General features: G+C 71.0%; 47 protein-coding genes (1 of these 47 running past the window's edge). 26 read left to right on the forward strand and 21 right to left on the reverse strand.

All coding sequences use genetic code 11. The features are described from left to right. From IFR11_RS02970 to IFR11_RS02985, 4 genes are all read left to right on the forward strand, one after another. On the forward strand, positions 1-551 hold a 551-nt coding region (locus IFR11_RS02970; protein ID WP_191915171.1), incomplete at its 5' end, for an ABC transporter permease. A gap of 42 nt (positions 552-593) precedes the next feature. Beyond that, a complete protein-coding gene (locus tag IFR11_RS02975) occupies positions 594-995 on the forward strand; it encodes a cytidine deaminase (RefSeq protein ID WP_055834370.1) in 402 nt (133 codons plus the stop codon). Beyond that, positions 992-2,284: a thymidine phosphorylase gene (locus IFR11_RS02980; RefSeq protein WP_191915172.1), complete on the forward strand. Its 1,293-nt coding sequence runs from the start codon at positions 992-994 to the stop codon at positions 2,282-2,284. The genes IFR11_RS02975 and IFR11_RS02980 overlap by 4 nt, the downstream gene beginning before the upstream one ends. 26 nt (positions 2,285-2,310) lie before the next feature. After that, the gene (locus IFR11_RS02985; protein ID WP_191915173.1) at positions 2,311-3,417 is read left to right on the forward strand and encodes an adenosine deaminase; all 1,107 of its coding nucleotides are present in this window, start codon (positions 2,311-2,313) and stop codon (positions 3,415-3,417) included. Here the strand turns inward: IFR11_RS02985 and IFR11_RS02990 are convergent. The 10 genes from IFR11_RS02990 to IFR11_RS03035 form a co-directional block, all read right to left on the reverse strand. Next, positions 3,392-4,438, reverse strand: coding sequence for a class C sortase (locus IFR11_RS02990; RefSeq protein ID WP_191915174.1), 1,047 nt, complete (start codon positions 4,436-4,438; stop codon positions 3,392-3,394). The genes IFR11_RS02985 and IFR11_RS02990 overlap by 26 nt on opposite strands. Positions 4,439-4,451: 13 nt before the next feature. Next, a complete protein-coding gene (locus tag IFR11_RS02995) occupies positions 4,452-6,047 on the reverse strand; it encodes a SpaH/EbpB family LPXTG-anchored major pilin (protein WP_244630553.1) in 1,596 nt (531 codons plus the stop codon). Then, the gene (locus IFR11_RS03000; RefSeq protein WP_191915175.1) at positions 6,044-10,423 is read right to left on the reverse strand and encodes a DUF7933 domain-containing protein; all 4,380 of its coding nucleotides are present in this window, start codon (positions 10,421-10,423) and stop codon (positions 6,044-6,046) included. Before IFR11_RS03000 ends, IFR11_RS02995 begins: the two co-directional genes overlap by 4 nt. Positions 10,424-10,793: 370 nt before the next feature. Then, entirely contained in the window at positions 10,794-11,576 is a 783-nt protein-coding gene (locus tag IFR11_RS03005; RefSeq protein WP_191915176.1) for an alpha/beta hydrolase, read from the reverse strand. A gap of 42 nt (positions 11,577-11,618) precedes the next feature. Then, complete coding sequence (locus IFR11_RS03010; RefSeq protein WP_191915177.1) at positions 11,619-12,770, reverse strand: mannitol-1-phosphate 5-dehydrogenase; 1,152 nt, start codon at positions 12,768-12,770, stop codon at positions 11,619-11,621. Continuing rightward, positions 12,767-13,207, reverse strand: coding sequence for a PTS sugar transporter subunit IIA (locus IFR11_RS03015; RefSeq protein ID WP_055834388.1), 441 nt, complete (start codon positions 13,205-13,207; stop codon positions 12,767-12,769). Before IFR11_RS03015 ends, IFR11_RS03010 begins: the two co-directional genes overlap by 4 nt. A gap of 694 nt (positions 13,208-13,901) precedes the next feature. Beyond that, positions 13,902-15,488 (reverse strand): PTS mannitol transporter subunit IICB, encoded by a 1,587-nt coding sequence (locus tag IFR11_RS03020; protein WP_191915377.1) that lies wholly within the window; start codon positions 15,486-15,488, stop codon positions 13,902-13,904. A gap of 100 nt (positions 15,489-15,588) precedes the next feature. Next, complete coding sequence (ptsP, locus tag IFR11_RS03025; protein WP_191915178.1) at positions 15,589-17,286, reverse strand: phosphoenolpyruvate--protein phosphotransferase; 1,698 nt, start codon at positions 17,284-17,286, stop codon at positions 15,589-15,591. Positions 17,287-17,299: 13 nt separating this feature from the next. After that, complete coding sequence (locus IFR11_RS03030) at positions 17,300-17,575, reverse strand: HPr family phosphocarrier protein (RefSeq protein WP_055834397.1); 276 nt, start codon at positions 17,573-17,575, stop codon at positions 17,300-17,302. 20 nt (positions 17,576-17,595) lie between these two features. Further along, positions 17,596-17,922: a PTS sugar transporter subunit IIB gene (locus IFR11_RS03035; RefSeq protein WP_191915179.1), complete on the reverse strand. Its 327-nt coding sequence runs from the start codon at positions 17,920-17,922 to the stop codon at positions 17,596-17,598. 122 nt (positions 17,923-18,044) lie between these two features. On the opposite strand from IFR11_RS03035, the gene IFR11_RS03040 reads away from it, so the two are divergent. Further along, on the forward strand, positions 18,045-20,018 hold the full coding sequence (locus tag IFR11_RS03040) for a BglG family transcription antiterminator (RefSeq protein ID WP_244630554.1): 1,974 nt from the start codon (positions 18,045-18,047) through the stop codon (positions 20,016-20,018). A gap of 198 nt (positions 20,019-20,216) precedes the next feature. On the opposite strand, the gene IFR11_RS03045 is transcribed toward IFR11_RS03040, so the two are convergent. The 3 genes from IFR11_RS03045 to IFR11_RS03055 form a co-directional block, all read right to left on the reverse strand. Then, positions 20,217-21,206, reverse strand: a complete 990-nt coding sequence (locus IFR11_RS03045) for a hypothetical protein (protein WP_191915181.1) — start codon at positions 21,204-21,206, stop codon at positions 20,217-20,219. A 226-nt stretch (positions 21,207-21,432) separates the two neighbouring features. After that, a complete protein-coding gene (locus IFR11_RS03050) occupies positions 21,433-23,139 on the reverse strand; it encodes a phospho-sugar mutase (protein WP_191915182.1) in 1,707 nt (568 codons plus the stop codon). Then, positions 23,136-23,969: a purine-nucleoside phosphorylase gene (locus tag IFR11_RS03055; protein ID WP_055834410.1), complete on the reverse strand. Its 834-nt coding sequence runs from the start codon at positions 23,967-23,969 to the stop codon at positions 23,136-23,138. The genes IFR11_RS03050 and IFR11_RS03055 overlap by 4 nt, the downstream gene beginning before the upstream one ends. A 90-nt stretch (positions 23,970-24,059) precedes the next feature. Between IFR11_RS03055 and IFR11_RS03060 the strand changes: the two genes are divergently transcribed. Then, positions 24,060-25,520, forward strand: a complete 1,461-nt coding sequence (locus IFR11_RS03060) for an NAD(P)H-quinone dehydrogenase (protein WP_191915183.1) — start codon at positions 24,060-24,062, stop codon at positions 25,518-25,520. A gap of 287 nt (positions 25,521-25,807) precedes the next feature. Here IFR11_RS03060 and IFR11_RS03065 read toward each other — a convergent pair whose 3' ends face one another. Both IFR11_RS03065 and IFR11_RS03070 read right to left on the reverse strand, forming a co-directional pair. Next, positions 25,808-27,574 carry an ATP-binding protein gene (locus IFR11_RS03065; protein ID WP_055834416.1) on the reverse strand — a complete coding sequence of 589 codons (1,767 nt, stop codon included), beginning with the start codon at positions 27,572-27,574 and terminating at the stop codon, positions 25,808-25,810. A gap of 77 nt (positions 27,575-27,651) precedes the next feature. Beyond that, positions 27,652-28,299, reverse strand: a complete 648-nt coding sequence (locus tag IFR11_RS03070; protein WP_191915184.1) for a Maf family protein — start codon at positions 28,297-28,299, stop codon at positions 27,652-27,654. Positions 28,300-28,452: 153 nt separating this feature from the next. Between IFR11_RS03070 and IFR11_RS03075 the strand changes: the two genes are divergently transcribed. The 4 genes from IFR11_RS03075 to IFR11_RS03090 all read left to right on the forward strand — a co-directional run bounded on the left by IFR11_RS03075 (position 28,453) and on the right by IFR11_RS03090 (position 32,716). Continuing rightward, on the forward strand, positions 28,453-29,706 hold the full coding sequence (locus IFR11_RS03075) for a class I SAM-dependent RNA methyltransferase (protein ID WP_191915185.1): 1,254 nt from the start codon (positions 28,453-28,455) through the stop codon (positions 29,704-29,706). Between the two features lie 61 nt (positions 29,707-29,767). Then, complete coding sequence (locus IFR11_RS03080) at positions 29,768-30,436, forward strand: response regulator transcription factor (protein WP_055834424.1); 669 nt, start codon at positions 29,768-29,770, stop codon at positions 30,434-30,436. Beyond that, the gene (locus IFR11_RS03085) at positions 30,429-31,685 is read left to right on the forward strand and encodes a sensor histidine kinase (RefSeq protein WP_191915186.1); all 1,257 of its coding nucleotides are present in this window, start codon (positions 30,429-30,431) and stop codon (positions 31,683-31,685) included. Before IFR11_RS03080 ends, IFR11_RS03085 begins: the two co-directional genes overlap by 8 nt. Beyond that, a complete protein-coding gene (locus tag IFR11_RS03090; RefSeq protein ID WP_191915187.1) occupies positions 31,682-32,716 on the forward strand; it encodes a hypothetical protein in 1,035 nt (344 codons plus the stop codon). Before IFR11_RS03085 ends, IFR11_RS03090 begins: the two co-directional genes overlap by 4 nt. Before the next feature lie 240 nt (positions 32,717-32,956). Here the strand turns inward: IFR11_RS03090 and IFR11_RS16165 are convergent, their stop codons facing one another. After that, positions 32,957-33,205: an acyl-CoA carboxylase epsilon subunit gene (locus tag IFR11_RS16165; protein ID WP_055834433.1), complete on the reverse strand. Its 249-nt coding sequence runs from the start codon at positions 33,203-33,205 to the stop codon at positions 32,957-32,959. Next, positions 33,202-34,791: an acyl-CoA carboxylase subunit beta gene (locus IFR11_RS03100; RefSeq protein WP_191926318.1), complete on the reverse strand. Its 1,590-nt coding sequence runs from the start codon at positions 34,789-34,791 to the stop codon at positions 33,202-33,204. Before IFR11_RS03100 ends, IFR11_RS16165 begins: the two co-directional genes overlap by 4 nt. 159 nt (positions 34,792-34,950) lie before the next feature. Between IFR11_RS03100 and IFR11_RS03105 the strand changes: the two genes are divergently transcribed. From IFR11_RS03105 to IFR11_RS03145, 9 genes are all read left to right on the forward strand, one after another. After that, entirely contained in the window at positions 34,951-35,733 is a 783-nt protein-coding gene (locus tag IFR11_RS03105; protein WP_055834439.1) for a biotin--[acetyl-CoA-carboxylase] ligase, read from the forward strand. A 134-nt stretch (positions 35,734-35,867) separates the two neighbouring features. Continuing rightward, positions 35,868-36,422 (forward strand): PH domain-containing protein, encoded by a 555-nt coding sequence (locus tag IFR11_RS03110; RefSeq protein WP_055936592.1) that lies wholly within the window; start codon positions 35,868-35,870, stop codon positions 36,420-36,422. A gap of 87 nt (positions 36,423-36,509) precedes the next feature. Next, positions 36,510-37,643: a 5-(carboxyamino)imidazole ribonucleotide synthase gene (locus IFR11_RS03115; protein ID WP_191915188.1), complete on the forward strand. Its 1,134-nt coding sequence runs from the start codon at positions 36,510-36,512 to the stop codon at positions 37,641-37,643. 104 nt (positions 37,644-37,747) lie between these two features. After that, positions 37,748-38,215 carry a 5-(carboxyamino)imidazole ribonucleotide mutase gene (gene purE, locus IFR11_RS03120; RefSeq protein WP_055835907.1) on the forward strand — a complete coding sequence of 156 codons (468 nt, stop codon included), beginning with the start codon at positions 37,748-37,750 and terminating at the stop codon, positions 38,213-38,215. After that, positions 38,212-39,678, forward strand: coding sequence for an LCP family glycopolymer transferase (locus IFR11_RS03125; RefSeq protein ID WP_191915189.1), 1,467 nt, complete (start codon positions 38,212-38,214; stop codon positions 39,676-39,678). Before purE ends, IFR11_RS03125 begins: the two co-directional genes overlap by 4 nt. Next, positions 39,675-40,778: a hypothetical protein gene (locus IFR11_RS03130; protein WP_055834450.1), complete on the forward strand. Its 1,104-nt coding sequence runs from the start codon at positions 39,675-39,677 to the stop codon at positions 40,776-40,778. Before IFR11_RS03125 ends, IFR11_RS03130 begins: the two co-directional genes overlap by 4 nt. 42 nt (positions 40,779-40,820) lie before the next feature. Next, positions 40,821-41,750: a glycosyltransferase family A protein gene (locus IFR11_RS03135; RefSeq protein WP_191915190.1), complete on the forward strand. Its 930-nt coding sequence runs from the start codon at positions 40,821-40,823 to the stop codon at positions 41,748-41,750. A gap of 62 nt (positions 41,751-41,812) precedes the next feature. Further along, positions 41,813-42,343: a hypothetical protein gene (locus IFR11_RS03140; protein WP_055834456.1), complete on the forward strand. Its 531-nt coding sequence runs from the start codon at positions 41,813-41,815 to the stop codon at positions 42,341-42,343. Continuing rightward, positions 42,340-45,057: a hypothetical protein gene (locus tag IFR11_RS03145; protein WP_342030237.1), complete on the forward strand. Its 2,718-nt coding sequence runs from the start codon at positions 42,340-42,342 to the stop codon at positions 45,055-45,057. Before IFR11_RS03140 ends, IFR11_RS03145 begins: the two co-directional genes overlap by 4 nt. A gap of 138 nt (positions 45,058-45,195) precedes the next feature. Here IFR11_RS03145 and IFR11_RS03150 read toward each other — a convergent pair whose 3' ends face one another. After that, positions 45,196-46,716: a DUF2142 domain-containing protein gene (locus IFR11_RS03150; RefSeq protein WP_191915191.1), complete on the reverse strand. Its 1,521-nt coding sequence runs from the start codon at positions 46,714-46,716 to the stop codon at positions 45,196-45,198. A 130-nt stretch (positions 46,717-46,846) separates the two neighbouring features. Here IFR11_RS03150 and IFR11_RS03155 point away from each other — a divergent pair, with 130 nt between their 5' ends. Together IFR11_RS03155 and IFR11_RS03160 are read left to right on the forward strand one after the other, a co-directional pair. Then, on the forward strand, positions 46,847-47,584 hold the full coding sequence (locus tag IFR11_RS03155; RefSeq protein ID WP_055834463.1) for a glycosyltransferase family 2 protein: 738 nt from the start codon (positions 46,847-46,849) through the stop codon (positions 47,582-47,584). Next, positions 47,581-47,994, forward strand: coding sequence for a DUF2304 domain-containing protein (locus tag IFR11_RS03160; RefSeq protein WP_055834466.1), 414 nt, complete (start codon positions 47,581-47,583; stop codon positions 47,992-47,994). The genes IFR11_RS03155 and IFR11_RS03160 overlap by 4 nt, the downstream gene beginning before the upstream one ends. A gap of 24 nt (positions 47,995-48,018) precedes the next feature. Here the strand turns inward: IFR11_RS03160 and IFR11_RS03165 are convergent, their stop codons facing one another. Genes IFR11_RS03165 through rfbB form a run of 3 tightly spaced genes read right to left on the reverse strand, consistent with a single transcriptional unit; the run spans position 48,019 to position 50,899 of the window. Continuing rightward, on the reverse strand, positions 48,019-48,477 hold the full coding sequence (locus IFR11_RS03165; protein ID WP_055834468.1) for a GtrA family protein: 459 nt from the start codon (positions 48,475-48,477) through the stop codon (positions 48,019-48,021). Then, positions 48,474-49,895, reverse strand: a complete 1,422-nt coding sequence (locus IFR11_RS03170; RefSeq protein WP_191915379.1) for a sugar nucleotide-binding protein — start codon at positions 49,893-49,895, stop codon at positions 48,474-48,476. The genes IFR11_RS03165 and IFR11_RS03170 overlap by 4 nt, the downstream gene beginning before the upstream one ends. 5 nt (positions 49,896-49,900) lie before the next feature. Continuing rightward, the gene (rfbB, locus tag IFR11_RS03175) at positions 49,901-50,899 is read right to left on the reverse strand and encodes a dTDP-glucose 4,6-dehydratase (protein ID WP_191915192.1); all 999 of its coding nucleotides are present in this window, start codon (positions 50,897-50,899) and stop codon (positions 49,901-49,903) included. An 82-nt stretch (positions 50,900-50,981) separates the two neighbouring features. Here rfbB and rfbA point away from each other — a divergent pair, with 82 nt between their 5' ends. The 5 genes from rfbA to IFR11_RS03200 all read left to right on the forward strand — a co-directional run. After that, positions 50,982-51,857, forward strand: a complete 876-nt coding sequence (gene rfbA, locus IFR11_RS03180) for a glucose-1-phosphate thymidylyltransferase RfbA (protein ID WP_055834474.1) — start codon at positions 50,982-50,984, stop codon at positions 51,855-51,857. A 70-nt stretch (positions 51,858-51,927) separates the two neighbouring features. Further along, on the forward strand, positions 51,928-53,805 hold the full coding sequence (locus tag IFR11_RS03185) for a rhamnan synthesis F family protein (protein WP_191915193.1): 1,878 nt from the start codon (positions 51,928-51,930) through the stop codon (positions 53,803-53,805). Continuing rightward, complete coding sequence (locus IFR11_RS03190; protein ID WP_191915194.1) at positions 53,802-55,733, forward strand: rhamnan synthesis F family protein; 1,932 nt, start codon at positions 53,802-53,804, stop codon at positions 55,731-55,733. The genes IFR11_RS03185 and IFR11_RS03190 overlap by 4 nt, the downstream gene beginning before the upstream one ends. Positions 55,734-55,775: 42 nt before the next feature. Then, a complete protein-coding gene (locus tag IFR11_RS03195) occupies positions 55,776-56,696 on the forward strand; it encodes an ABC transporter permease (RefSeq protein WP_191915195.1) in 921 nt (306 codons plus the stop codon). A gap of 5 nt (positions 56,697-56,701) precedes the next feature. Then, positions 56,702-57,671 carry the 5' portion of an ABC transporter ATP-binding protein gene (locus IFR11_RS03200; protein ID WP_055835915.1) on the forward strand. The gene runs 239 nt beyond the window's last position, so only the first 970 of its 1,209 coding nucleotides appear in the window; it begins with the start codon at positions 56,702-56,704; its stop codon lies beyond the right edge, outside the window.

The raw sequence follows: 57,671 nt of genomic DNA on the forward strand, positions 1-57,671 counted from the left end.
TCCCGCGCTGGGAGATCCCGTTGCTGGGCGACATCCCGATCATCGGCCCGGTCCTGTTCAACCAGACGTTCATCGTCTACTTGATGTACGCCGTCGTCGCCGTTGTGGCGTGGGGCCTGTACCGTACGCGCTGGGGTCTGCGCCTGCGCGCGGTGGGCGAGCACCCGCAGGCCGCGGACACCGTGGGCATCAACGTCAACTCAAGTCGCTTCTGGAACGTCTCGCTCGCCGGCGCGATCGCCGGTATCGGCGGCGCATACTTCACGCTCGTCTCTGTAGGTCAATTCACCAAAGAGATGACGGCGGGCCTGGGCTTCATCGCCCTGGCCGCAGTGATCTTCGGCCGGTGGGACCCACTGCGCGCGACGCTTGCCGCGCTGCTGTTCGGTTTTGCGACCAACCTGCAGAACCTACTAACAGTGCTGCGCACACCCATTCCGAGCGAGTTCATGCTCATGCTGCCCTACGTCGTCACCATAATCGCGGTGGCCGGCTTCGCGGGTCAGATCCGCGGCCCCGCGGCCGCCGGCAAACCATATATCAAGGGCTGAACCCGCCCACTTCGCCTTCACGAGAGGACCCTGCACTCAACGATGACCGACATCGACTGGGATGAGTTGCGCTCCGCCGCGACCGACGCCATGCACCGCGCCTACGCGCCCTACTCCCGCTTCAAGGTGGGCGCCGCGGCGCTCGTCGCCGACGGCCGCATCGTCTCGGGATGCAACGTCGAGAACGCCTCGTACGGGGTGACGCTGTGCGCCGAGTGCGGGCTCGTCTCCGAACTGCACATGAGCGGTGGCGGCCAGCTCGTCGCGTTCGTGTGCGTCGACGGCGAGGGCCGCACGCTCATGCCGTGCGGTCGCTGCCGCCAGCTGCTGTTCGAGCACGCCATCCCCGGGATGCTGCTCGAGACCGTCAGCGGCATCCGCACGATCGACGAAGTGCTGCCCGACGCCTTCGGACCCCGCGAGCTCGAGGAGGCGGCACGATGACCACCGTTCACCCGCACGACGCGGTCGAAGTCATCCGCACCAAGCGCGACGGCGGCACGATCTCGGAGTCGGCCCTTCGCTGGCTCATCGAGCACTACACGAAGGGCTACGTCTCCGACGCGCAGATGGCCTCGTTCGCCATGGCCGTGCTGCTGCGGGGGATGGAACGCGACGAGATCCGCGTGATGACCGATGCCATGATCGCCTCGGGCGAGCGCATGGACTTCTCGTCGCTCGGCAAGCCGACGGTCGACAAGCACTCCACCGGCGGGGTCGGCGACAAGATCACGCTTCCGCTGGCGCCCCTCGTGGCCGCGTTCGGCGTCGCCGTGCCGCAGCTCTCGGGTCGCGGCCTCGGGCACACCGGCGGCACGCTCGACAAGCTCGAGTCGATCCCCGGCTGGCGCGCAGCGCTGTCGAACGACGAGATCATGGCGCAGCTCGCCGACGTCGGCGCGGTCATCTGCGCCGCGGGCACCGGGCTCGCCCCGGCCGACAAGAAGCTCTACGCCCTCCGCGACGTCACCGGAACGGTCGAGGCGATCCCGCTGATCGCGTCGAGCATCATGTCGAAGAAGATCGCCGAGGGCACCGACTCGCTCGTGCTCGACGTGAAGTTCGGCTCCGGCGCCTTCATGCAGGACCTCGACCGCGCACGCGAGCTGGCCCGCACCATGGTGGCCCTGGGCACCGATTCCGGCGTCAACACCACCGCGCTCCTCACCGACATGAACACCCCGCTCGGCCTCGCCATCGGCAACGCCAACGAGGTGCGCGAATCGGTCGAGGTGCTCGCCGGCGGCGGCCCCGCCGACGTCGTGGAGCTCACGGTCTCGCTCGCCTGCGAGATGCTGACGCTCGCCGGCCAGCCCGATGCCGACGTCGAGGCGGCGTTGAACGACGGCCGCGCGATGGACGTCTGGAAGCGCATGATCCGCGCGCAGGACGGCGATCCGGATGCCGCCCTGCCCACGCCGCGCGAGACCCACACGGTCGTCGCCGACCGCTCGGGCATCGTCACGCGCATCGAGGCGTTGCCGTTCGGAATCGGCGCCTGGCGCCTGGGCGCCGGTCGCGCCCGTGCCGAAGACGCGGTCGTGCACGCCGCGGGCATCGACCTGCACGTCGCCGTCGGCCAGCCGATCACGGCCGGTCAGCCCCTGTTCACGCTGTCGGCCGACGACGGGGCACGCTTCGAGCGGGCACTCGCCTCGGTCGATGGAGCGTGGGAGATCGGCGACACGGCGACGGCGGCATCCCCGCTCGTGCGCGAGCGCATCACCGCGTGATGGCATCCGACCGAAGGAGCAGCACCATGGCCACCGACGACGTCCGCATCGAGGGTGTGAAGGTGCAGAGCCTGCCCAAGGTGTCGCTGCACGATCACCTCGACGGGGGACTGCGCCCGCAGACCGTCCTCGAGCTGGCCGATGAGATCGACCTCGACCTCCCCGCCGACGACGCGAAGGGCCTCGAGGCCTGGTTCTCGGACCACATCGACGGCGGATCGCTCGAGGACTACCTCGAGAAGTTCTCGGCGACGGTCGGGGTGATGCAGACCCGCGAGGGTCTCGTGCGCACCGCGAAGGAGTTCGTCGAGGATCTCGCCGCCGACGGCGTCGTCTACGGCGAAGTGCGATGGGCGCCGGAACAGCACCTGACCCGCGGTCTCAGCCTCGACGACGTCGTGGATGCGGTGCAGGAGGGCATCGAAGCGGGGGAAGACGCCGCCGACGCCCGCGGACAGGACATCCGCGTGGGGCAGCTGCTCACGGCGCTGCGCCACAACGACAACTCCCGCGACATCGCCGAACTCGCCGTCTCGTGGCGCGGTCGTGGCGTCGTCGGCTTCGACATCGCCGGTCCGGAAGACGGCTTCCTGCCGTCGCGTCACCGCGCGGCGTTCGACTATCTGGCCGAGCAGTTCTTCCCCACCACGGTGCACGCCGGTGAGGGGGCGGGTCTGGCATCCATTCGTTCCGCACTCCTCGACGGACGCGCCCTGCGCCTCGGCCACGGTGTGCGCATCGCCAACGACCTCGACGTCGTCTCGCGCGAGGGCGAAGAGGTGCAGGTCACCTTCGGCGACCTGGCGCGCTGGGTGCGCGACCGCGAGATCACGCTCGAACTGTCGCCGACCTCGAACCTGCAGAGCGGCGCCGTGACGGCCTGGGGCGACACGATGGACGCCCACCCGTTCGACCTGCTGTACCAGCTCGACTTCTCGGTGACGGTGAATGTCGACAACCGCCTCATGAGCGCGACGACGCTCACCCGTGAGCTGGGGCTGCTGGCCCAGGCGTTCGACTACGACCTGGGTGACCTCGAGGCGTTCCAGCTCAACGCCGCCGCCGGCGCGTTCCTGCCGGTGGAGGAGCGCGAAGAGCTCATCGAGATCATCTCGGAGGGATTCCAGCCCTGACCCGACCTCGGGCGCGCGTCGATGCCGGCGTGCGCCCGTCGTCGTTCTCGGGCCCGTTCCGAGGCGCCCGCGGGGGACGACCGGCCCCCCACACGTACGCGGCGGCGGCGAGCACCGACCCCGCGAGCACGACGATCCACCACGGGAACGTGGGGATCTCGGGGCGGGTTCCTGCGCCGTCGAGGGCGCCCTGCGGGGTCGGGATGACACGTTCACCCGTGACGAGGATGCGGTGGCTGTTCACGCCCAGCGGGGTGCACGTCACGAGGGTGACGAGATCGCGCCCCACCACGGGGACCAGCGACTCGGTGTCTTCGGGTTCGACCACGAGGGTCTGCACGACGCGGTACACGAGCACCTCGCCGAACACCTCGATCGTGACGGTGTCGTCCACGGCGACCCGATCCAAGTGCGTGAACAGTTCCGCGGTGGCGAGCCCGCGATGCGCGGTGAGCACCGAATGGGTGGTCTCGCCGCCCACCGGCAGAGCGGTGCCCTCGAGGTGCCCCACGCCCTCGTAGAGGACCTGCTCGCTGGTGCCGTGGTACACCGGGAGGTCGACGTCGATCGAGGGGATCTTCACCCGTGCCATGAGCCCCGATTGATCGGAGCGAAGTTGCTCGGCGTAGTCGGTCTGCTGATCGGCGGAGTTCGCCAGCGGGAGCCGCTCGTTCGCGGCGATCTCGGCGCCGCCGTCGACGAGCCGCGTGTTGTACTCCCGTGCCGCGTCGAGTCGGTCGGCGAGCGTATCGGCGCCGAGGTCGCGGATCTGATCCGAGTAGCCGTCGATGATCTGCGATTGGGCGTACTGGGCGAACCAGCCGGCGACGGTGGGGTACATCAGCAGGCAGACGCCCGCGAGCGCCCCCACCGCCAGAAGCAGCGAGACGATCGAGAGCCGCCAGCGCGGGCGTCGGCGGTCACGTCGCGCGGGTGGAGGGGAGTCCCGCGCATCGGGGCTCCCCTCCGGCGAGGGAGACGAGGCCGCGGCGCCCGGCCGCTGCGTCGTCCCCCCGCTCACCGATCGACCGTCCTCAGGCCGGAGCCTGGGCCGCGCGGGCACGCCGGCGAGCGACGACCAACGCCGAGCCCACCATGACCGTCAGCAGGGCCGCCCCGCCGACGCCGAACCAGAGGCCGCCGTCGCCACCCGTGATGGGCAGGGCGAATGCGGGCACCTGGTTGTGGGCGAACTCGAGGTAGTTGCGCACGGGGGCGGTGGTCGAGGTCGGGCCGGGTACCACGGCGGTCAGGATACGGTCGGGCGACGGCAGCTGGTAGCCGGTGGGCGCCGTGATCTCGCGCACCCAGTAGTTGCCCGGTGTGATGATCGGGATGAGCACGTTGCCGTTGGCCAGGGTCAGCCAGTTCGTCTCGCCGTTGATCACGATCGGATTGGCGCCGTTGATGGCATCCTGCTCCGTGAGGAACACCTGGTACGTCGCGCCGGCGAGCGGGACGCGCGCGCCGTTCGAGGTCGTGTACGCCGACACCGTGAGTTGGCCGATCGGCGTGCTGCCGGTGACCGACTCGGTGCTGCCGTTGATGTTCGCCGTCGCGGTGTTGACGATGACGCCGCTGGCCGGGATGGAGGTGGCCCTGGTCAGCACGTTGAACGTCACGGTGCCGCCGGGGAGGCCGCCGAGGCGGGTGCGTCCGGCGGGCGTGAAGGTCACCGTGAGAGCACCGGCGGTGTTGGCGACGGTGTAATCGGTGGTCTCGGTGAAGCTCTGCGTGACGCCGGCGGCGTTGGTGACCACGACGTTCGACGGGGTGACCCCGGCGGGGACGGTGGCCGCCGTCAGGTAGGTCAGCTCGGACGGCAGGTTGTCGGTGAGCGTGAACACGTCGATGGCGTCACCGGCGGCGAGCGTCGGGATCGACGAGGCGACGGCCCAGCGGATCAGGTCGGGGTTGCGCTGCTCGACAGACCCGGCGGGTGCCGGAACGCGCGTCTTCGTCAGCTGCGTGACGGCGTTCTTGGGGTAGACGTGGACGTCGTAGATCCACTGGTTGGCCGGGGATCCGGCCGCGCCGGTCGGCGTGGGCAGCGTCACCAGGAAGGGGGCGGCCGGGTTGGTGGCGGTGGCCGGCAGTTGCGTCTCGGTGATGAGGTAGACGCCGATGGGCAGTCCGTCCGGGTACAGCGCGGGGTCGGGGGCGAACGTCGCGAGACCGGCGGTGTTCGACAACGACGAGACGAAGCTGACCGTGTTGGGGCGCTGAGCGGCCTGCGCCGGCGTCAGCGTGGCGGCCTGGGACCACCCCGCGGAGGTGGTCAGGTCGACGCCCGACACGAGGGTGGCGGTGAACTGCGCGCCGGAGAGGGGGTCGGCGGGCGGGTTCGCCAGCTCCTGACCCGTCGACGTCGGGTTCAGCGGCGTCGACGGCCCCAGCGCGTGCTTGTGCAGCGTCAGGGTGCGGGTGACGGTGGAGTCGATGTTGCCCGGGAGTGTCACGGCCGATGCCGGTGCGACGGCACCGACGACGGTGAGGGCTCCGAGCGCGAGGACGCTCAGAACGGCGCCTGCTCTCTTTCGGATGGACATGTGCGTGCCTTTCGGAAGGTGGTGAAGGGTGGGAATCGAGAAGTCGTGCAGTCGGCGGTGTCGCGCGACGGGAGAGGTCATAGCGGAAGGCTTCCTCCCTTGCGTCTGCGGTGGATCACGGCGCCCCCGACGGTCAGGGCGAGCAGGAGACCTCCGGAGAGGAGGAAGGTGTCGGCGCCGAGACCGCCCGTCATCGGCAGGGCGGGGCCGGTCACGGGCGCGTTGACGAACCGGTACACGGCGCTCTGTCCCGCGGCGGGCGCGGTGATGCTCCGGCTCGCCACCGTGGTCCAGGTCGCTCCGTCGAGGCGCTCGAGGCGCAGCGTCTGGTACGCCAGGCGGGTTCCCGCGACCGTCGGCGCCTCCGACAGCGTGTAGCCGTGGCCCGGGCGCACCTCGAAGGTGCTCGCGGCGTTCCCGCCGACGGCGTCGTACGCCGCACCCACGCGACTCTGCGTCGGCAGGGACGCCCCGGCCAGCACCGCGGGGGTCGCCGTCACCGTCCACGTGGCCGGGACGAAGCCGGTGCTGGGGGTGAGCACGTCCTTCAGCACCGTCAGGGTCGCCGTCGCGTTGGTGACCGTGCAGGTGACCGCGGCTCCCGTTCGCAGAGTGACGTCGCCGGCCGTCGACACCGCGACGACGGTTCCCGTCGATTCGATGCAACGCCAGGCCCCCACCTGCAGATAGGTGGCGGTGGTTCCGGCTTCCGAGAGGCGGTACGCGCGGCCGGGGCTGACGGGCACGTTCGTCGTGGCGGCCGTTCCGGTGCGTCCGGTGGGGCCGGGCAGCGAACCGGTCGATGCGGCGGCGGTGAGCGTCCAGTCCGTCGCCGCGGCCGCGCCGAACGACACGGACTTCACCAGGGTGAGAGAGGTGACCGGCTGCGTGATGAGCGTGCACGCGACGATCGCGGACGGAGCGACGTTGGGCAGGGTGCCGCTGACCACGCCGCCCGCGGTGGTGAACGTGACGGCGACCGCCGTGCCGTTGACGGTGCACGCTCCGCTGACGAAAGTGAACCGGGTCTGCAACACCTCGGAGATTGTCAGCGTGGCGCGGGACGCCGCCGAGCCGAAGAGGACACTCCACACGGCGTTGCCGGAGGGATCCGAGTTCTGGCGCGGTGCTTCGCTGGGGAGCGCGGTGGCGGTTCCTGCGGTGGCCGCGGCCGCGGTGCCCAGGCTCCACCCGGCGACCGGGGTGGTCTGCCCCGTGGCCGGATCGAGCACGCGTGCGGTGAGAGTCACCGTCGCGACGGGGCTGGGGGAGTTGAAGAACGTGCACACGACGCTCGCGCCGAAGCGCTCGGGCATGGTGACGTCGGCGCTCGCGGAGCTCGCGCTCGTGATCCGGATGCCGTCGCTCCAGCACTCCACGCGGATGGTATACGCCCCGATCGTCGAGGTCGAGCCCGCCGCCATGGTCTCGGAGACCGTCAGGGTCGTGCCCACCTGCACGGGGAACGGGCCGACCTGGGCCGATTGACGCCCGGCGGCGGCGCCCGTGGTGACGGCCGTGCCCACCGCGCCGCTGGCGTCGGACAGCGAGAGCTGGAACTGATCGGCGGCCGCGGCGCGTCCGACGACGTTCTTCTGCACGGTGACGCTCCCGGGACCGGTGCAGCTGGCCAGGTCGCTGGCGGCGATGTCGAGGCGCGGCGACCCGGCGATGCGCGTCCACGACGTGGGGTCGAACTCGTAGGCGCTGGTGCTGCTGGCGAGGTAGACGGTGCCGCGCGGCGAGAAGGCGAGTCCCGTGACGCTGCCGAAGGCCGGTGCCGGGGTGGGGTCGATGCCGACGAGCGCGCGGGTGTTGGAGGTGTTCACGGCGAGCGTGCCGCCGCTGGCCGCGGCCAGGGTCTCGGTCGTGACGGTGAAGATGGCCGCGCTGCTGGCGTTGTTGACGGTCGCCGCGCCCAGCACGTAGAGGTTGCCGCGGGAGTCGAAGGCCATGTCTCCGTTGCCGTTGGGGGCGGAGCCCGCCGAGAAGGAGCCGAGGTAGGCGAACCTCGACGCGGTCGGCGCCGACTCGGTGAAGCTCCAGAGGTGGAACGCGCCGTTGGTGAACTTGCCGAAGAGGTACCGGCCGGTGGAGAGGTCGACGGCGCCGGTGACGATGCTGCCGGCGACGGCGGTGCCCCCGGGCCCGGCGGTCGTATACGCGGTGCCCGCGAGGGTTTCGAAGCCTCCGCTCGGCGTCCACTTGAGGATCGACAGCACGTTCGCGCCGTCGGTGGAGCGGTTCAGGGCGTACGCGGTGGTTCCGCCCGCGGAGATGCCGAGCGAGTTCGCGGCCGCGACGTTCGGCCAGGTGCCGACGGTCGTCTGGCCTCCGCCGACGATGTCGCCCTGCACGAGTGCGCCCGTGACGGTCAGGCCGTAGAACAACCCGCTGTCGCAGGCCAGGCGCGTCTGCTGCAGGGTGTTCGTGAAGGTGCAGACGATCTCGGCGCCCGCGTCATCCGGCATCCTGAAGGTCCCCGAGCGGGACGTGCCGGTGGCCACGACCGTGCCGTCGCGGGTGCAGTCGTACGAGGCGGCGTAGCCGAGTCCCGTTCCCGAGGTGGGCGATTCACTGATCGTGTAGGTGCCGCCGGGGTTCACGATCAGGCGCGAGATCTGCGCCGACTGCACGCCGGAGCTGTTGCCGGTCGTCGTCGTCGTGGCCAGTGTGGCCGCGGAGGTGCGGATCGAGAGGGTGAACTGATCGGTCGAGGCGCCGCGCGCGGGCAGGTTCTTGCGCAGGGTGAGGCGAGTGGCGGGGGTGACGGCGAGCGTCGTCGCCTCGGTGGCGATGAGCGGGGTGACGACGTTGCCGGGGCCGTTCGTGTACGTGCCCTCGACGGATGCCACGACGTTCACCGTGATCGTGCACGAGGTGTTCGCGCTTCCCGCGGGGAGGTCGCCGCCGACGGCGGCGATGCTCGAGCCCCCGGCGAGGGCGGTGACGACGAAGGCCGTACCGGTGACCTGCGTGCACGTGCCGCCGATCGCCGGTGTCGGGGCGACGGTGAGTCCGGCGGGAAGGGTGTTGGTGAACGACCAGTCGTTCTTCGCCGCGCCCTCGGAGGTGTTGGTGACGGTGTAGGTGAGCGTCGAGGTCGAGCCGACGGCGACGCTGGCGGGCGAGAACGACAGGTCGAGACGGGGGGTGGCGTCGAGCACGCGCAGGTTGTCGATGCCGAAGGCGCTGCCGGCGCCGGTCGTCGTGTTCGTCAGGCGCACCTGGGCGGCGGAGATCTGCGCGGGCGTGAGCAGCGCCGCCGCCGTGCCCGTGTAGGTCGTGGCGCGGGCGGAGGTGCTGATGGTGGGATCGAGGATGCCGCCGATCGAGCCGCCCGGGGCGAGCACGGGCGTCGAGGTGTAGAACACGGGGCCGGTCGCCGCGCACGGGTTCACGGCGGTGGGGAAAGCATTGAGCAGCGTCGTCGTTCCCGAGAAGAGTCCCGCCGACAGCGCGGGCGTGTTCGCCGAGCACACGGCGGCGGCGGCGTCGAACCGCACGGTGTAGTAGCGGGATGCGGTCGCGCTCACGCCGATGCCGGCGGTGCTCTGGGCGAGCGTCGTGCCCCCGGCGACGGTGGTGTAGGGGAGGGCCACCACGGCGTGGTTGCCGCGGGTCGCGTCGGTGGAGCCGCTGGCCGGGGTTCCGGCGGCGGTCGATCCGGCGACGCCCGCGCCGAGCTGGCCGAGGACGTCGGCCAGGCGACGGACTTCGCGGGCGGAGAGCGACGAGTTCGAGACGATGCCCTGGTTGGGGCAGACCTGCGCGTTCGGGTAGGGGGCGGCGTACGCCAGCACCACGCCGGTGCAGGTGGAGCCACTCGCCCAGCCGGTCGAGGCGGTGAAGCGACCGGTGGCGTAGCCGGTGATGGAGGTGAGCGTGGTCGGAGTCAGGCCCTGTTCGAAGCTCTCGGTCCACACCGTGGCGGGTGCCTCGGGGACCCCCGCCGCGAGGGCGTCGATGCGTGCGCTCGGCGGAGCGCGCTCCAGGGGCATGCCGGTGTCGGCGCCGTCGCTCCCCTCGGGGCCGGGGGTCGAGTCGGCGTCGCCGGGCGGGTCGGCCTCGTCGCCGGGTGAGGATTCGGCGGGCGGGTCGGGAGTTTCGCCGCCGTCCGGGGAGGGCGTCGACGGGACGTCGACGGTGTCGTCGTCGTCGTAGGGGTCCGGTGAGGGAAGGGGGCGGTCGGCGCCGGGCGTGGGGGCTGCGATCGTCGCCGACGCGCTCGGGCTCGCCGCGGGCGACGGCGTGCGGGGGGCGTCGCTCGGGCTCGGCATCGGTGATGGGGCGACGGTCGACTCACTCGGGTTGCCCGTGGGGGACGGCGGAAGGGGGAGCGCGCTCGCCGGAGCGACACCCGACCCCACCAGCACCGCCATGACCGCCAGCGTCGCCGCCGCGGAAGCGACGAGCGCGCGCGGGCGGCGCGCGCCGGGGGGACGCGAGTGATGCATGGGCCTCTTGCGCGACGCTCAGCGCCGCGGGGTCGCGAATCACCGACCGGGGGGTCGCGGCGATCCGGGGGGGACGGGACGATCGGGGTCTCGTCCGCCTCATCTGCCTCGCGAGGACCCGTACGACCGATGCTACGAATCCGCTGAGCGGTCGGGAACAGACCGACTACGGGGTTACTACCGAGGCGACTACGGGGGTCGGTGAGGGGACGCGTCACCCGGCTGAGCCCGTGCGCGAGACGTCTTGCGCACGGGCTCAGCTCACGACGGGGTGATCGCGGGCCGGGGCACCGGACCGCCGCCCCGCCGAGGTCGGCCGTCGTCGCCCCGCGGGCCGCGCCCGTCCTGCGCCGGGCAGCGCGAGGTCAGCTCAGGGCCGAGGAAGGAAGCCGGCCAGCTGCTCGGCGATCACCCGGTCGACGTCGGCGGGATCAGCCGTGGGCGTGCCATCGCCCGGCTGGGGGCCGTACGCGCCGAACGAGGCGTGCGATGCGCCGGGGATCTCGACGAACGTGGCGTTCGCGGGGAGCTCCTTCTCGGCATCCGCGATCTTCTGCGGGGTGCTCAGACCGTCTTCCGATCCCGAGAGGCTGAGGACGGGGAGTCCGGATGCCGTGAGATCGTTCGCGCAGTACGAGGCGAAGAGCACGAGTGCGTCGGCGTCGGGTGCCAGCTGACAGGCGCGGACACCGCCGAGGGAATGGCCGCCGACCGCCCAGGTCGACACCCCCGGGGCGAGGTCGGTGAAGGTCGACAGCGGCCGCGGGTCGAAGAACGCGAGGTTCAGCCACGGCCGGGTGATGACGACGGTGATGCCGTCGTCGACGACGGTGTCGGCGAACGTGGCGATGTATCCCTCGGCCTCGACCTTGGCGCCCGGGATGAAGACCAGCCCCTGGCCCGTGCCGCCGGCGGTGGGCGAGAGCACGATCCCCGCGCCGTCGTCGGTGATCGTCAGCGCGGGGTCCGCCTCGGCCTCGGCGAGGGGGCCGGGCTCGGCGCCCATGACGCCGACCTGGGTGTAGATCAGGATCCCGGCGATCAGCAGCACCACGAGAGCACCGATGCCGCCGAGGATCCAGCGCAGAACACGACGACGCCGGCGGGGCGCTCGGGGCGCTCCGCCGGCGTCGGACGGGGTGGTGTCGGTCACCTCACGAGCGTAACGCTGCGTGTCGTGAGGAGACCGGGGTTGTCACGCAGCCAGGGCTGCCTGCCGTGCGGCGACGATCTCGACGATCCGAGCGTGCAGCGGGTGCTCGGGAGTGAGCCCCGTCACCTCTGCCGTGAAGGCCTCGGCGTCGAGCTCGCGCAGCAGACGCTGCAGGTCGACGGCCTGGGTGTCCTCGGTATCCGAGAAGTCGAGGGCGGCGGCCATGGCCGCGACCAGCGCGTCGACCGGGAGACCCCGCTCGATCGCCTCGGCGGCGGGCCCGACGAAGCGCTCGTGCCGCGAGAGCTTGCGCAGCGGCTGGCGACCCACCCGCCAGACGGTGTCGGGAAGCGCCGTGTTGCGGAAGCGGCGCAGGATCGTCGCGCGGTACTCGCCCTGCACGTCGGGGTCGAGCTCGTGCTTCTGGACCAGCAGGGCGCTGGTCTCTTCCAGCGCGGCCTCGACCCGGGCCGAGATCGCGGGGTCCGCCAGCGCGTCGGAGATGCGGTCGATGCCGGCGCGCGCGCCGAAGTACGCCGTCGTGGCGTGGCCCGTGTTCACCGTGAAGAGCTTGCGCTCGATGTAGGGCTCGAGGTCGTCGACGAAGTGCGCACCGGGGATGTGCGGAGGGGTGTCGCCGAAGGGCCTGCGCTCGATCGCCCACTCGTAGAACGGCTCGACGGTGACGTCGACACCGCCCTGCGCCTGGGCGGGAACGATGCGGTCGACCGCCGTGTTGGCGAACACCGCGCGGGCGGCCAGGGCGTCCCACGACTCGCCGGCCAGCTCGACGATGTGCTCGCGCAGCTGGTCGGTCGCGCCGATCGCGTTCTCGCACGCCATGATCTGCAGCGGGGCGAGCGAGGGGTCGCGCAGCGCGAGCCCCGCGACGATGTGCGGAGCCACGAACTTCAGGATGGTGGGACCGACGGCGGTGGTGACCACGTCGGCCGTGGCGATCTCGTCGACGAGGGACTCGGCATCCACCGAGCTGTCGATGGCACGGAAACCGGTGACCGTCTTGTCGACGCCGCCGTCTCCCACCTCGTGGACGGTGTACGACGAGGCGTCGTTGATGGCCGCGACCAGAGCCGCCGAGACGTCGGAGAAGACGAGCTCGTAGCCGCCCTCGTGCAGCAGCAGTCCGACGAAGCCGCGACCGATGTTGCCCGCGCCGAAGTGGACGGCCTTCATGCGTTGACGGACCCGGACAGGGCCTGGAAGAGCTCCTCGGGCGAGGAGGCCGCCTTCAGACGCGCGACGTCGTCGTCCTCGGAGAAGAGGATGGCGATCTGCGACAGGATCTCGAGGTGCTCGTCGCCCTTGCCGGCGATGCCGATGACGAAGCTGACGGGCTCTCCGCCCCAGTCGACGCCGCCGTCGTAGCGCACGACCGACAGGCCGGACTCGAGGATGGCCTGCTTGGTCTCGTTGGTGCCGTGGGGGATGGCGAGCTCGTTGCCCATGTAGGTCGAGACGGTCTCTTCGCGCTGCTGCATGGCGGCGAAGTACTCGCCCGTGACCGAGCCCGTGGCCTGCAGCAGGTCGGCCGCCTCTTTCATCGCCTCCTCGCGGGTGGCGCTCCCGGGGTGGATGCGGACGGATTCGATGCGGAGGACGTCGTGTGACATGGTTCTCGCCTTTCTCGTCGTGCTGTCCAGCCTCGCAAAGATCGGGCCGGACGGGAAGGCGGAGGGGCCGGCGCATGTGCTCCGGCCCCTCCGTGATACGGGTGGTCCTTTATGGGCCACCTGTTTGGTTAGTGCGAACTAGCAGGCTAGACGGAAGGAGTAGGTCCGAGTTCCCGCTAGGTTTCCCGGGAGCTTGATCCAGCGCCCCGAGGATCCCCCGCTAGCGAAGGGCTGCCATGCGTTACCCGTGTAGGCGGTCCATCCCCAGGTCTGGAGTTGGCAGCCGCCGTTCGCCCACACGAGATCGGTGTCGGCCCAACCGTACTTCGAAGCACTGTTCTGCCCCTGGCTCAGCGCGCCTGTCGTGCCGCCACAGGTGGTGCTCGACGACGCACTTTTGCAAACCGTGATCGTCCGTGAGCCGCTGTTCGTCACGCTAGCTCTGCCAGTGTCAGCCAGTGCAGGCTGAGCCACCAGCAGCGTCGCCGCTGCCGCAGCGAGCAGCGCAACGCCCGTCATCTTCAGCTTTCTTGCCATGAGAACCCCCTCATTGTCACGTGATATGTACGTTCAGGTTTGCCCATGACGGTGAGGGAGCCAACTCAATTCACGGGTTGAGCGTGCAGGATTCACCCGCTCGTGGGTTTAGAAGCCGCCTCCTCTCCCCGTGAGGTACGGAGGCGGCTCCGAGCCGTTACTCCCTTTGCGTACGGACCATCTCTACGACCTCGTCGTACTTCGGCGAGTTCATGAAGTTGTCGACCGAGACGTGGAGCGAGTCGGGCGACTGCGCCTTCGCGCGGTCGGTGAGCTGGTTCTGCGTGATGACCAGATCGGCCGAGCCGTCGAGGTTCGCGATCGCCTGGTTGGTGACCGTGATGCCGTCGATGCCCGCCTTCTTGATCTTGTTGCGCAGGACGCTCGCGCCCATCGCCGACGAGCCCATACCGGCGTCGCAGGCGAACACGATGTTGTGTAGCGGCTTCGTGGCCACAGCGCCGCCCGCCAGTCCGCTGAGGCTGCCCTCGACATCGCGGTCAGCGGCCCCCACGGTCCCGCCGGTGACACCCGCGTTGCTGTTGGCGCGAAGCCCGTCGAGGGCGGCGGAGTTCTTCCCCTTGTTTGCGGAGGTTCGGGACACGGCGGCAGCGAATTCGTCACCGCTGGCGGCAAGATCTCGCTTTCGCGAAGCCCGCAGGATGATGGCGGCGACGATGAACGTGACAGCCGCGGCGATCACGACGGACAAGGTCACGGCGAAGTAGCTGTTGTTCGCGACCTGCGCCTCCACGGCCAGGATGCTTCCGGGTGCAGCAGGTCCGCGCAGCACGCCGCCGAGGAGCATATTGGTCGTCACGCCGCTCATCCCTCCCGCGATCAGGGCGAGGATGAGGGTCGGCTTCATCAGCGCGTAGGGAAAGTACACCTCGTGGATGCCGCCGAAGAACTGAATGATGGCTGCGCCGGGGGCGGACGCCTTGGCGGCACCGATTCCGAAGAAGGTGAAGGCAAGGAGCAGGCCGAGGCCGGGGCCGGGGTTCGCTTCGAGCAGGAACAGGATGGAGCCCCCTGTGGCGCTATCCGACGCCTGTTGGATGCCGAGTGGCGTCAGCACCCCGTGGTTGATGGCGTTGTTGAGGAAGAAGACCTTCGCCGGTTCGATGAGGATGCTCGTCAGCGGCAGGAGGCCGGTCTCGACGAGCCAATTCACCGCGGTGCTCAGCAGTTCCATGAGCCCGTTGATCAGGAAGGCCAGCGGGTAGAAGCCGACGATGGCCATCACGAAGCCCCAGATGCCGGCCGAGAACATGTTGACGAGCATCTCGAAGCCGGCCTTGACCTTGCCGTCCCACAGTCGGTCGAGCTGCTTCATCGTCCAGGCGGCGAGCGGAGCCATGATCATCGCACCGATGAACATGTTGATCTCGCCCAACTGGTTGTCCGCGGGCAGCGTGGCGTTTACCTGGGCGATGAGGTAGTCGGATCCAGCCATGACGCCGAAGGTGGCGATCGCGCCGACCACGCCGCCGCGTACGGCGTACACCAGGTGGCCGCCGAGGTAGGCGATCAGGATGGGGAGCAGGTAGTGAATGAACGGGCCGACGATGGTCGCCAACTGGGCGTTCGGGATCCAGCCTTTCTCGATGAAGAACGCTGTGAAGATTCCCCAGGCGATAAGTGCGGGGATGAGGGGCATGATCATGCCGGAGAGGAACGTGCCGAATCGCTGTACCGCGACCCGTGCCCCTCCCGGCTTCTTGGTGGGTGACGTCGTCGTCATTGCTGTGTCTCCTTGGTGTGGTGCGCAGCGGGGGCCACGCAGTGGGGAAGCGGCTGGTGCCGCCGGTGTTCGAGGAAGCGACCGGGGTCGCTTCACGTGGTCAGGACAAGGCGGGAGCCGCTTCCCTGGCTGCCGAGACGGCTTGGGCCGCCTCTCGGGCGGAGGCCGCGTCATCGGCGGCGAGGGCGGCCTCGGCGATGCGGAGCGCATCGTCGAGAGTGTGGGTGAGCAGGGTGGCGCGCACGTCGGCGAGGGCGGTGGGGGCCATCGACAGCGTGGTGGCGCCGAGACCGACGAGCACGACGGCGAGCAGCGGGTCGGCCGCGGCCTCGCCGCAGATGCCCACGGGCTTGTCGTAGGTGCGTCCGGCGGCGCCGACCTCGCGGATGAGGCGCAAGACGGCCGGATGCCACGGGTCCTGGAACGACGCGACCGAGCCGAGCAGCCGGTCGGCGGCGAGGGTGTACTGCGTCAGGTCGTTGGTGCCGATCGAGGCGAAGTCGGCGATCTGCAGGATGCGGTCGGCCAGCAGCGCCGAGGAGGGGACCTCGACCATGACGCCGGTGGTCTTCAGGCCGTAGTCCTTGGCGAGCGCGGTGAAGTACCGGGTCTCTTCGACCGTCGACACCATGGGGGCCATGACCCACAGGTCGGCGGGGCCCGCCTCGGTCTTGCGGGTCGCGGCATCCGCTTCGGCCAGGGCCGTGAGCTGCTCGCGCAGGATGTCCTCGCTCGCGCGCAGGGCGCGCAGGCCCCGAAGGCCCAGCGCCGGGTTCTCTTCGTGGGCGTCGTTGAGGAAGGGCAGGGGCTTGTCGGCGCCGGCGTCGAGCACGCGCACGACGACCTTCTTGCCGGGGAACGCCCCGAGCAGCTCGGTGTACGCGGCGCGCTGCTCCTCGACGGTGGGGGCGGAGCTGGAGCTCAGGAAGAGGAACTCGGTGCGGAACAGGCCCACGCCCTCGGCGCCCAGCTCGACGGCTTCGGCGGCTCCGCCGGGCTTTCCGAGGTTGGCCAGCAGGGGCACCTTGGTGCCGTCGGCGAGCGCGCCGTCGGTGATGGGGGCGGATGCCGCGGCGGCACGGGAGGCTGCGCGGGTGAGCGCGCGCGCCTTCTCGTCGTCGGTCGGGTCGAGGGTCACGACAGCGGCGGCGGCGTCGACGATCACGGACTGGCCGTCGACGAGGTCTTTGGCGCCGGCCGCGCCGACGACGGCGACGATCGACTTCTCACGGGCGAGGATCGCCGTGTGCGAGGTGGGCCCGCCCTCGGTGGTGACCAGGGCCAGCACCTTGTCGAGGTCGAGCAGCGCGGTGTCGGCGGGGGCGAGGTCCTTGGCGACGAGCACGAACGGGTGGCCGGGGTCGGGGATGCCGGGGGCGGCGACGCCGCGGAGGCGGGCGATGACCCGCTGGGCGACGTCGTCGAGGTCGGCGGCGCGCTCGCCGAGGTAGCCGCCGAGGGCGACGAGCTGCTCACGGAACGAGGCGAAAGCGTCGTGCACGGCGAACTCGCCGGTCTTGCCGGTCGCGAGACGGCTGTCGACCTCGGCCTCGAGGGTGGGGTCTTCGGCGATCATCGCCTGGGCTTCGAGCACGTCGCGGGCGGCGCCGCCGGCCTGTGCTCCTCGGGCTTCGAGCTCGCGGGCGACAGCCGCGATGGCCTCGCGCACGCGGGTGGTCTCGGCCTCGACCGACTGCGCGCTCTTCTCGTCCTTCGGGGCGGGCAGGGGCTCGGCCATGCGCGCCACGGGTCCCTGGGCGACGCCCAGTCCGATTCCGACTCCACGGAGTTCCGTCATGGTGCTGTTTCCTTTACTCGGTGTCGTGGTCGGTGGTCAGCAGTTCGCTGAGGCGGTCGATGACGGCCTCGGCGCTGTCGCCGTCGGCGGTGAGCGTGACGTAGTCGCCGTACTCGAGACCCAGCGCGATGATGCCGAGGATGCTGGCGGCGTTGACCGCGGCGCCCGCGTCCTTGGCGATCGTCACGGGGATGCCGGAGTCCTTCGCGGCCTGGGCGAAGAGCTTCGCGGGGCGCGCGTGCAGCCCGTGCGTCGATCCGATGCGGACGGTGCGGGTGAGGTGGGGCATGGGGATCCTTTCCGTCGGTCTCAGATCGTGTCCGCGCCCGGGCGGGCGCGCAGGGCCTCTTCGACAAGCGCGAGCGTGCGGATGCCGCTGCGGTCGGTGAAGACGTCGTCGGGGAGCAGGGCGACCAGGACGTCCCGTGCGGCGGCGTCCTGCCGGATGCGCTCCAGGTCTGCGGCCAGGTGGGGTCCGACGAGCACGATGTCGGCCTGATCGAGGTCGATCGGCAACGAGTGGACGGTTCCCGCCGAGGCGGAGTAGGCGAGGCCCTTGTCTTGCGCAGCATGACGAACGCGTTGCGCGACGAACGTGCTCGACGCACCCGCTCCGCACACCACGAGGATCCTCATCGACCGGCCTTTCTTCCTCTCGATTGTCCGCACCGCGCTCCCAGCAGACAACCAGGTTCGTTTCCCACCCCCCGGAACATGGATGCCGCCCACCCGCGCCGGGGCAGGGAGTGCGTGGTTGGATGGAGGGAGCGCTGCCACACTCGGTGCGGCGCGGAGGACGGATCGTGACGACGAAAGCTCGCCAAGACCGCCTGCTGGCCCTGTTGCTGCGGGACGGGGAATGGTCGACCGCCGCGTCCTTGGCCGATGCGTTGGGCGTCACCCCGCGCAGCGTCCGGTCGTACGTGACGGCCGTCAACGCGCGCGTGGCGGGAGGCGCCGCCATCGAATCGGGCCCGCTCGGGTACCGCGCGGGAGCCGATGCGGCCGCCGCGCTGCGGGCCATCTCGGGATCGGATGCCGGAACCCCCCGCGACCGCCTCCACACCCTCGTGCGGCGCCTGCTCGACTCCGCCGACGGCATCGACGTCTACTCGACGGCCGACGCGCTGCACGTGAGCGCCGCGACCCTCGAAGCCGATCTGTCGCGCGTGCGCGGCCTGCTCGGCGGCACCGAACTGACCCTGGAGCGCTCGGCATCCACCGCCCGCCTCCGCGGGACCGAAGTCGCCCAGCGCCGACTGCTCTCGAAGCTCGCGCACGACGAGATGGATGCCGGGCACTTCGACCTCGACGCCCTGCGGCGCACGCTCGGGGAGCGTTCGGTGGGCGCACGCGCCTTCGGACCCTTCAAGGCCGAGCTGGTGTCGGAACTCGGATCCCTCGGGTACTACGTCAACGAGATCGGCATCGGCGACGTCGTCATGCACATCGCCATCGCCGCCGACCGCACCACCCGCGACCGCGCGCTGGGATCTCCCGGCGGCGATTCGTCGGACGCCGCCGCCGCCGTGGCGGCGCTGCTCGACCGGTTGACGCTCAAGCACATCGGCGTGCAACTGGGCTCCGGCGACCTGCGCCATCTCGCGACCCTCGTGCTCACGCGCATCGTCGCCCCCGGCTCGCCGGCCGTCGACGACGTGCGCTCGCGCCTCGACCCCGCGGTGGAGGTGGCCGTGCGGCGGGTCGTCGAGAACGCGGCATCCGAGTTCCTCGTCGACATCGCGCACGACGACTTCATCCTGCGCCTCGCGCTGCACGTGCAGAACCTGCTGCACCGCTCGCGCGAGCAGGCCTGGTCGCGCAACCCCCTGACCCGTTCGCTGAAGTCGACGTACCCGATGATCTTCGAGGTCGCCGTCTACATCGCCAAGGGACTGCAGGACGGCCTCGGCATTCCGATCCTCGACGACGAGATCGCCTACATCGCGATGCACGTGGGTGGGCGCCTCGAGCGCAGCCGTCGCGCCGACCAACTGCTGACGGCGACGATCGTGTGCCCCGGGTACTACGAGCTGCACGAGCTGCTGCGGTCCAGCGTCGACCGCTCGCTCGGTCAGGCCATCGAGGTCGTCGGTGTCGAGACGCGCATCGACCCGGCCTGGGACGCGATCGACACCGACCTGGTGCTCACCACGATCGACCCGCCGCGCCCCGGTGACCGCTTCGTGCGGATCCAGCCCTTCCTCACCGACGCCGACGTCGAGCGCGTGCAGGCCGCCGCCGGTCGCATCCGCCGCGGGCGTCGCCTGGCGCGGCTGCGCGCCGAGCTCGAGCGGTACTTCGCGCCCGGGGCGTTCGTGCGGGGCCTGGATGCCACCGACGGCGAGGCCGGCGTCATCCGGCGCCTCGGCGGGCTGCTGGTGGAGCAGGGGGTGATCGACGACGCCTATGTCGTGCGCGCCGTGGAGCGCGAGGCGATCTCGTCGACCGCGTTCACCGACGCCCTCGCCGTGCCGCACGCGATGGGCATGACCGCGACGCAGACGCGCATCGCGATCGGCATCGCCGACCCCTCGATCACCTGGGGAGAGGGCCGCGTGCAGGTCGTGGCCTTGGTGGCGTTCAGCGAGACCGACCGCGAGGCGTTCCAGACGGTGTTCGAGCAGTTCGTCGAGGTCTTCAGCGAGCGCGACAGTGTGCAGCGGATCGTACGCAAGGCGACGAGCTTCCCCGCGTTCCTCGACGAGCTGGTCGCGGTGATCGACGGCTGACACATCGGCCCCTTCGGCCGCGCCGTGCCGTGCCGCCGTGCCGTGCGGCGCCGTGTCGTGCGGTGCCGTGCCGTGCCGCGCGGTGTCGTGCAGTGCCGCGCCGCCGTGCCGTGCCGCGCGGTGTCGTGCAGTGCCGTGCCGCCGTGCCGTGCCGCGCGGCGTCGCCTGGTGTGGGGCGGGTTCGGTGCAACGGGGCGGTCATTGCGCGCCCCGGTGCACCGATTGCGCCCCGCCGCGCGGAGGAGTGATGCCGAAGGCCGCGAGGCGAAGGCCGAGCGTGGCCGCGTCGCCGAGATCCTCCCAGCCCCACCGGATGACGTGGCGCCGCGTGGTCCCGCGGATCCAGTCCTCTCGGCGCTTCTCTTCTTCGATGACGCGCTGAGGGGTCTTGCCTTCGGCCGCCGCGATACCCCGGTACTTCACGCGACCGTCGAACTCGCCCCACGCGGCGACATCGTCGAGGCCGAAGTCGACCCAATACGTGTTGCCGTGCGGTCCGGGAACCCCGACTTGGAGCGACGGCGGTGCGAAGCCGAGGTCGTGCAGCCGCAGACGGCTCACGCTTTCACCGGGCAGCTGGGCGCGCCCGTCGGCGAACAGCAGCACCTTCTCGGCGGCGCGACGACCCCGGGGCGACGTGCGCGCCCAGCTCAACGCCTCTTCGCGGAGGCGCTCCGCGTCATCGACGTCGTACCGGCCGGGTGAAGAGAACGCCCGAGCTCGCAGTGCCGCATCGGCGATGCTGACCGAGACCTCTCGCGTCTCCGCGCGCGCGACATCCGCCATCGTGCGTGCAAGAGGCGTGCAGTGCAGCCCCTCCACCTCCACCAGCTCCGTCCCCTCGGTGAGGGAGCGATGGCGCACCACCCCCGCGCCGGAGCTCGGGCGCGATTCGGCCGTGAGGACGTGCAGACCGCCGTCGTCTCGCAGGCAGGGCAGCCCCAGCAGAGCCGCGGCGGTGAGTCCGCAGAACACCGGCGGGGACCCGCTCGTGCGGGCCAGCGCACGAGCCTTCACGACGATCTTCTCTTCGCGGCTGAGCCCATCCACGTCGGCCGCCCGGGCGTACATCCCCGGGCGGATGGAGCGCAGGAACCCGACGTCGAGTTCACGCCGGACGCGGCGGGAGTGCCATCCGCGCTCGACCAGATCGGCACGTCGAAGAAGCGGCACGGCGTGGGGGTCCATCGACCCACTGTGTCTTCTTCGTGGGGTGGCTCTCACACAGATCGGGCCGTCTGGGGACGGCGCCGCAAACCTGCCCGCGGGGGAGGAACCGTGCGGAGCTCGGGATAGGGGCGGGATCGGTGCAACGGGGCGATCATCGACCGCCCCGTTGCACCGATCGCGCCCCGTTCGCGCCGCGCCGCCGCGCCGCCCGGCCCCGCGCCGCGCCGGCCCCGCGCCGCGCCCCTCAGCGCATCGACACCAGCAACGCCTCCGCCCCCGCGCGCAGCGCGGCGAGGCGACGGGTCGCCTTCTTGGCCGACGTGCCGCGCACGTCGAGGTACAGCTTGAGCTTGGGCTCGGTGCCGCTGGGACGCACGATCAGGCGCGAGCCGTCATCGAGCCACAGGCGCAGCACGTCGCCCGGCGGGAAGCCGTCGACGCCGTCGAGCAGGTCGTCGATGCGCGTCACCGCGGTCTCGCCGATCGCGGACGGCGGCTGGGCGCGGAGGGATGCCATGATCCCGCCGATCTCGCTCACGTCGCTGACGCGGATCGAGATCTGATCGCTCGCGAACGCGCCGAACGTGTCGCGGAACTCCTGCAGCAGGTCGGCGACGGTGCGGCCCTGGCCGCGGGCATCGGCCGCCATCTCGAGCAGCGCGACGGCGGCGGAGATGCCGTCCTTGTCGCGCACGGTGACGGGGTTCACGAGGTACCCCAGGGCCTCTTCGAAGCCGAACACGATGCCCGGTGCCCGCGAGATCCACTTGAAGCCGGTGAGCGTGGAGTGGAAGTCGAGTCCGTAGTGCTCGGCGACCGCCTGCAGGCCCGGCGACGACACGAGCGAACAGGCGAGGGATGCCGGGGCCCCCGCGTCCGCGTCCCGGGCGTCGTGCGCAGAGTCGTCGCGCGCGGACGCCGCAGCCCGCGCCGCGCGCCAGCCCAACAGCAGCCCGATCTCGTTGCCGGTCAGGCGGCGCCAGCCGGCCTCGGCGTCGGAGTCGGGGATCGCGACGGCGAGGCGGTCGGCATCCGGGTCGTTCGCGATGACGAGCTCGGCGTCCGCCTCGCGCGCGGTCTCGAACGCGAGGTCCATCGCGCCCGGCTCCTCGGGGTTGGGGAACGCCACGGTCGGGAACCGCCCGTCGGGGTGGATCTGCGCCTCGACGACCGTGGGCTGCGGGTACCCCGCCTCGGCGAGCACGCGCGAGACGGTCTCCCACCCGACGCCGTGCATCGCGGTATAGACCCACCGCAGTCCCGCGGCTCCCACGGGGGCGGGGGCGACGGCCGCGGTGGCCGCGACGTAGGCGTCGACGACCGACTCGGGGGCGTTGGCGTAGCCCACCGACCGGGGGAGCACCGTGACGTTGCCCTCGTCGGCGATCCGCTGGATGTGGGCGGCGATCTCGGCGTCGGCGGGCGACACGATCTGCGCCCCCTGGTCGACGCCGCCGAGGTACACCTTGTACCCGTTGTCGTCGGGCGGGTTGTGGCTGGCGGTCACCATGACGCCGGCATCGGCGCCCAGGTGACGCACCGCGAACGCGAGCACGGGGGTGGGCAGCATGCGGGGGAGCAGGATGGCGTTCAGCCCCGCTCCCGTGAAGATCTCGACCGAGTCGCGCGCGAAGACGTCGGAGTTGCGACGCCCGTCGTAGCCGACAACCACGGTCGGCGTTCCGGGGCGATGCTCGAGCAGGTACGCGGCGAATCCGGCCGCAGCCTGCGCGACGAGCACGCGGTTCATGCGGTTGGAGCCGGCGCCGAGGGTTCCGCGCAGGCCCGCCGTGCCGAACGCCAGGCGGGTCGAGAAGCGGTCGTCCAGATCGGCCTCGGCCTCGGCATCTCCCGTCTCCACCCGGGCGATGAGCTCCGACAACTCGTCGCGGGTCACGGCATCCGGATCCTGCGCGAGCCACGCGCGGGCCGCGTCGAGGTACGCGCTCACAGCGCGCCGATCACGCGCGCGAGCAGCGCCGAGATCACGGGCTCGGCCTCGCGGCCGGCCTCGAGCACCTCGGCGTGGCTCAGCGGGGTCTGCTGGATGCCGGCGGCCAGGTTCGTGATGAGCGAGAAGCCCAGGATCTCCATGCCGGCCTGGCGCGCGGCGATCGCTTCGAGGGCCGTCGACATGCCGACGATGTGTCCGCCGATGGTCTTCGCCATCTGCACCTCGGCCGGGGTCTCGTAGTGCGGACCGCGGAACTGCGTGTAGACGCCCTCGTCGAGCGTGGGGTCGATCTCGCGCGCGATGGCGCGCAGCCGCGCCGAGTACAGGTCGGTGAGGTCGATGAAGGTCGCGCCCTCGAGCGGGGAGTCGGCGGTGAGGTTGATGTGGTCGCTGATGAGCACGGGCTGCCCGGGCGTCCACGTCTCGCGGATGCCGCCCGCGCCGTTGGTGAGGATCATCGTGGTCGCCCCCGTGGCGGCGGCCGTGCGCACGCTGTGGACGACCCGGCGTACGCCGTGACCCTCGTAGTAGTGTGTCCGCGCGCCGATGACCAGGACGTTCTTGCCGCCGGGGGTGCGGACGCTGCGGAGCGTGCCGACGTGCCCCTCGAGGGCGGGCTTCGAGAAACCGACGACCTCGGTGGCGGGGAACGACGCCGTCTCCTCGCCGATGAGCTCGGCGGCGCGTCCCCACCCCGACCCGAGGGTCACGGCGATGTCGTGGTGCTCGACCCCGGAGAGGCGGGCGATGTCGGCCGCTGCGGCCGTGGCGACCTCGAACGGGTCGACCGCCGGGTCATCGAGCGGGTGAGAAGTGCTGTTGGACATGCCTCCACTCTAGAAAGCGCGGAGCCCCCGGGGCCAGACGCGGGCACAACGGGTCGTTCGCGTGTCGCCGACGCAGACGACGCTGACACAATGGATGCCATGGTGCAGAGCTTCGAGCGCAAGCAGTCCGTCGCGATCGTCGGGGGCGGCCCCGGCGGCTACGAGGCGGCCCTGTCCGCCGCGCAGTTGGGCGCCGACGTGACCCTGGTGGAGCGCGCGGGCGTGGGCGGTTCGGCCGTCATCACCGACGTCGTCCCCTCGAAGACCCTCATCGCCACCGCCGATGCGGCCGTCGCGATCCGCGGGGCGAGCGACCTCGGCGTGCAGCTGTTCGCCCGCGACGACCGCGGCAAGCCCCTCACCCCCGAGGTGGCCATCAACCTCGCCGCCGTCAACCAGCGCCTGCTCTCGCTGGCCCGTCAGCAGTCCGATGACATGCGCAGCTCGCTCCTCGAGGCGGGCGTGCGCATCATCTCGGGTCACGGCCGGCTCGACGGCGGTTCCGCGGTGGTGGTCTCTACCGAGGCCGGCGGCACCGACTTCGACCGCATCGAGGCCGAGACGCTCGTCGTCTCGGTGGGCGCCTCGCCGCGCGAGCTCCCCTCGGCGCAGCCCGACGGTGAACGCATCCTGACGTGGACGCAGCTGTACAACATGAAGTCCGTGCCCGCGCACCTCATCGTGGTGGGCTCGGGCGTCACGGGCGCCGAGTTCGCGTCGGCGTACATGAACCTCGGTGCCAAGGTCACGCTCGTCTCGAGCCGCGATCAGGTGCTGCCCGGTGAGGACCAGGATGCCGCGGCCGTGCTGGAGCGCGTGTTCCAGCGCGGCGGCATGACGCTGTTGGCGAAGGCGCGGGCCGAGTCGGTCATCAACACCGGCGACGGCGTGCTCGTCACCCTCGCCGACGGACGCACGATCGAGGGCAGCCACTGTCTGATGGCGGTCGGCTCGATCCCCAACACCGCCGGTATCGGTCTCGAGCAGGCCGGTGTGCAGATGACTCCCGGGGGCAACATCCGCGTCAACCGCGTCGCGCGCACCTCGGTGCCGAACATCTACGCGGCCGGCGACTGCACGAACTTCGTGCCGCTGGCATCCGTCGCGTCGATGCAGGGGCGTCAGGCCATCTTCCACGCGCTCGGCGACATCGTCATCCCGCTCGAGACCCGCCGCATCACGGCCAACATCTTCACCGCCCCCGAGATCGCCACCGTCGGCTTCAGCGAGCAGGACGTGACCGAGGGACGCTTCAAGGGCGTCGTGAAGAAGCTCCCCCTCTCGGCCAACCCGCGCGCGAAGATGCAGGGCATCACCGACGGCTTCGTCAAGATCATCGCCCGGCAGGGCAGTGGAACGGTCATGGGCGGCGTCATCGTCGGGCCCAAGGCCTCGGAGCTCATCTACCCGCTGGCGATCGCCGTGGAGCGCCGCCTCACCGTCGACCAGGTCGCCCGCGTCTTCGCGGTGTACCCGTCCCTGACCTCGAGCATCACCGACGCCGCGCGCGCGATGCACATCGTCGACCGCGACGATCCCGGCGAGGACTGAGCCTTCCGGATGCCGCGCTCCGCGGCATCCGTCCCCCGCTGCGCGCCGCGCGCCCCGCCCGAGCCCGCGCTCGTGCCGCGCGCAGACACGCAAACGCCGTTCCTGCGCATAAACGGGGTGCGTGAGCGTTTCTCCGCAGGATCAGCGTTCATGCGGGTGGGGGACCCTCGCGTCACTCGCTCGGCGTACGTCGCGGCGGGGCGCACCCCCGCGCACCAACCGACCCCGCGAGGAACGACGACGCCGCACCCCGAGAGGGATGCGGCGTCGAACGGATGCGGTGCGCGTCAGCTGATCAGCAGCAGCTGATGCCCGGCCGACACCGTGGTGCCGGCGGTGGCGTCGATGCCGGTGACGGTTCCGTCTTTGTGGGCCTGCAGGGGCTGCTCCATCTTCATCGCCTCGAGGACGACGACCAGGTCGCCCTTGACGACCTGCTGGCCCTCTTCGACGGCGACCTTGACGATCGTGGCCTGCATGGGCGACTTCACCGCGTCGCCGGTGGCGCCGGCGGCGGGCGAGGCGGCGTGCGAGCGTCGGGACGGCGGGGCCGCGGCCGGGCGGCCCACCTGCGGAGCGGCGGCCGAGATGCGGTCGGGCAGGCTCACCTCGAGGCGCTTGCCCGCGACCTCGACGACGACGGTGTGCCGGCCGGCGGCGGTGGCGGGAGCCTCGAGCTCGCCGTCCCACGCGGGGATGTCATTGTCGAACTCGGTCTCGATCCACCGCGTGAAGACGCCGAACGTGCCGTCCTCGGCGGTGAAGGCGGGGTCGCGGACCACCTTGCGGTGGAAGGGGAGCACGGTGGGCATGCCGGCGACCTCGAACTCGTCGAGCGCGCGGCGCGAACGCTCGAGCGCCTCGGCGCGGTCGCGGCCGGTCACGATGATCTTCGCCAGCAGCGAGTCGAACGCGCCCGAGACGCTGTCGCCCGCGGTCACGCCCGAGTCGAGGCGGATGCCGGGGCCGCCGAACGTCTTGAAGACGTGGATCGGACCGGGCTGGGGCAGGAATCCGCGACCCGGGTCTTCTCCGTTGATGCGGAACTCGATCGAGTGGCCGACCGGGGCGGGGTCGTCGTAGCCGAGCTCCTCGCCCTCGGCGAGGCGGAACTGCTCGCGCACGAGGTCGAGGCCGGTGACCTCTTCCGAGACGGGGTGCTCGACCTGCAGGCGCGTGTTGACCTCGAGGAACGAGATGGTGCCGTCGGCGCCGATCAGGAACTCGCAGGTTCCGGCACCGACGTAGCCGACCTCGCGCAGGATCGCCTTGGATGCCGTATAGAGGATCTCGTTCTGCGCGTCGGTGAGGAACGGCGCCGGCGCCTCTTCGACGAGCTTCTGGTGGCGACGCTGCAGCGAGCAGTCGCGCGTCGACACGACGACGACGTTGCCGCTCGCATCGGCCAGGCACTGGGTCTCGACGTGGCGCGGCTTGTCGAGGTACTTCTCGACGAAGCACTCGCCGCGGCCGAAGGCGGCGACGGCCTCGCGCGTGGCCGATTCGAACATCTCGGCCACTTCGTCGAGTTCGCGCGCCACCTTGAGCCCGCGTCCGCCGCCGCCGTAGGCGGCCTTGATGGCGATGGGGAGCCCCACCTGCTCGGCGAAGGCGATGACCTCGTCGGCGCCCGAGACGGGACCGGGCGTGCCGGGGGCGAGCGGGGCGCCCACCTTCTCGGCGACGTGGCGGGCGGTGACCTTGTCGCCCAGGGCCTCGATGGCATCCGGGGACGGACCGATCCACACGAGCCCCGCCGCGATCACGGCGCGGGCGAAGTCGGCGTTCTCGGCGAGGAAGCCGTAGCCGGGGTGCACGGCGTCGGCGCCGGAGCGCCGGGCGATCGAGAGGATCTTGTCGATGGAGAGGTAGGTGTCGGCGCTGGTGGCGCCGTCGAGCGCGTAGGCCTCATCGGCGAGGCGGGTGTGCAGGGCGTCGCGGTCCTGGTCGGCGTAGACGGCGACGGACGCCTTGCCCGAATCCCGGGCGGCACGGATGATTCGGACGGCGATCTCGCCGCGGTTGGCGACAAGGACCTTGGCGATCTTCGGCATCCTCCCAGCCTAGCGAGGGGTCCCCCCTCCCTTTTGACCCTCCTCGACAAGAAACGCCGAAAAACGTGTGCGGGAGTCTACGAACGGTTCCAGAGGTCCGTCCACGAGCCGCCGAGTTCGCGTACCAGGCGGCGCACGGTCGACAGTGACATCCCGACGACGGTCGACGGGTCGCCCTGCACCTCCCGGATGAACGCGCCCCCCAGGCTGTCGACGGTGAACGCCCCGGCCACCAACAGGGGTTCGCCGCTGGCGACGTAGGCCGCGATCTCGTCGTCGTCGACGTCGTCGGCGAAGGTGACCGAGGCCTCGGCGACGGCGGACGCCTCGGTGGGCGCGGCGCCGGGGGAGAGGCGGAACACGCAGTGCCCCGAGTGCAGCACCCCGGTGCGTCCGCGCATCGCGCGCCAGCGCGCGGTCGCCGCCTCGGGCGTGTAGGGCTTGCCGAGGATCTCGTCGCCGAGCTCGAACATCGAGTCGCCCCCGATGACGAAGCCCTCGAAGTCCGGATCGTCGGCCCTCAGGCGCTGAGCGACGTCGGCGGCCTTGCGCCGCGCGAGCAGCAGCACGTGCTCGGCGGCGGGCAGGCGTCGCCCCTCGGCGGCTTCCACCTCGGCGATCACGGCCTCCTCGTCGACCTGCGGCGCGCGCGCCTCGGGTTCGATCCCCGCCTGGCGCAGCAGCATCAGTCGGGCGGGGGAAGTGGATGCCAGGCACACGCGCATGCGTCCACGCTACCCACGTGCGGGCACACCGCCGGGCGGCACCCGACCCGTCGGGGCCGTCGCCACCGCCCCGGCCGTTCGACAGGCTCCCGGTGCTCCGTCCGCGGCGCCGGCGCCGCGCGGTGTCCCGGCCGCATGTGACAGGCTCGGAGGATGCACGACGGCGACCTCATCGATCTCGACATCACCGGTATCGCGCACGGCGGCGTCTTCGTCGGGCGGCACGAGGGGCGCGTGGTGTTCGTCTCCGACACCCTGCCCGGCGAGCGCGTGCGCGCGCGCGTCACCGACACGCGCAAGAAGGCGTTCTGGCGTGCCGAGGCCGTCGAGGTGCTTGACGCCGCAGCCGACCGGCGACCGCACGTGTGGGCGGCGGCCGACATCGACGTCGATCCGGCAGAGCGTCCCGGCGGTGCGGAGTTCGGGCACATCGCCCTCGAGCACCAGCGCGCGCTGAAGAAGCGGGTCATCCGCGAGTCCCTGGAGCGCGTGGGTCGCCTCGACCTCCCGGTCGAGGTGCGTTCCGCCGGCGATGACGCCGACCCCGAGTCCGCCGACGGCACGGGATGGCGCACCCGCGTGAGCCTGCACGTCGACGAGAGCGGCCGCGTCGGCGCGTACGCCGCCCGTTCGCATCGCGTGATCGAGACGCCCGACCTGCCCCTCGCCACCGCCGAGGTCGCCCGCGCCGCCGCCGCCCTGCGGGGGAGTGAGCCGGGTCGCATCGATCTCGTCCAGCCGGCCGACGGCCGCGTCCGGGTGCTCGTGCGACCCGACGGCGTGAAATCGCGTCCCGCGCCCGAGGTCGTCGAGGAGCGCGTGGGGGATCGCGTGTTCCGCGTCGACGCCGGCGGCTTCTGGCAGGTGCATCGCCTCGCGGCGCGCACCCTCACCTCGCTGGTCTCCGAAGAGATCGCGGCCATCGGCGGCCTCGACCCCGAGGCGCTGCACCTCGACCTGTACGGCGGGGTCGGCCTGTTCGCCGCTACCCTCGGCGATCTCGGTGGCCCCTCGACGCGTGTCGTCAGCGTGGAGTCCGACCCGCGCGCCACCGAGCACGCGGGTGAGAACCTGGCCGAGTGGATCGGTGCGCGCGCCGAGACGGCTCGCGCCGACCGCTTCGTCGCCAAGCTCGCCGCCGACGCCTCGGAGCGCGAACGCGAGCGCCTCGGGCGCGGCGTGGTGCTGCTCGACCCGCCGCGCGCGGGGGCGGGCCGCGAGGTCGTCGAGGGCATCGCCGCCCTGGCCCCCTCGACGGTGGTCTACGTCGCGTGCGACCCGGTGGCCCTGGCCCGCGATCTGTCGACATTCGCCGACCTGGGGTATCGCGCCGATCGCGGAATCCGTGGCGTCGACCTGTTCCCCCACTCGCATCACGTCGAAGCGGTGGCCGTTCTTCGCCGATGACCCGCCGATCGGCGGGTCTGCAAGCCCTCGCACGGCACCTCCGCATGGATACGATGAACCAATGACGCGCGTCGCCCTCATCGATGATCACGAGTCGGTCCGGCTCGGACTCGAAGCCGCACTGACGCGCACCGAAGCCACCGATGTGGTCTTCTCCGGCGCGAACGTCTCGTCCTACCTCGCCTGGCGTCGCGCGTCGGCCACGTCGCCGGCCGATGTCGTCGTCCTCGACCTCACCCTCGGCGATGGCACGACGGTGTCCGAGAACGTCGACCGCGTCGTGCGCGACGGATCCAGCGTCATCATCCACAGCGTCGCCGATCGCGCCGCCGCTGTGCGCGAGGCGCTCGCCGCGGGAGCGGCCGGCATCGTGAGCAAGTCGTCTCCGACGCACGAGGTCCTGGGCGCCATCGCGGTGGTCGCCCGCGGCGAACTGCTCGACAACGTCGAGTGGGCCAGCGCGGTCGAGGGCGACCGCGAGTTCGCCGACGCTCAGCTGTCGGCGCGTGAGCGCGAGGTCCTGCGGCTGTACGCGGCCGGATTGCCGCTCAAAGCCGTCGCAGAGCGGCTCGGAGTGGCGTACTCGACCGCGAAAGAGAACATCACGCGCGTGCGGGTGAAGTACGTCGAGGTCGGACGCCCGGCGCCGACCAAGGTCGACCTGCTGCGGCGGGCCATGGAAGACGGCATCCTGCACGACGCGCCCGACGCCCCCGCGGGCCATGGGTGAGAACGACCGGTCGGTCCTGGACGAAGCGTGGGGACGCATCCCCCACACTCGTGAGGTCCAAGCCGACACGGGTTCCTTCACGCAGACCCGCATCGAGCGGGTCCTCACGATCATCGTGGGGCCGGCGTCCCTCGTCCTGGGGGCTCAGGCGTTCGTCGCCGCGTTCGTCCCGGGCGACGAGGCCGCGGGATGGCATCTGCCCCTCGTCATCGGCGTGTTCGTCCCGCTCGTCGCCATGATCGTGGCGTGCGCGGTGGGGCGTTTCGCCCGCACGTTCTCGGGGATCTTCGCCGTTCTCTTCCTGGTCGCGCTCGCGCTCTGGCCGGTGGCCACGGCCGGCGGCCCGACCCCCGTGCCCACCGAGAACCCGTGGATCTTCTACCTCGTCAACGTCGCCACGGTCGCCGCGGTCGTGGCCTTCCCGCTGCCGTTCCAGATCGCGTGGACGATCGCCGCACCTCTGCTGTTCGGCGTCGTCCGGCTGGTGCAGGCCGGCGGGCGGCCCGAGTTCATCGTGCCGATCCTGCTCGACGTGTCGTTCGCGCTGATCCTCGGCAGCGTGCTGCTCACCCTGGCGTGGATGTACCGCTCGATCGCGGCCAACGTCGACCAGGCCCGCACGCTCGCGGTGTCGAGCTACGCGACCGCGGCGGCCACCGCCGCCAGCGAGCACGAGCGCATCGCGGTGGCGGCCCTGATGCACGACAGCGTGCTGGGGGCTCTGCTGGCCGCGGAGCGCGCCGGCACCCCGCGGGAGCGGACCCTCGCGGTCAGCATGGCGCGTGAGGCTCTCACGCGTCTGGCCAACGCCGAGAAGGACGCCCTCGAGGGCAGCGACGAGCCGGTCCCCGCCTCGAGGCTCGCCGACGACATCGAGATCGCCGCGCGCGACCTGGGTGTGGAGATCGAGGTGGCGCGCCGCGTCGAGGAGGGCACTCCCCGCGTGCCCGGACGCGTGGCCCGTGCGCTCGTGCTCGCGGCGATGCAGGCCGTCGCGAACGCCGTGCAGCACGCCGACGCGCAGGGGCTGACCGTCCAGCTCACCGGTGATGCCGCGCCCGGAGGCGTCGCCGTGCGCGTGCGCGACTCCGGAGGCGGATTCGTGCTCGACTCGATCCAGCCCGATCGTCTCGGCATCCGGGGCTCGATCATCGCCCGCCTGACGGCGGTCGGGGGACGCAGTGACATTGAGTCGGGTCCGACGGGCACCACCGTCACGCTCGAGTGGGAGAGCGGTGACCGCTGGTGACCGTCCGTTCCATCCTCTCGGGGATCGCCCTCGCATTCACCGCCTATCTCGCGGCGCGCGGTCTGCTGTGGACCGAGCCCGACACCGTCGAACGCGGGTGGCTGATCGTGGCCGCGCTCGTGTTGTACCTGCCGGTGACGTGGCTGTGGGTCTTCGCGATCGGCACGGGCACCCCCGAGCAGTCCGCCGAACCCCGGGTGGCGCGGCGCGTGCCCAACTGGGGCGTGGCGCTGGCGATGCTGGCGGCCGTCGTCGTCCCCAACGCGACCTTCTTCGCGGTGACCGAGGCGGGCCGGACGCAACCGTTCGTGACCTGGGTGATCGGCGCCATCGGCGCGTTGATGACCATCATCATGATCCGTCGGCGTCCGATCGTCGCGTGGGTCGGCATGGCGGTGCTCACCCTGTCGGCGTCGTTCTGGCTCGGACCCCTCGCCGCCTTCAGCCTGGGTCTCGTCGGCTCGCTGGTCTGGGTCGCCGCCGCCCAGCTCGTGATGATCGCTCTGGATCGCACGGCCCGCGACGCCGACCATCTCGCGGAGCTGCAGCAGGCCGCGTCGGCCTGGCAGGCTTCGCAGAGCGGCCGGCAGCGGGAACGTCGTATCCACGTGCAGCGGGCGTTGCAGGCGGCCGGCCCCGTGCTGGCCCGCACCATCGAGTCGGGGGGCAACCTCCGGCCGTCCGACAAGGCCGCCGCGCGCCGCGCCGAGGCCAGCCTCCGCGACGAGCTGCGCGGCACGCGCCTGCTCGACGACGGCGTCCGCGCCGAGATCGACGCCGCGCGCCGACGCGGGGCCGTGGTGAACCTCTTCGACGAGGGTGGGCTCGCGGGGCTCGGCGCGGCCGACCTCGACGGCATCCGCACGGAACTGGCATCCGTCCTCAGCGATGCCGTCTCGGAGCGCCTGATCATCCGCACGTCGCCGCACCACGAGGTGGCGGTGACGGTCGTCGGGCGCTCCCGCGGCGAGGGCGGCTCCGGCGACGACGATGAGGTCGACCTCTGGCGTGAGATCCGCCGACCCCGCTGACAGCCGGGGCCGGGGCGGAGGGGGGAACCGCCGACGCACGTGCACCGAGAAGACCGAGGGGTGAGGGGCGGCGTGATCGCCGACCCCTCACCCGGGCGGACAGTTACCCGAAAACTGCCCGCAAAGCCGGAACCGGCTCTCAGAGCGGTCCGACCGAACGCATGATGCGTTCCAGCTCCTCCAGTATTCGACAGCTGTCCCACCGTCGTCTGTAGGCATTTCGGGGGACACTTCCGAGGTTCAGGCGGTGAATCCGTTCCAGCCGGCGATGCGGTCGAGCGGCCGGCGCAGCCCGCGCGCCGAGAGCTCCCACCGCGAGCGCGTCGCGGTCTCGGGCACCGTGGCGTCGGCCACCTCGCGCAGGTAGGCCTCGCTGACCACGACGACCGCCGCAGCCAGCTCCTCTTCGGTGGGGGTGCCGCGGACGACCTCGGCGACGGCGCGCGGTGCGCCGGGGTCGATCCCGGCGTCGGTGCTCGGCCGGCTCACAGCGGGATGTTCCCGTGCTTCTTGGCGGGCAGGCTCGCGCGCTTGTTGCGCAGGGCCCGCAGGGCCTTGGCGATCGACACGCGCGTCTGCGCCGGTTCGATGATCCCGTCGAGCTCGCCGCGTTCGGCGGCGAGGAACGGCGATGCCACGTTGTACGTGTATTCGTTGGCCAGGCGCGTGCGCACGGCGGCGACGTCTTCGCCGGCCTCTTCGGCGCGCTTGATCTCGCCGCGGTACAGGATGTTGACCGCGCCCTGACCGCCCATGACGGCGATCTCGGCGGTGGGCCAGGCGAGGTTGATGTCGGCGCCGAGCTGCTTCGAGCCCATGACGATGTAGGCCCCGCCGTAGGCCTTGCGCAGGATCACCGTCACCAGCGGCACGGTGGCCTCGGCGTAGGCGTACAGCAGCTTCGCGCCGCGGCGGATGACGCCGGTCCACTCCTGGTCGGTGCCGGGGAGGTAGCCGGGGACGTCGACGAGGGTGACGATGGGGATCGAGAACGCGTCGCAGAAGCGCACGAACCGGCTGGCCTTCTCGCCGGCGTCGATGTTCAGGGTGCCCGCCATCTGCGACGGCTGGTTGGCGATGATGCCGACCGTGCGTCCCTCGATGCGGCCGAAGCCGATCACGATGTTCGGGGCGAACAGCGGCTGCACCTCGAGGAAGTCGGCGCCGTCGACGAGCCCGGAGATGACCGTGTGGATGTCGTACGGCTGGTTGGGGGAGTCGGGGATGACCGTGTTGAGCGAGCGATCGGCATCGGTCGTCTCGAACTCGAACGGGGTGTCGTACACCGGGATCTCGGCGAGGTTGTTGTCGGGGAGGTAGCCGATGAGGCTCCGCGCGTAGTCGATCGCGTCGTCCTCGTCGTCGGCGAGGTAGTGCGCGACGCCCGAGCGGGTGTTGTGCGTGTGCGCGCCGCCGAGCTCTTCCATCCCGACGTCCTCGCCGGTGACGGTCTTGATCACGTCGGGACCGGTGACGAACATCTGGCTGGTCTTGTCGACCATGATGACGAAGTCGGTGAGGGCGGGGGAGTACACGGCCCCTCCGGCGGCGGGGCCCATGATGAGCGAGATCTGCGGGATGACGCCCGAGGCCGCGGTGTTCAGGCGGAAGATCTCGCCGTACTTGCCGAGGGCCACGACGCCCTCCTGGATGCGCGCTCCGCCGGAGTCCAGGATGCCGATGATCGGGATGCCGCTGCGCAGGGCCAGCTCCATCACCTTGATGATCTTGTCGCCGGCGACCTCGCCGAGCGACCCGCCGAAGGTCGAGAAGTCCTGCGCGTACACCGCGACGGTGCGGCCGTGGATGGTGCCGGTGCCGGTGACGACCGAGTCGCCGTAGGGGCGGGACTTGTCCATGCCGAAGGCGGTGGTGCGGTGGCGGACGTACTCGTCGAGTTCGACGAACGAGCCGGGGTCGACCAGCATCTCGAGGCGCTCGCGCGCGGTGAGCTTGCCCTTCGCGTGCTGCTTGTCGCGGGCGGCGGCTTCGGCGTCGACGACCGCCTCCTGGAACCTGGTGCGCAGGTCCGCGATCTTGCCGGCGGTGGTGAAGAGATCGGGCTGGTCGGTCACGCTTTCCACCCTAGCGACCGCGACGGCACCGGCGTTGGAGGGTACGCACAAGCGAAACCGTGGGGTGCTGTGGCATCCGTCCACCGCCGTCCCTGCCCGGTGACGCGCCGACGCGCAAGACGGGTGCCCCGATCCGGCGGGATCCCTAGGGTGTGGTGCATGGCGATTCCCTCAGACGGTTACCCGCGCACCGCGGCCCGGAGCCCCCGTGTCCAGGTGGTCGAGACCACCGACTCCACGAACGCCGACGTCGTCGCCGCGGTCACGCACGATCCGGCCGGTTGGCCCCACCTGTCGCTGCTGGTGACCGACGACCAGCGCGCGGGGCGCGGGCGGCTCGACCGGTCGTGGACGGCGCCGGCGGGGACCGCGCTCGCGGTGTCGCTGGTGGTCGACGCCTCGACGATCCCCCTCGCGCTGCGCGGCTGGGTGCCGCTCGCGGCGGGCGCCGCGATGACGCGGGCGATCCGTACCCAGCTGACCGGTCACGGGGGCACCGCCGAGCTCAAGTGGCCGAACGACGTCCTCGTCGACGGCGGCAAGATCTGCGGCATCCTGGCCGAGGCCGTGCCGGGGACCTTCGACACGGTCGTGGTCGGCGCGGGGATCAACACGCGCATGAGCCGTGCCGATCTGCCGGTGACCACGGCCACCTCGTTCGCCGCGATCGGTGCCGAGTGCGACGACGACCGGCTGCTCTCCGATTATGTCGAGCACTTCGACGAGCTGCTGTCGCACCTGTCGTCGGGAGGAGCCGAGCGCGTGCACCGCGACATCGAGAAGCTGTGCACGACGATCGGGCGCGAGGTCACGGTCTCGCTTCCCGACGGAACGAGCGTGCGGGGGCGCGCGTCGCGCCTCGACGGGGATGGTCGCCTGGTCGTCGAATCCGGAACGATCGAGACGATCGTCTCGGCCGGCGACGTCGTCCACGTGCGCTGACGGGCACGCGCGCCGACGGGCACGTGCGCTGACGGGCACGTGCGCCGACGGACGCGAGGGCGCACGGGCGATGACCCCGTCGCCGTTCCGCGTGTGCGACGGGTCTGACGCGGCTCACGCCGCACAATGAGAACGTGACCCAGCCGACCAGCTCGATCGGGCGCCCGCGCACGCCGGCGCCGGGCACCGCCGCGCCGGAACTGCGCATCGCGCGACTGCGGGCCCACGCGCGGCGTCTGACGTGGTCGGCCCTCGTCCTGATCGCGGTCGCGGGGGCGACGGCCTACTTCTACGACAACCTCCCGGCGCCGTACGAGAACTGGATGCTGCTGACGACGGCCGGCGCGCTCGTGCTGCTGCTCGTGGTCATCCCGTTCCTCGTCTGGCTCTCGCACACCTGGACCATCACGACGCGCCGGGTGATCGAACGCTCGGGACCGTTCGGGGCGAACCACCGCGAGATCTCGCACGTGCGGGGCTACGCGATCCAGATGCGGCGCGGCATCCTGCAGCGCCTGTGGGGCGCGGGAACCCTGTCGCTGTCGAACGGCGTGGAGCCGGCGCTGCGCATGAAGAACATCCCGAACGCGGTGCTCGTGCACGAGACCCTCGTCGACCAGGTCGAGGTCAATCAGATCCTGGCGCACCGCGATTCGCAGACGTTCGGCTCGGGCTCGGTCGACGTCTGACCCGAGCGGCGCCTCCCGGAGTGGGCGGTACCCGGCTCGCGCCCCCGTGACGGGCCCGACAGAATGGATGCCGACGGAAGGAGCGGCATGGTGCTGCGAGTCGGAGTGGTCGGTGGCGGACAGCTGGCGCGGATGATGATCGCGCCCGCCGTGGAGCTGGGGCTCGAGATCCGCGTTCTCGCCGAAGACGAGGGGATGTCCGCGGCGCTGGCGGCGACCGCCGTGGGCGACTACCGCGACGTCGACACCGTGCTGGCGTTCGCGCGCGACGTCGACGTGATCACCTTCGACCACGAGCACGTGCCGCAGGACGTCCTGGCCGCCCTCGTCGATGCCGGTGTCGCCGTGCACCCGGGTCCCGCCCCCCTGGGGGTGGCGCAGGACAAGCTCGTCATGCGTCGACGCATGGCCGAGCTCGGCCTCCCGCAGCCCGAGTGGGCGGCCGTCGCCGACGCCGCCGACCTGCAGTCCTTCCTCGACGACCACGGCGGTCGCGCGGTGGTGAAGACCCCGCGCGGCGGGTACGACGGCAAGGGCGTACGCGTCGTGTCGGCCGCGACCGAGGCCGACGACTGGTTCGCCGCCCTGGCCGAGGACGGCAACGGGGGCTCGCTCCTGGTCGAGGAACTCGTCGACTTCACCCGCGAGCTCGCGCAGCAGGTGGCGCGGCGTCCGTCGGGCGAGGTGCGCGCCTACCCGATCGTCGAGACCGTGCAGCGCGGCGGCGTCTGCGCCGAGGTGCTCGCCCCGGCCCCCCGCGCGGCCGACCGGGTGCAGCGCGTCGCCGCCGAGATCGGCGTCGCCGTGGCCGAGGGGCTGGGGGTCACGGGCATGCTCGCGGTCGAGCTGTTCGAGACCACCGACGAGCGCATCCTCATCAACGAGCTCGCGATGCGCCCGCACAACAGCGGGCACTGGACGCAGGACGGGGCGGTCACCAGCCAGTTCGAGCAGCACCTGCGCGCGGTTCTCGACCTGCCGCTGGGGTCCACGGATGCCATCGCGCCCTGGTCCGTCATGATCAACGTCCTCGGCGGTCCCGTCGACGGCACCCTCGAGGAGCGCTTCGCGCCGGCCATGGCCGCCCACCCGTCGGCGAAGATCCACACCTACGGCAAGGCCCCCCGGCCGGGTCGCAAGGTGGGGCACGTCACCGTCATCGGCGACGACCTCGACGATGTGGTCTACGAGGCGCGCGGCGCCGCGGCGTTCTTCGACTGAGCCCGCGCTCGCGCGCCGTTCCGGCTTCTTCCAGCGAGCCGCCCTACCCTGGACCGGTGACCCGGCCGCTGCATTCCTCCGAGACGCCCGTGGTCGGCGTCGTCATGGGCTCCGACTCCGACTGGCGCGTGATGAGCGACGCCTCTCAGATGCTCACCGAGTTCGGCATCCCCCACGAGGTGGAGGTCGTCTCGGCGCACCGCACCCCCGACAAGCTCATGCGCTACGGCCGCGAGGCCCGCGGCCGTGGGCTGCGCGCGATCATCGCGGGGGCCGGAGGCGCCGCGCACCTGCCGGGGATGCTCGCGTCGGTCACCGCCCTGCCGGTCATCGGCGTCCCGGTGCAGCTGGCGACCCTCGACGGTCTCGACTCCCTGCTGAGCATCGTGCAGATGCCCGCCGGCATCCCGGTGGCGACCGTCTCGATCAACGGGGCGAAGAACGCGGGACTGCTCGCCGCGCGCATCCTGGGTACCTCCGACGACGCGGTGGCCGATCGGATCGAGTCGTACGCCCGCGACCTCGAGGCACAGGTCGAAGAGAAGAACCGCCGCTTGAAGGACTCCCTGTGAGCGTGGCGGCCCCGCCGCGCCCCCGCCGGCAGGCGCCGCTCATCGAGTCGCGCCCGCTGCGCAACCCCGATGCCTCCGATCCCTCGGTGATGACCCGCCGCGGCTGGTGGCTCGTCGTGATGAACTTCCTCGTGCCGGGGTCGGCCCAAGTGCTCGCCGGCACCCGCCGGCTGGGGCGCATCGGCCTCGGCGCGACCCTCGCGATGTGGGCGATCCTCGTGCTCACCGCCGTCGGTGCGGCGCTCTGGCCGAGCGGATTCTTCGCCCTGGCGACGGGCTCGTTCATCCCCGAGTTCCTGTCGTGGTTCCGCCCGCTGCCGCTCACCCTGGTGCAGATCGCCCTGGTGGCCTACGTCGTGCTGTGGGTCGTGCTCACGATCGACACCCTGCGTCTGGTGCGCCTGGTCAAGGTCGGGCCCGTCGCGAGGATCGGCATGACGATCGTCTCGGTCGGCCTGCTCGTGCTCTCGGGCTCGGGGGCGGCGTGGGCCGCGCAGACCGCGGGCGCCACGCGCGACGCGTTCGCCGACATCTTCTCGCAGTCGGCGCCCGTCGTGCCGCCGTCCGACGGGTACTACAACATCCTCCTTCTCGGCGCCGACTCCGGCGAGGGTCGCGACTCCATGCGCTTCGACAGCATCTCGGTGGTCTCGGTCAACGCCACCACCGGCGCGACGACCATCACCGGCATCCCGCGCGACATGCCGGGCTTCCCCTTCGCTCCGGGCCCGATGCAGGACGAGTACCCCAACGGCCACGAGGGCAAGTTCGACCCGACCTGCGGGTGGGGGAGCGGCATCAATCAGCTGCGCACCGAGGTCGAGGTGTGCCAGGACGGCAACGCGCTGTACCCGAACGCCGTGTCGCAGGGCTCCGAGCCCGGCATCGAGGCCACGAAAGACGCGGCGGAGGGCATCCTCGGCATCCAGATCCCGTACTACGTGCTCATCGACATGAAGGGCTTCGCCGACGTCATCGACGCGCTCGGCGGAATCGACATCACCGTCAACGAGCGCCTGCCCAAGGGCGGCCCCGCCTACGACGGGCAGCCCGTCGACGACTGGGCGTTCGGCTGGGTCGAAGCGGGCGCGCAGCACATGGACGGCGACACCGCCCAGTGGTTCGCGCGTTCGCGCTACACGACCAGCGACTTCGACCGCATGGGTCGTCAACGGCAGCTGCAAGAGGCGATCCTCGCCCAGTTCACGCCGCAGAACGTGCTCTCGCACTTCCAGGAGGTCGCGAAGGCGGGAACGAACGTCGTCGAGACCGACCTTCCGCAGGGCCTCATCGCCCCCACGCTCGTCGACCTCGCGCTGAAGGCCAAGGGACAGCCGGTCGGCACGCTGGAGCTGACCCCCGAGGGCGGCGTCGACGAGTTCGACCCCGACTACGCCCAGGTGCAGCAGATGGTGCGCGACAGACTGCACCCGCCGACCGAGACGGAAAGCCCCACCCCATGACCGTCACCCTGCGCGTCGTCCTCGACCAACTCGTCTCGCCGACCTCGCGCGACCTCGCGGAGGCCTCGGCGTCTCTCACCCAGGCGCTCGTCGACACCGCCCCGCGCGGCTGCGACGTGGCGTCGATCGTCCCCGCGCCCGGGCTGCCCGACGACGTCGGCGTGACCGGGCTCACCTCCGAGACGCGCCTGGCCGTGCGCCGTCGCGAGCTCGCGACCTCGTGGCAGCTCGGGGTCGCCCCCGGGATCGGCAAGGGTCTCATCCACTCGCCGACCGCCCTCGCCCCCCTCGTGCGCCACGACCGCGTCAACGAGACGCACCAGATCGTGGTGACCCTGTGGGATCTGCGCGCCTGGGAGACGCCCGACGAGCTGCCCAAGGCCGAGATCCTCGCGAGCCGCGCCCTGCTCTCGCGCGTCGCCAAGCACGCCGACGCCGTCGTGGTTCCCACCCACGCGATGGCCGAGCGTCTCGCCGAGGTCGCCAAATCCAAGCTCGTGCAGAAGGTGCGCGTCATCGGCGGCGCCCCCGCCGCGGGCCTGCGCGTTCCCTCGGATGCCGTGGGACGCCTGCGCGCGCTCGATCTGCCCCTGTCGTTCCTCGCCGCCGCCGGAGGTGCCGCCGCCTCGGACGGACTCGCCGAGGTGTTCTCGGCCGTCGTCGCCTCGGGCTGGGAGGGCGACGTCGTGGTGTTGGACGTCCCCGAGGGGGAGGAACCGGCGATCGCCGACATCGCGGCGGCGGCGGGTCTCGCCGAGGCCCGCGTGCACGCGCGCGGCTCCCTCGACCGCTGGGACCGCGCGGCGGTGCTCTCGCACGCCGCGGCCTTCGTCACCGCGTGCGGACGCACCGATTGGCCGTGGCGCACGGTCGACGCGCTCGCCGTGGGCGTGCCGATCGTCGCCCTCGACACCCCGGTGCACCGCGAGGTGCTCGCCGACGCCGCGGTCTTCGCGGCCGCCGACGAGCTGGGCGCGGCCGTGGCACGGGCCATCGCAGAAGACGCCGACCGACTGCGGGTCCTCGCCGGCGACCGGGCGAAGGGCTTCGCCTGGGAGGCCTGCGCCGACCGGGTCTGGGCCCTGCACGCCGAGTTGTGACCGCAGCGGACGACAGCGCGACGGCCCCCTAAGCTCGGACGCATGCCTGCACCCGTCGGGATCGTCGTCCGCACCCGTCAGCGTCCCGGATTCCTCCGGCGGGCGTTGACCGACATCGCCGCCCAGACCGAGACCGAGTGGCGTCTCGTCGTCGTCAACGACGGGGGAGACCCCGCCGAGGTCGACGCGATCGTCGCCGCCGCGGAGCTCGGCGAGCGCGTCGACGTCATCCACATCGCCCCGGGAGACGGAGGGCGGTGCGCGGCGGCGAACGCCGGCATCCGCTCCCTGCGCACCGACTACGTCGTGCTGCACGACGACGACGACCGGTGGCATCCGGAGTTCCTCGCCCGCACCGGTGCCTGGCTCGACGCGCACCCCGACCAGGCGGCCGTCTCGGCGGCGACCGAGATCGTCTACGAAGAGAACCGCGGCGGCGCGTGGGTCGAGGTCGGCCGGGCCCCCTTCTGGGCGGGCATGACGCGGATCTCACTGGGTGAGATGATGTCGGTCAACCGCGCGGTGCCCATCTCGTTCGTCTACCGCCGGGCGCTGCACGACGAGGTGGGTGGGTACGACGAGACCCTCGACGCCGTCGAGGACTGGGACTTCTACCTGCGCATCCTGCGCGGGCACGACATCGGCTTCCTCGGCGGAGAGCCGTTGGCCTTCTGGACGCAGCGCCCCGACTCCGTCGGGCTCGACGCCAACAGCATGTTCGGCCTGGCCGCCGAGCACGCCCGCGACGACGCTGTCGTGCGCGACCGCGCCCTCGCCGAGTGGGTGCAGCGGGAGGGGGCCGGTCTGCCGCTGTACATGTCGGCCCTGCAGGCTCAGCTGAGCGCCCAGCTCGACGGCGTCGCGGAGCGTCTGCGGGCCGAGATCCGCGACGATCTGCGGCGCGAGATCGACGCGCACCAGCCGGTTCTCTCGCGCCTGCGGGGGTGGCGCCGCCGCCTCGGGCGTCGGTAACGGCCGCTTACCGATTCCACGCAATATTCCCATCCGTCACTCACGCCACGCATAATGAACGCGTGAAGCACGCTTTCGACGCCGCCCGCCCGTCTCGCTCGAGGCGCGCGCGTGTCGCGCTGCCCGGCCTCCTGCTCGTGGCGGGTGTGCTGACGCTTTCGGCCTGCGCCACCCCGGTGGCGGGGGCCAGCCCGTCGCCGACCGCGTCGGCCACGGCGTCTGCCTCGCCGACGCCGACGGCGTCGCCGTCCGAGACCGCGGCTCCCGAGCCGACTCCCACCGAGAGCGCCACCGCCGACGCCCCGTACAACGGCGAGGTGCTCGTCATCACGTCAGAGGTGCGCGACGGCAACCTCGAGGTCACCGCGATGGTCCCCGGGGTGTCGGAATCGGGGGGAACCTGCACGCTGACGCTCGACGACACCCAGGCGTCCGTATCGGTCTCCGCCAACGAGGGCAAAGACGTCACTTACTGCGGCGTGATGTCGATCGCCGTCGACACGACCTCCGCCGACGTCGCGTTCCACGTCGGCTACTCCTCGTCGAACCTGCGCGCGCAGTCCGAGACGGCCACGATCGAGCTCGCGCCGTGAGGCAGCGGTCGCGCCGCCGCAGCGTTGCGGCGGTCATCGCCACGTGGGCCTGCGCCATCGCGCTGCTGGCCGCGGTGCCCGTCACCCTCCCCGCGACGATCGCCCCGGTCGAGTCGGCCGCCGCGGCCGACGCCCGCGACTTCACCCCGGGCAACATCATCGACGACGCGGTCTTCTACGACGGCTCGGCGATGGGTGCCGGCGAGATCCAGAGCTTCCTCAACGGCAAGGTCACCACCTGCCGGTCGGGCTACACCTGCCTCAAGGACTACCGGCAGAACACCGACGACCGCCCCGCCGACAAGTACTGCAACGGGTACGCCGGCGCGGCCAACGAGAGCGCCGCGACCATCATCGACAAGGTCGCGCGCTCGTGCGGGATCAGCCAGAAGGCGCTGCTCGTCCTGCTGCAGAAAGAGCAGGGCCTGGTCACCTCGACCGCCCCATCGGCCTGGAACTACTCCGCGGCCACCGGCCAGGGCTGCCCCGACACCGCGCCGTGCGACGCGTCGACCCAGGGCTTCTTCTACCAGGTCTACTACGGCGCCCGGCAGTTCGAGGTGTACCGCATGAACCCCAGCTGGTGGGGCTACCAGGCGGGCCGCTGGAACAACATCCTCTACAACCCCAGCGCGAGCTGCGGCACGCAGCGGGTCTTCATCGAGAACCAGGCCACCGCGGGGCTCTACATCTACACCCCGTACGTGCCCAACCAGGCGGCGTTGAACAATCTCTACGGCGAGGGCGACGGCTGCTCGGCCTACGGAAACCGCAACTTCTGGCGTACCTACTCCGACTGGTTCGGCTCGACGCAGGCCGGCGGCCGCCCCTTCGGCAACCTCGACGCCATCGAGGCGTACCCCGGCGGCATCCGTGTGCGGGGGTGGGCGATCGATCCCGACACCTCCGACCCGATCCAGGTGCACGCCTACCTCGCGGGCGACGCCACCGCGCTCACCGCCGACGGCGACCGACCCGATGTGGGCTCGGCCTATCCCGGCAGCGGCAGTAGGCACGGCTTCGATTCGCGCATCCCCGTGACCCAGGGGGGCATTGGGCAGGTGTGCGTCTACGCCATCAACACCGCCCGCGGGTCCAACGTGACCCTCGGATGCCGCGACATGCCGTTCTACACCGGGTCACCGGTGGGCGCGGTCGACGCGGTCAAGGTCTCGTCGGGCTCGGTCACGGTCTCGGGATGGGCCATCGACCCCGACACGGCCTCGTCGATCGACGTGCACGCGTACGTCGACGGAGTCGGGACGGCGCTCCGCGCCTCCGGCTCGCGCACCGACCTCGCCACGCACTACCCCGTGCACGGCACGAAGCACGGCTACAGCGCGACGCTGAAGGTCCCGCTCGATGCGAAGCAGATCTGTCTGTACGGGATCAACACGGGTCGCGGCGACAACACGACCCTCGGCTGTCGCAGCATCATGACGCCGGCCTCGCGCGACATCGGTCGCGCGCCGATCGGCAGCCTCGATGCCGTCGACGTGGCGGGCACGTCGGCCCGCGTGTCGGGCTGGGCGATCGACCCCGACACGAAGAAGTCCATCCCGGTGCACATCTACGTCGCCGGAGCCGGTCGGGCCATCACCGCCGACGACTCCCGTCGCGATGTCGGTGGGGCCTACCCCGCGTACGGCAACGCCCACGGCTTCTCCGAGGTCGTCGACCTGGTGCCCGGCAGGAGCACTGTCTGCGTCTACGCCATCAACACCTCGGGCGCCAACACCACCCTCGGATGCCGCGACGTCACCGCGGCCGATCAGGGGCGCGCGCCCATCGGGAACTTCGAGTCGGTCTCGGTCTCGGGGCGCAGCGCCACCGTGACCGGCTGGGCACTCGACCCCGACACCGTGCGTCCCATCGCGGTGCGCATCTCGGTCGACGGCAAGGTGACCCGCCTCACCGCCCAGGCCAACCGCCCCGACGTGGCCGGCGCCTATCCCGTGTACGGAGCGGCCCACGGGTTCTCGCGCGCGGTGGACATCCCCATCGGCCCCTCGAAGGTCTGCGTCACCGCCGTCAACACCAGTGGGCCCGACACCGACCTCGGATGCCGTTCGATCACCACGCGCGACGAGGGGCGCACCCCTATCGGCAGCGTCGACGAGGTGCGCGTCTCGGGCACGACCGCCACGGTGCGCGGGTGGGCGATCGATCCCGACACCGCGCGTCCCATCGCCGTCCACGTGTACGTCGGGGGTTCTGCCACGGCGCTCACCGCCGACCGGAGCCGGCCCGACGTGGGCGCGGCGTATCCGCCCTACGGTTCGGCGCACGGGTATCAGACGAACGTGCCGATCCCGGTCGGCACCTCGCGCGTGTGCATCTACGCGATCAACACCGCCGGTGCCAACCCCCTGCTGGGCTGCCGCACCGTGACCGGCATGGCCGGTGCCCCGGTGGGCCGTCTCGATGCGGCCAGCGGAGGGACCGGCACGGTGTCGGTGCGGGGCTGGGCGTTCGACCCCGACGTGAAGGGTCCCGTGACCGTGCGGGTCGCCATCGACGGCACGACGCGCGAGGTCCGGGCGGACAAGAACCGGCCCGACGTGGGGGCGGCCTTCCCGGCCGCCGGCTCGGCGCACGGTTTCGAACAGCGGCTGACGGCCTCGAAGGGCAATCGGCGGGTGTGCGCGAGCGTCGTCGACGACAAGGGCGGCTCCCCCGTGTCGCTGGGCTGCACCTCGGTCACGGTCCGCTGAGGCAGGGCGAGCCGAAACGCTGAACGGGCCCGTCGATCGTCGCTGCGATCGACGGGCCCGTTCAGCGTTTCGCCGGCTCGGTCGGCGTGTGTCCGGCGTCGCCTCGTCGGCGTATCGCCGACCCCGCGGGGTCGAGCGTCAGCCTCGAGTGCCGCTCACCGCGTCGGGGAGGGCGGACACGTGCTCGCTCTCGTCGGCGCCGGGGACGATGAGTGCGCGGGTGAGCACGGCCAGCCCGCCGAAGAAGGCGATGCCGAGCAGGGGCACGGCCAGCGGGGGCGACCACTGCCACGCGGCGAGGAAGTCCGCGGTCTCACCGGCGAGGTAGCGGTGGGCCGTGCGGACGGTCGTGATGGTCACCCCGAGCACGAGGAACGCGGGGAGCAGCCACCGCAGCATCGCCACGAGCCGGTTCACGCCCGCGTCGAACGGAACGCGGTCGGGCCCGGAATCGACGGCGAGGGCCGCGATGACCAGCAGGGCGGCGACCAGCGGCATCGTGTAACGCCCCTGCCAGCCGTATCCCGACCATTGCAGGCCCGACAGGACGCCCGGGATGAGGGTCGCCGAGGCGAAGGCGAGCAGGATCGCCCACCGCGCCCGCCGGGAGGCGAGACCGAAGCAGAGCACGACGACACCGCCGAGCAGCAGGATCCACGACGTGGACAGGATGTTCGGGCTGCGCAGATCGAGCCAGCCGAGGTTGCCGTACATCTGGGTGACCTGCTCGTGGTAGTTCGAGTAGAAGACCGAGATCCCCGCGAGCCCGTCGCCGAGGGTCGCCGGTTTCTGCACGCCCACGTAGTTCGTCCCGTGCAGGACGACCCACGCGACGCTGAAGCCGGTGACCACGGCGATGCCGCCCGCCACGATCCAGGCCCGTCGATCGGTCAGCAGCCGGCGTGTGCGAGCCACCCCGGCCAGCAGCAGCAGAGCCACGGCGGTGACGGCGAGGAACAGCGGCGAGAGTCCGCGCGAGACCACGAGCACGCACGACGCGGCGAGCAGAAGGGTGTGCTCCTCGCGCCAGCGGGTGGTTCGCGGACCGCAGGCCACGGCGAAGCCGGCGACCGTGGCGGCGAAGAGCGTGGCGATCTCCCAGGCGCTGGGGTTCAGCACCATGCCGACGTAGAGCGTCATCGGGGTGAGCAGCAGCGAGGCCGCGAGCAACGGCAGAGGGGTGCGCGCGGTGCGTCCGAGCAGCGACAGCCCCCACGCGAGGAAGAGGGCCGTGACGAGCGCCGCGAGACCGCGGGCCAGGTACAGGCCGTACTCGGTGGGGACGAGCAGGGTGCCCAGGCCCGTCCAGAGGTAGAAGACCGGGTTGTAGAGCCCGGCGTTCGTCTGTGCCAGCACCTCGGCGGTTGAGGTGATGCGCAGCGGGCCCTGGCAGGCCGCGGTCACGTCGGGCTGGAAGGCGATGCAGCCGGCGAACAGATCCATGTTCGCGAACCGCGCCGGCAGGGTGGGCTCGAGCATTCCCGCCTGCCCCCGCACGACGGCTGCGGCGTACACGTAGTGCGCCGCCTCATCGGCCCCCGAGGCGATCGGCAGGAAGACCGCGCCGGACAGCAGCATCGCCAGCAGGGCGACGAAGATGACCGCGATGTGGGGCACACGGTGCCGGGGGAGTGACAGACGGAGGGGGAACGAAGGCATCGGGTGGATCTCTCTGGGGCCGACGTTCACCGGCATGGTGAAGGCGGCGACGGCCGGTGCGATCTTACAAGCCGTCTCCTCCACACCCCCTCGGCGTCCGTCAGGCGACGGCGGACCCGCTGGTACGATGATGCCGATGTCTGCGGCACGATCGAGCACTCTGGTCATCGTTCCCGCCTGGAACGAGGGCGAGAGCGTCGGTCCCACCGTGCGGGAGATCCGCGCTCAGCCCGAGGGGTGGGACATCCTCGTCGTCGACGACGGGTCCCACGACGACACGGCGCAGCGAGCCCGCGAGGCGGGGGCGACGATCCTCTCGCTGCCCTTCAACCTCGGTGTGGGCGGAGCCATGCGTGCCGGCTTCCGCTACGCGCAGCGCCACGGGTACACGCGGGCCATCCAGGTCGACGCCGACGGCCAGCACAACCCGCGCGACATCGCCGCGGTGCTCGACGGTCTCGAGTCCGCCGACATCTCGATCGGGGCGCGGTTCGCCGACGTCGGCGACTACGCCGCCCGAGGACCGCGCTGGTGGGCCATGCGCATGCTCGCAACGGTGCTCTCGCGCATCGCCGGCACGCGCCTCACCGACGTCACGAGCGGCTTCCGCGCCGCGAACGTCCGCGCGATCGACCAGTACGTCGTCTACTACCCGGCCGAGTACCTCGGCGACACGGTGGACTCCCTCGTCAACGCGCTGCACGCCGGTCTCACCGTCGTGCAGGTGCCCGTGGCGATGCGTCCGCGCGCCGCGGGGCGACCGAGCCAGAACCCGTTCGGCGCCGCCGTGTACCTGCTGCGATCGGTGTTCGCCCTGTCGCTCGCGATGATGCGGGGTTCCGCAACGAAGACCGGAGTGAGCGCATGATCGTCATCGCGGGAATCGCGTTCGCCGTCGTGGTGCTGACGATCATCGTCGTCCTGCTGCTGCGCCGGCAACTCCGCGAGAAGTACGCCACCCTGTGGCTGCTGATCGGTTTGGCCCTGCTGGTGATCTCGATCTTCCCGGGGCTCCTGGTTCAGCTCACCCACCTTCTGGGCGTGGAGGTTCCCGCCAATCTGATCTTCGCGATCTCGATCGTTCTGCTGGTGGGCGTGGCGCTGCACCTGTCGTGGGAGCTGTCGCAGGCCGAAGAAGAGATCCGTGTGCTCGCCGAAGATGCCGCGATCAACCGGGCCGACATCGAGGCCCTGACACGGCGCCTCGACGCGCTCGAGGGCGCCGGGTCCGTTCCGGGCCCCGCTCAGCCGTCCACCGAGGGTCCCGACCGCCCCTGACGCGGTGCGCGGGCCAGCCGCGACTCACGGCGTGGGCGACTCCGACGGGCGCGCGGGAAAGATCCAGTACCGGTAGGCGAAGTAGTTCCAGACGGTGGTCGAGCCCACCGCCACGATCTTGCCGACCACCCAGGGCAAGCCCAGGGCCGCGATGCCCGCGACGATGCCGGTCGTGGCGACGGTGTTGAAGGCGACGAGCGAGGTGTATTTCAGGGCGCTGGATGCCATGCCGGCGTCGGACGAGAAGGTGAAGGTCCGCTGCAGTACGAAGGTGACGGCGAAGCTGAGCAGGAAGGCCGTGGGGGTCGCGATGACCAGGGCCACCCCGAACACGTCGTGCAGCAGCGCCAGCAGGCCCACGTCGATGAGGAACGCCCCTCCTCCCACGACGAGGTAACGCACCGCGCTGTGCGACCAGACGCGGCGCACGGCGCGGGCGAGGGGACCGGAGTGGACCGGTCCCCGGCGCCCGCGGTCGCTCACGGGCGTTCGAGGTACTCGCGCAGTCGCACGCCGGCGTCGCCGAGCGGGACACCGGCGGCCTCGGTCGCTCGCGCGTCGAGCACGCTGTTCAGCGGACGGGGCGCCACCGGCCCCTGGGCGCCGGCGAAGTACTCGTCGGTGCTCACACCGCTGACGCGCGCGGGGTCGTGACCGGTCAGCTCGAACACCCGGCGGGCGATGTCGAACCAGGTGGTCGGTTCGCCCTGGCCCGTGACGTTGTAGACGCCGGCGGGGGCGCGCGTGTCGAGCAGGGCGCGGATCGCGGCGGCGATGTCGACGGTGAACGTCAGGCGTCCCACCTGGTCGTCGACCACGCGCGGATCGATACCGCGTTCGGCGAGGGAGGCCATGGTGCGCACGAAGTTGTTGCCCTCGCCGATCACCCAGCTGGTGCGCAGGATGTAGTGGCGGGGGACCGCCGACACGAGGGCGTCGCCCGCGGCCTTCGTCTGGCCGTAGACGCCGAGCGGTGAGACGACGTCGTCGGTCGCGTAGGCGCCGTCCTTCGTCCCGTCGAAGACGTAGTCGCTCGAAACGTGCACGAGGGTGATGCCGTTGGCGGTGGCGATCCGGGCGAGCGCGGCCACCGCGGTGACGTTCGCGGCCCACGCCTCGGTGCGCCCCTCCGGCGTCTCGGCCACGTCGACCTTGGTGTACGCGGCCGCGTTGATGATCGTGCCGTAGTCGCGCCAGCGGCGCGCGGTGTCGAGCTCGGGCGAGGTGAGGTCGAGCTCGGTGCGCGAGGCGTACTCGATCCACGGGTGGTCGCCGAACTCCGCGCGCAGAGCGAGGCCGAGCTGACCGTTCGCCCCGGTCACGAGGATCTTCTGCGGGGGCATGGGCACCACGTCGACGAGGCGCGGGTGCTGGATGTCCTTGGCGCTGATCTCGACCTCGTCGAGGGGGATGGGCCACGCGATCGCGGCGGTCTCGTCGGCGAGGTTGAGGAAGGTGTACGTGGCGTCGGGCGACCAGTGGTCGTTGACGAGATACGTGTACGCGGTGTCGGGTTCGAGCGTCTGGTACGAGTTGCCGACGCCGCGCGGCACGAAGATCGCCGTCGACGGGTCGAGCTCGGTGGTGAACACGGCGCCGAAGCTGTCGCCCTCGCGCAGATCGACCCAGGCGCCGAAGATCCGGCCGGTGGCGACCGAGACATACTTGTCCCACGGCTCGGCGTGGATGCCACGGGTCGTGCCGACGGCATCGTTGAACGAGATGTTGTTCTGCACCGGGCCGAAGTCCGGCAGCTCGATCCCGGCGGCCGTCATCTTCTCGCGCTGCCAGTTCTCTTTGAACCAGCCGCGGGCGTCGCCGTGGACCGGCAGATCGAGCACGACGAGCCCCGGGATGGGGGTCTCGCGCACCGACAGGGACTTGCCGAACTCGATGGACACCGGGGTCACTGTCCCTTGCTGGCGTAGAAGGCTTCGACGCCGTCCTTGGTGGGCGCCCACCAGGCTTCGTTGTCGCGGTACCAGTCGACCGTGGCGGCGAGGCCCGACTCGAAGTCGCCGTAGGTGGGCTTCCAGCCGAGCTCGGTGCGCAGCTTGGTCGAGTCGATCGCGTAGCGCAGGTCGTGTCCGGGCCGGTCGGTGACGAGGTCGTAGGCGTCGGTGGGCTGGCCCGCGAGCTGCAGGATCAGTTCGACGACGCTCTTGTTGTCCTTCTCGCCGTCGGCGCCGATGAGGTACGTCTCGCCGATCTCGCCCTTGTCGAGGATGGTCAGCACGGCGGACGAGTGGTCGTCGGCGTGGATCCAGTCGCGCACGTTCTCGCCGGTGCCGTACAGCTTCGGGCGAATTCCGCGGAGCACGTTGGTGATCTGGCGGGGGATGAACTTCTCGACGTGCTGGTACGGGCCGTAATTGTTCGAGCAGTTGCTGATGGTCGCACGCACGCCGAACGAGCGCACCCAGGCGCGCACGAGCAGGTCGGAACCGGCCTTCGTCGAGGAGTACGGCGACGACGGGTTGTACGGCGTGTTCTCGGTGAAGCGCGCGGGGTCGTCGAGCTCGAGGTCGCCGTACACCTCGTCGGTCGAGATGTGGTGGAAGCGCACGTCGTGACGACGTGCCGCCTCGAGCAGCGTGTAGGTGCCGATGATGTTGGTGTCGAGGAAGGGGCGCGGGTCGTGCAGCGAGTTGTCGTTGTGCGACTCCGCGGCGTAGTGCACCACGGCGTCGGCCTCGGCGACGAGCGGGTCGACCGCGGCGGCGTCGGCGATGTCGCCCACGACCAGGCGCACGCGGTCGACGGGCAGCCCCTCGAGAGAGGCGCGGTTGCCCGCGTAGGTGAGCTTGTCGAGCACGGTCACCGTGTGGTCGGTGTGCGCGATGACGTGGTGCACGAAGTTGGAACCGATGAAACCGGCGCCACCGGTCACGAGAAGACGACTCATACCGACAGGTTACCGGGGCGCCCGGGCCGATCGCGGGGCACCCGGATTGGCAGGCGCCTCCGGATGGGGGAAACTGGACCTCATGCGCGGAATCATTCTGGCGGGCGGCACGGGCTCCCGACTGCACCCCATCACTCAGGGCATCTCGAAGCAGCTCGTACCGGTCTACGACAAGCCGATGATCTACTACCCCCTGTCGACCCTCATCCTGGCCGGGATCCGCGACATCCTCATCATCACGACGCCGCAGGACTCCGAGCAGTTCCAGCGGCTGCTGGGCGACGGTTCGCGCTTCGGGATCTCGCTCACCTATCGGGTGCAGCCCTCGCCGGACGGTCTCGCGCAGGCCTTCATCCTGGGCGAGGAGCACATCGGCTCCGACTCGGTCGCCCTCGTGCTCGGCGACAACATCTTCTACGGCCAGGGCATGGGAACGCGCCTGCGCCAGTACAGCGACCTCGACGGCGGTGTCGTCTTCGGGTATCGCGTGGCCGACCCCACGGCCTACGGCGTCGTCGAGTTCGACGCCGAGGGGCGCGTCGTCTCGCTCGAAGAGAAGCCCGAGCACCCCAAGAGCAACTACGCGGTCCCGGGTCTGTACTTCTACGACAACGACGTGATCGAGATCGCCCGTGCCCTCACGCCGTCGCCGCGCGGCGAGCTCGAGATCACCGACGTCAACCGCACCTACCTCGAGCAGGGGCGCCTGAGCGTCGAGCTGCTCCCGCGCGGCACCGCGTGGCTCGACACCGGCACCTTCGACTCGCTCAGCGAGGCGACGGAATTCATCCGCACGGTCGAGAAGCGTCAGGGGCTGTCGATCGGCTGCCCCGAAGAGGTGGCGTGGCGCATGGGCTTCCTGTCCGACGACGAGCTGCGCGAGCGCGCCGAGCCGCTGGTGAAAAGCGGCTACGGCCGCTATCTGCTCAGCGCTCTCGAACATGGCGCCGAGCGCTGAGCCGGAGCGGACGACACCTCTGACCGAGGAGACGTCCGCTTCCGCGCGTCCGGGTTCCGCGGGGCGCGCCGTGGTCTACGCCGTGCGCGCGGCAGGCCGGATCGAAGAGACCAGCGTGCTCGCCCTCGAGGCGTTGCGCCGCGTGTCGACCGCGGTCGTCCTCGTGCACCCCGGGCCCCTGGCATCCGAGGTCCGCGCCCGCCTCGACGATCTGATCGACGACGTCATCGAGACCGACGGCGAGGAGTTCGACTCGGAGGCGTACGCCCCCGCGATGGAGCGTCTGCGCCGCCGGTGGCCCGCGATCGACGAGATCGTGCTCACCGGGGACTCGTGGTTCGGTCCCGTGGCCGACCTGGCTCCGCTGTTCGAGCGCATGGCCGACAGTGCCGCCGACGTCTGGGACGTTCTGCCGGCGGCTCCGCCGCGCGAGGCCTTCCCGGGCGAGGGGTTCCCCGCCATCGCCGACCGGCCCTGGTTCTTCACCGTGGTCCGCCGCACGCTGTTCGAGAGCGCCGCGTGGCACCGGTGGTGGGGGCCGACGTCGGCCGCCGGTGAGCGGGAACGCTCGCTCGTCGCGGAGATGACCGCGGCGGGCTTCGCCCACGAGCGGGCCTTCGACACCACCCGCTTCCATGCGCACGACCCCGGGCTGTTCGCGCCCGAGGATTTGCTCGACGTCGACGTGCCCTTCGTCGACCGCGCGGTGTTCACCAGCTACCCGCCGTTCCTCGATCGCTTCGCGATCATCGGCAGCGAGATCGCCGCGATGATGGGCGAGCGCGGGTACCCGCTCGACGTGCTGCGCTCGAGCCTGGCGACGTGCGTGGCTCCGAAGGCGCTGAACACCACGCTGGGGCTGCTCTCGGTGCTGTCCGACGAAGCGGTCGAGCCCGATGCGGGATCGGCCCTGTCGATCGCCGCGGTCGTGCACGTGAGCGACGTCGACGAGATCGACGAGGTCCTGCGCCGCCTGCAGTTCCTCCCGTCGGGCGCCTCCGTGTTCATCACGACGACCGAGGGCGTCACGGCGGCCCGCCTGGAGCGCCTGCTCGAAGCGTGGGCGACGACCAACGCGCACACCTACGAGCTGCGCGTGACCCCCCAGAGCCCCGGCCGCGACATGGCCGACTACTTCGTCGGATGCCGCGACGTCATCCAGTCCGACCAGTACGACCTGGTCGTGAAGCTGCACATGCGCCGCGCGCCCTGGAAGACGATGAACCGGCTGCGGTACTTCCGCCGGTACCAGTTCGACAACCTGCTCAGCAGCCCCGGCTACGTGCGCAACCTCCTCTCGCTGTTCGAGAAGGAAGAGCGTCTGGGCGTCGTCTTCCCGCCGATGATCCACGTCGGCTACGCGACGATGGGGCGCGGGTGGGCTCTGCTCGAACCCCACGCCGAACGGCTGAGCAAGCGCCTCGGCATCCGCGTGCCGCTCGACGCCGTCTCGCCGCTGGCGCCGTACGGGGGCATGTGGGTCGGGCGTCCCGCGGCCTTCCGCGTGCTGACGCAGCGCCGGTGGACCTTCGCCGACTACGGCTGGAAGGGCGAGCGGCGCTTCGGTCACCTCGCCCACCTTCAGGAGCGCCTGGTGAGCGCCGCGGCCGGGCAGGCCGGCTACTACTGCCGCACCGTGCTGAACTACGCGCACGCCGAGATCGGCTACACCGCGCTCGAGTACAAGGTCGACCAGATGTTCTCGACCACCCGCGGGTGGCCCGTCGAGCAGATCGGGTTCCTGCATCGGGCCGGCTACACCGGCTACGGCGGGACCGTCGCCCTCGTGCGCATGTACGTGCGCACGAATCATCCGCGGGTGGCGGACGCCTTCCGTCCCGCGTACCGCGTGGCGCTGCGGGCCCACCGTGTGCTGTCGGCGGGTCGCCGCGTCGCCTCGCGTCTGCGCAGCGAACGGGGCGAGAAGGAGCGAGAGGTGTCGTCGTGAAGACCGCGGAGCTGATCGGAGACTGGACCCGTCCGGCCGACACGTTCCCTCCCGACGGCAAGCGGCTGCTCATCTACGTCGTCTTCGACCGTCGCGGCGAGGTGGGCGACTTCGTGCTCTACGCCCTCGAGCACATGCGCGCGTTCTGCGACGAGATCGTGGTGGTCTCGAACGGTCCGCTCACCGCCGAGGGTCGAACGCGGCTCGAGACGGTCGGCGACCTGGTCCTCGAGCGTCCCAACGAGGGCTACGACATCTGGGGCTACAAGCACGGTCTGGACGCCGTCGGGGAGCGCGTGTCGTCGTTCGACGAGCTGCTGCTCGTCAACGACACCTGGTTCGGTCCCATCCGGCCGTTCGGCCCGATCTTCGAGCGCATGAACGCGCACCCCCTGCACTTCTGGGGCATGACGGACCACCTGCGAGTGGAACCGCACCCGTTCACGCAGGACGAGGACTACCTGCCGTACCACCTGCAGTCGTACTGGGTGGCCGTGCGTCGGAACATGTTCACCTCTCCCGAGTGGGCCGCCTACTGGCGCGACCTCCCGGCGATGACGACGTACTCCGACGCGGTCACCAAGCACGAGGGCATCTTCACCCAGCACTTCACCCAGCAGGGTTTCTCGGGCGAGGTCGCGTTCCCGACGCTGACCGACAAGATCGAGAACCACGCGGTGCTCTACGCCGAACAGCTCATCGACGCCGGGTGCCCGACGCTGAAGCGACGGCCGTTCTTCCAGTGGCCGGTCTTCCTCGACCGCGTCGCGGTGATCGGCAAGTGGACCCTCGAGGCCGTGGAGCGCAACGGCTACCCGGTCGAGCTCATCTTCGACGACCTGGCACGCAACGTCGAGCCGCGCGTGCTGAACGCCGACGCCGCGCTCCTGCGCGTGCTCTCGCCCACCGACGACGGCTACGACCCGTCGAAGCCGATGCGCACGGCCGTGTTCGCGCACATCTTCTACGTCGAGATGACCGACGAGATCCTCGATCGCGCGGGTTACCTGCCCGGCGACGTCGACCTCATCGTGACGACGCCCGAGCGCGAGCGCGCCGACGAGATCGAGCGCATCATCGCCGCGCGGGGGTTCCCCGGGCGCGTCGAGGTGCGGGTGGTCGCGTCGAACAACGGCCGCGACCAGGCGGCGTTCCTCATCGGATGCCGCGACGTGCTGCTGTCGGACCGCTACGACCTGGTGGTCAAGATCCACTCGAAGAAGACGCCGCAGGACGGCGCGAACATGGGGCGTCACTTCCGCCGCCACCAGTTCGAGAACCTGCTCGGCGGCCCCCACGAGGCAGCGACCATCGTCTCGCTCTTCCAGCAGCAGCCGGGGCTCGGACTCGCGTTCCCGCCCACCGTGCACCTCGGACACCCGACCATGGGGCACGGATGGTGGGCGAACCGGCCCGGGGTGGCCGAGTTGTGCGCCGAGCTCGGCATCCGGGTTCCGCTCGACGAGGTCTCGCCCCTCGCGCCCTTCGGGTCGATGTTCTTCGCACGCCCGCAGGCGTTGCGCCTGCTTCTGGAGCGGGAGTGGACCTACGACGAGTTCGGCGGCGCCGAGGCGTACGTCGACGGGGGACTCGCGCACATCCTCGAGCGGATGCCGGTCTACGCGGCCGGCGAGCTCGGGTACCACTCGATGACCATCGCCACCCCCGAGTACCTCTCGAAGAGCTACACCGCCTTCGACTACAACCTCGACCACATGTCGGCCACGATGCCCGAGGACACGCAGCACCAGGTGCAGTTCCTCCGACGCGCGGGCTACATCGGGTGGGGACGATTCCGTGACTTCGTCGACATGTGGGTCCGGCTGCACCGTCCCTCGGCCGCCGACCGCATCGATCGGGCATTCACCTCCACCGAGCGTGTCCGCGGTGGCCTCTGGCGCGCCCGGCAGCGACTGCGTCGTCGGTGAGTTCAGACCCCGTGCAGAAACCCACCAGTAGAATCGGTCCCCATGTCCAGTTCCTCATCCTCCGCGGATAACGCGCGCTTCGCACGCCTCGCGGAGATGCCGATGCGCTCCGTCGGCGTCACCCCCGGCTTGGGGTTCGCATCGCTCTGGACGACGCTGCGCGACATCTTCGCGCGCCGCGAGATGCTCGACCTCCTCGTCAAGCGCGACATCAAGGCGCGCTACAAGGATTCCGCGCTCGGATTCGTGTGGGCGCTCATCCGCCCCCTCATCCTGCTGGGCATCTACTTCGTCGTGCTGGGCCAGTTCTTGGGCGCGGCGCGCGGCATCCCGGACTTCGCCATCTTCATCTTCACCGGCCTGACGGCGATGAGCCTGTTCCAGGAGATCGCCGTGGGCGGCACCGGATCGATCATCGCCAACGGCGGTGTCGTGAAGAAGGTGTACATGCCGCGCGAGATCTTCCCGCTCGCGGCGACCGGGTCGGCCCTGTTCAACTTCCTCATCCAGCTCGGCGTGCTGCTGGTCGCGACGCTGATCGCCGGCAAGCCGCCTCTGCACTGGCAGATCGTCTACGCGGTCCCCTCGCTGCTGCTCATCCTCGTCTACGGTCTGGCCTTCTCGCTCTTCTTCTCGGCGGTGAACGTCTACCTCCGCGACGTGCAGTACCTGGTCGAGGTCGTGACGATGCTCCTCATGTGGCTCTCGCCGGTGCTGTACGCCTGGCATCTCGCGAGTCAGATCATCACGAGCCCGACGCTGCTGGAGATCTACACGAACAACCCGCTGACCCTCGCCGTGCTCGGATTCCAACGGGCGTTCTGGCTCGGCGGAGACGGTCTGGACCAGCCCGCCCACCTCGTGCTGCGCATGGCCGTCGCCCTGCTCATCGGTCTCGTTCTGCTCGTGCTCAGCCACCGTGTCTTCGTGCGCCTTCAGGGCAACTTCGCCCAGGAACTGTGATCGATATGTCGTTTGACGTGACCCCCGCCCTGGCGCGCCCCGAGGTCGTCGTGCTCACCGACGTGTCGAAGCGGTTCGTCGTGCGCAAAGACACCTCCATCAAGGAGCGCCTCGTCACGCTCGGCCGCGCCGGCCGTCGCCACCGCCAGGACTTCTGGGCGCTCAGCGACGTGAGCCTCGACATCCGCGCGGGTAACACCATCGGTCTGATCGGGCACAACGGCTCGGGCAAGAGCACTCTGCTGAAGGTCATCGGCGGGATCATCCAGCCGACCTCCGGCGACGTGAAGCAGCGCGGACGCGTGGCGGCTCTGATCGAGCTGGGCGCCGGGTTCCACCCCGACCTCACCGGTCGCGAGAACGTCTACCTGAACGCCTCGGTGCTCGGGCTCAGCCGGGAAGAGACCCGGGCGAGCTTCGACGACATCCTCGACTTCTCGGGCGTCGGCGACTTCATCGACACCCAGGTCAAGTTCTACTCGTCGGGGATGTTCGTGCGCCTCGCGTTCGCGATCGCCGTGCACACCGACCCCGACATCCTGCTCGTCGACGAGGTGCTCGCCGTGGGTGACGAGCAGTTCCAGCGCAAGTGCCTGGACAAGATCAAGGAGTTCCAGCGCCAGGGACGCACGATCATCATCGTGTCGCACGCCCTCGACCAGATCGAGGAGCTGTGCGATCGGGTGATCCTCATGGACAAGGGCCGGGTCGCGTTCGACGGTCTCGCCGAAGCCGCCGTGGAGCGCTTCCGCGAGCTGCTCGAAGAGGGGTCCGGCAAGGTGTCCGCGCGCCCCGAGCAGGTGCTGCGGGCGGCGGAGATCGTCGCGGTCGACGTGCGCGCGGCCGACGGCACCCGGTCCAACGACTTCCAGACGGGCGATTCCTTCCGTGTCGGTGTGACCGTGCGCGGCCTGCGCACGCTCGACGAGTGGGCGCTCGGCTTCAGCATCGACACCTCGTCTGGTCTGCTGGCCT

This window comes from Microbacterium sp. CFBP 8801 (genome assembly GCF_014839455.1).
Taxonomy (GTDB): Bacteria; Actinomycetota; Actinomycetes; order Actinomycetales; family Microbacteriaceae; genus Microbacterium.

Excerpts from the sequence above, each read along its gene's own strand:
- IFR11_RS02975 (WP_055834370.1), top strand. The coding sequence starts at position 594 with ATGACCGACATCGACTGGGATGAGTTGCGCTCCGCCGCGACCGACGCC.
- IFR11_RS02980 (WP_191915172.1), top strand. The coding sequence starts at position 992 with ATGACCACCGTTCACCCGCACGACGCGGTCGAAGTCATCCGCACCAAG.
- IFR11_RS02985 (WP_191915173.1), top strand. The coding sequence starts at position 2,311 with ATGGCCACCGACGACGTCCGCATCGAGGGTGTGAAGGTGCAGAGCCTG.
- IFR11_RS02995 (WP_244630553.1), bottom strand. The coding sequence starts at position 6,047 with ATGACCTCTCCCGTCGCGCGACACCGCCGACTGCACGACTTCTCGATT.
- IFR11_RS03000 (WP_191915175.1), bottom strand. The coding sequence starts at position 10,423 with ATGCATCACTCGCGTCCCCCCGGCGCGCGCCGCCCGCGCGCGCTCGTC.
- IFR11_RS03010 (WP_191915177.1), bottom strand. The coding sequence starts at position 12,770 with ATGAAGGCCGTCCACTTCGGCGCGGGCAACATCGGTCGCGGCTTCGTC.
- IFR11_RS03015 (WP_055834388.1), bottom strand. The coding sequence starts at position 13,207 with ATGTCACACGACGTCCTCCGCATCGAATCCGTCCGCATCCACCCCGGG.
- IFR11_RS03020 (WP_191915377.1), bottom strand. The coding sequence starts at position 15,488 with ATGACGACGACGTCACCCACCAAGAAGCCGGGAGGGGCACGGGTCGCG.
- ptsP (WP_191915178.1), bottom strand. The coding sequence starts at position 17,286 with ATGACGGAACTCCGTGGAGTCGGAATCGGACTGGGCGTCGCCCAGGGA.
- IFR11_RS03030 (WP_055834397.1), bottom strand. The coding sequence starts at position 17,575 with ATGCCCCACCTCACCCGCACCGTCCGCATCGGATCGACGCACGGGCTG.
- IFR11_RS03035 (WP_191915179.1), bottom strand. The coding sequence starts at position 17,922 with ATGAGGATCCTCGTGGTGTGCGGAGCGGGTGCGTCGAGCACGTTCGTC.
- IFR11_RS03040 (WP_244630554.1), top strand. The coding sequence starts at position 18,045 with ATGGAGGGAGCGCTGCCACACTCGGTGCGGCGCGGAGGACGGATCGTG.
- IFR11_RS03045 (WP_191915181.1), bottom strand. The coding sequence starts at position 21,206 with ATGGACCCCCACGCCGTGCCGCTTCTTCGACGTGCCGATCTGGTCGAG.
- IFR11_RS03055 (WP_055834410.1), bottom strand. The coding sequence starts at position 23,969 with ATGTCCAACAGCACTTCTCACCCGCTCGATGACCCGGCGGTCGACCCG.
- IFR11_RS03060 (WP_191915183.1), top strand. The coding sequence starts at position 24,060 with ATGGATGCCATGGTGCAGAGCTTCGAGCGCAAGCAGTCCGTCGCGATC.
- IFR11_RS03065 (WP_055834416.1), bottom strand. The coding sequence starts at position 27,574 with ATGCCGAAGATCGCCAAGGTCCTTGTCGCCAACCGCGGCGAGATCGCC.
- IFR11_RS03070 (WP_191915184.1), bottom strand. The coding sequence starts at position 28,299 with ATGCGCGTGTGCCTGGCATCCACTTCCCCCGCCCGACTGATGCTGCTG.
- IFR11_RS03075 (WP_191915185.1), top strand. The coding sequence starts at position 28,453 with ATGCACGACGGCGACCTCATCGATCTCGACATCACCGGTATCGCGCAC.
- IFR11_RS03080 (WP_055834424.1), top strand. The coding sequence starts at position 29,768 with ATGACGCGCGTCGCCCTCATCGATGATCACGAGTCGGTCCGGCTCGGA.
- IFR11_RS03085 (WP_191915186.1), top strand. The coding sequence starts at position 30,429 with ATGGGTGAGAACGACCGGTCGGTCCTGGACGAAGCGTGGGGACGCATC.
- IFR11_RS03105 (WP_055834439.1), top strand. The coding sequence starts at position 34,951 with ATGGCGATTCCCTCAGACGGTTACCCGCGCACCGCGGCCCGGAGCCCC.
- IFR11_RS03115 (WP_191915188.1), top strand. The coding sequence starts at position 36,510 with ATGGTGCTGCGAGTCGGAGTGGTCGGTGGCGGACAGCTGGCGCGGATG.
- purE (WP_055835907.1), top strand. The coding sequence starts at position 37,748 with ATGGGCTCCGACTCCGACTGGCGCGTGATGAGCGACGCCTCTCAGATG.
- IFR11_RS03130 (WP_055834450.1), top strand. The coding sequence starts at position 39,675 with ATGACCGTCACCCTGCGCGTCGTCCTCGACCAACTCGTCTCGCCGACC.
- IFR11_RS03135 (WP_191915190.1), top strand. The coding sequence starts at position 40,821 with ATGCCTGCACCCGTCGGGATCGTCGTCCGCACCCGTCAGCGTCCCGGA.
- IFR11_RS03150 (WP_191915191.1), bottom strand. The coding sequence starts at position 46,716 with ATGCCTTCGTTCCCCCTCCGTCTGTCACTCCCCCGGCACCGTGTGCCC.
- IFR11_RS03155 (WP_055834463.1), top strand. The coding sequence starts at position 46,847 with ATGCCGATGTCTGCGGCACGATCGAGCACTCTGGTCATCGTTCCCGCC.
- IFR11_RS03160 (WP_055834466.1), top strand. The coding sequence starts at position 47,581 with ATGATCGTCATCGCGGGAATCGCGTTCGCCGTCGTGGTGCTGACGATC.
- rfbB (WP_191915192.1), bottom strand. The coding sequence starts at position 50,899 with ATGAGTCGTCTTCTCGTGACCGGTGGCGCCGGTTTCATCGGTTCCAAC.
- rfbA (WP_055834474.1), top strand. The coding sequence starts at position 50,982 with ATGCGCGGAATCATTCTGGCGGGCGGCACGGGCTCCCGACTGCACCCC.
- IFR11_RS03195 (WP_191915195.1), top strand. The coding sequence starts at position 55,776 with ATGTCCAGTTCCTCATCCTCCGCGGATAACGCGCGCTTCGCACGCCTC.